Here is a 53843-nt window from a genome sequence, read left to right on the forward strand (position 1 = left end):
CGGGGCGCGGCGTCGCGGTCTATCTGATCGTCGACGGGCTGGGCAGCGAGGCGGCGCAGAGCCATGCCTTCTTCGAGCCGCTGCGCGCCGCCGGCGTCGACGTCTGCCGCTTCGTGCCGCGCTGGGGCCGGCGATACCTGCTGCGCAACCACCAGAAGCTCGCGCTCGCCGACGAGGTCCGCGCGATCATCGGCGGCTTCAACATCCAGGACAGCTATTTCGGCACCGTCAAGGAAGGCGCGTGGCGCGACCTCGGGCTGCTCGTCGAAGGCTCGGCCGCCGAACGGCTGACCGGCTATTTCGACGGGCTCGCGCGCTGGGCGCGGCGGCGCCGCCCGCCGATCCGCGCGCTCACCAAGACGCTGAGGAACTGGAGCGAGCCCGAAGGCGCCACGCGCTGGCTGTTCGGCGGCCCGACGCGGCGGCTCTCGCCCTGGGCACGCACGGTCAAGCACGACATGGAGCGCGCGCGCCGCATCGACATCATCTCCTCCTATTTCGCGCCCAACCCGGCGATGCTCCGCCGGCTCGACAAGGCGGGCAAGCGCGGCGCGGTGAGGATCGTACTGCCGTCGAAGGTGGACCACACCGCCTCGCTCTGGGCGGCGCGCTTCACTTATGCCGGGCTGCTGAGGAAGCGGGTGAAGATCTTCGAGTACCAGCCGACCAAGCTGCACACCAAGCTCTACGTCATCGACGACGTCGTCCACATCGGCTCGGCCAATTTCGACATCCGTTCGATGTTCCTCAACCTCGAGCTGATGCTGCGCGTCGCCGATCCGGGCTTCGCCGCGCATGTCCGCGGCTATGTCGACGGCGAGATTGAAGATTCCGAGCCGGTCACCGCTACGCTATACAAGGCGCGGACCGGACCCTGGACGCGCTTCAAGCAGATGATCGCCTATTTCGTGATGGCCGTGCTCGATTATAACGTCACCCGGCGGCTCAACTTCGGGCCCGAGGGGAAGCGCAAGTGAGCACGCGCCCCCGCCGCAGCTGGAAGTCCCGGCGCGAACGCCTCGCCCAGGTGAGCTGGGGCGAGCGCGCGATGCTCGTCGAGGCGACCGCGGCGCTGCTGGTGGCGCGCGCGCGGCTGGTGTTCCAGCCCTTCCGCGCGATCGCCAGGCGCTTCGGCGAGCTGGTGCCGCCCAGCGATCCGCGCGTCGCGGCGCACCGCGCGCCGGCGGGTCCCGACGCTCAGGCGTATGCCGAGCGGGTGAGCTGGGCGGTCACGCGCGCGGCGCTCCACGTTCCCTTTCGCGCGGTCTGCCTGCCGCAGGCGATCGCCGCGCATGCGATGCTCCGCCGCCGCGGGGTAGCGAGTGCGGTCCACTTCGGCGCGATGAAGGGCGCCTCGAGCGGGATCGACGCGCATGCCTGGCTCGATGCCGCGGGAGTCGAAGTCACCGGCTATCCGGTCAAGGAAGGCATGGCCGAGATCGGCTGCTTCGTCTGAGGCTTACCCGATTGGCGTGACGCAGACCTCCCCCTTCGGGCACGGCGGACCGGCCCGACGGGCGTTGTGATCGCGCGCGTCGCGACCGTAGATTCGTCTCACGTCCCACGACGAGGGCAGAGGCATGCGCGAACACGGCGCCTATGGGAGAAGGCTGGGCTCGAGCTTCCGCATCGACGATGCGCCCGCTATCGTCACGCGCCTGCTGCGCGGCACCGAGATCGCGGTCACCGAGATTCGCTCGGACCATCCCGACCATGGCGTCACCGATCCGCTGCCGGTCGAGGATGCCTATCTCGTCGGCGTCCAGCTCCGCGATTTCGGCGACCAGCATTATTGGGAAAATGGCCGCAAATATGGCGTCCACCACCTCCGCGCGCGCGAGATGCTGCTCTATGACCTCAAGCGCAGCCCTGCGGTGCTGATCGACAAGCCTTTCCATTCGATCCAATTCTACCTCCCCCGTGCCGCGCTCGATGCGATCGCCGACGAAAGCAACGCGCGGCGGATCGGCGAGCTCGCCTATGAACCCGGCAAGGGATGGATCGACGAGACGGTGTTCAACCTCGGCAGCTCGCTCCGTGCCGCGCTCGAGGCGCCCGAACGGGCGAACCGGGTCTTCGTCGACCATGTCACGCTCGCGCTCGCCGCGCATGTCGCCCAGGCCTACGGCGGGCTGTGTCCCGTCGCGCGGCCGCCCAAGGGCGGGCTCGCGCCGTGGCAGGAGCGCCGCGCCAAGGAGCGGATCGACGCCAACCTCGACGGCCAGGTCTCGCTGCGCGAGCTCGCGGCGGACTGCGGCCTGTCGCTCAGCCATTTCTCGCGCGCGTTCCGCGAGACGACCGGGGTCGCGCCGCACAAATGGCTGCTCCGCCGCCGCGTCGACGCCGCCAAGACGATGATGGAGGACCGCCGCCTGTCGCTGGCGGAGATCGCGACGGCCTGCGGCTTCGCCGACCAGAGCCATTTCACGCGCGTCTTCTCGCAGGCGATGGGGGTGAGCCCCGGCATCTGGCGCCGCGACATGGCACCGGGACGGCCGATCGTCGGGATCTGGCAGTGAAGCTCTCGCGGATCCTTTGCGAAACGCGTAGATGATCCGGCGATGAGCAAGGGCACTGCATTGGTCACCGGCGCATCGGCCGGGCTCGGCACCGGCTTTGCGCGCGCGCTCGCGGCAGGGGGCCACGACCTCATCCTCACCGCGCGCCGGCTTGACCGGCTCGACGCGCTTGCGGCCGAGCTGCGCGAGAAGCACGACATCCGGGTCGAGACGATCGCCGGCGACCTCGCCGATCCGGCTGCGCCCGCCGCGCTGGTCGCCGAAGTCGCGACGCGTGGCCTGGCGGTGAACACATTGATCAACAACGCCGGCTTCGGCCTGTCGGGCGCCTTCGCGACGCAGGATCGGGCGCAGCTGCTCGCGATGGTCCAGGTCAATTGCCAGGCGCTGGTCGAATTGAGCCACGCCTTGCTTCCCGGCATGCTCCAGATGCGCTCGGGCTCGATCCTCAACGTCGCGTCGACCGCCGCCTTCCAGGCCGGCCCGGGGATGGCGATCTATTATGCCAGCAAGGCCTTCGTGCTCAGCTTCTCCGAAGCGCTGCACGAGGAAGTGCGCAGCCAGGGCGTGCACGTCACCGCGCTCTGTCCGGGCCCGACCGCGACCGAGTTCTTCGACGCCGCCGGGACCAGCGAGAGCTTCGCGCTCCGCCGGCTTGCGGGCGATGCGGACAAGGTGGTGCAGGCCGGCCTCGCCGCGCTCGCCGCCAATCGCGCGGTGAAGATCCCCGGCGCGGCCAATGCTTTCGGGGCCTTCTCCACCCGGCTCACCCCACGCTGGCTGCTCCGCCGCGTGGTGGCGGGGATCCAGAGCGGGCGCTAGACGCCCAGCGCTTCCTTCACGGCCACTTCGGAGCGCGCATGGAGCGCCCAGAAGTCGCGCACGGGCTCGCCGCCGAACAGCGACTGGAGCACCGCCAGATGCGAATGCCAGCCACCGCCGAAATTGGCGAACATCTCGGGCTTGGCGATGCCGCTGTGCGTGAGCACCAGCCGGGTGCGTTCGCCTTCCGCAGAAAGCTCGAACAGCGCCTCGCCCGAGCCTTCGAAGGTGAAGGCCAGCACGTGCGGCGGCTCCCAGCGCGTGATCGTCTCCCGGCCGGTTGCGCCCTTGTACGGCGCATAGGCCTCGGGATAGGGCACCTCGTCGGTCGAAAGATCGTCATGGTCGAACACCAGCGTGATCGTGCCGCCGACGCGCGGCTCGGCCTCGCCCGCGGCGAACCACTTGCCGCGCAGCTCGGCGTCGGCGAGATAGCGCCACACCGTCTCGACCGGCGCGTCGATCATGCGTTCGAAGCGGATCGCATCCTCGCCTACGCGTTCGATCGCGAGCTTCGTCCTGTCGTCGGTCATGTCACGGCTCCACGGTGCGGGCGAGGTTGCCGAGGATCATCGTCCAGCCATGGCGAGTCTGCTCGGCATAGTCCGCCCATTTGGGGTCCATCTCGTGCGTGAGCGTCAGCGTGCAGCCGCTCGCGCTGGGCACGATCTCGATCGTCACGCGCGTCCATTCGCCTTCGGGCGCGGGATCGGCGGCGAAGAGGAACACCAGCCGGTGCGGCCGCTCGATCGCCTCGAAGCGCAGCCGATGCCGCGCATCGCCGCTCGCGCGCCGCTCGACGATCAGCGCCGATCCGCCGACGCTTGCGTCGATCTCGCAGCTCAGCATCTCGCCACCCGGCGTCGCGAACAGGAAGCGCGAAGCGTCCGCCGGATCGAGCCAGGCGTCGAACACGCGCTCGGGCGGCGCGGCGAGCTCGCGGGTGACGGTCAGGATCACCGGCGCGCTCATGCCAGGTTGATCTGCCACGAGACGCCGAACCGGTCGCTCACCCAACCGAACTTCCTGCTCCAGCCATAATTGTCGAGCGGCATCAGCACCTGGCCTTCGTCGCCAAGCACCGCGAACAGCCGGTCCGCCTCGGCTTCGTCGGCGCAATCGAGGAAGAAGGAGAAGGACGGGGTGAAATCGAAGCCATGGGTGACGAAGCTGTCGTGCACCATCACCTTCTGCCCCGCGATCACCGCATGGCCGCGCAGCACGGTCCCCTCCGGACCCGGCCCCTCGGGGCCAAACTTCTGCAGCGTCTCGATGCGGCTGTTCGGGATGGTCGCGGCGTAGAAGCTCAGCGCTGCCTCCGCCTTGCCGTGCTGGAACATCAGGAAGGGAGTCGCCTCGGTCATGCCTCACCTCGTTTCTCGGCTTCGATCAGCGCCTCGAGCCGATCGAGCCGCACGGTCCAGAACGTCTCCCATTGCCGCAGCCACGCGTCGGCCTCGGCGAGCCGCTGCGGCTTGAGCCGGCAGAGCTGGTTGCGCCCGACCTTGCGCCGCGCGACCAGCCCGGCGCCTTCGAGCACCTTCACATGCTTGGAGGCACCGGCGAAGCTCATCCGATAGGGTTCGGCGAGCTCGCCGATCGACGTCTCGCCGCGGGCGAGACGCGCGAGCATCCCCCGTCGCGTCGGGTCGGCGAGCGCGTGGAAGGTCGCGTCGAGTCTTTCTTCAACCATAGGGTTGAATATGGTGCCCGCCATTCGAATAGTCAACCGATCGGTTTACTGTTTTCGGTCCGCGACGACTTCGGCGACATGGAGCGCACCCGCCCGGGATCGGCGATCCGAAACCGGAACGTCGGTGCGAGATATTGGAGCAACCCGGGCAGCCATGCCGTGCCCATCACGCGCGTGGCGGGCGCGGGCAGGCAAGCTTCGCCGCTGCGGCATGAAGCCGATCCGAAACGGGGTGGACTACACGATCTCGATTGCCTGGACGCCGAGAGCCGCTAGTGGGTTGGGAAGAGGGGGAGAATCACGACATGGCCGATGAAGACGCGTTCGATGGCTTCGACGAAGGCACGCCGCTGGTCGCGACGCTGATCGGCGGCGCGGCGCTGGTGGTGATCGGGCTCGCGACGCCGCACGTCGTCGGCATGCCGGCGCTGCGCACGCTCGTCTTCGCGATGCTGGGGCTTGCGGTGGCGGTTTGGGCCGTCGCCTTCGCGCTCACCATCCGCAAGTCGACGGTGCCATGGAAGGCGGGCAGCCTCGCGCTGCTGCTCGTCATCGCCTTCGCTTCGGCGACCGGCGCCTTCGCGCTCAACCGCGGCAATTTCCGCACCGACGCGAGCACCATCGCCGAGATGGAGCTGATGCCGGCGGGCGCGCTCCAATTCCCCGCCGGCGCGCGCGACCGCGGCCCGATCTCGCGGCTGCTCGTCGAATCGCACCAGGCGACGCAGAACGATCACCGCAAGTTCGCCGAGGACAGCGCCCGGCTGGGCATCGATGCGCTGAAAAGCCCCTATCTGCTCACGCTCCACCCCGAGATCCTGTCGAACTGCCCGGCAATCGGCGCGCTCAAGCCCAAGCTCGCCGAAGTGAAGCGCAAGGAAGGCGAGCGGCTGGCGGCCTATCTCAAGGCCGTCGATGCGCTCGGCGAGCCGGAGGACGTCAAGCACGGCCTGCGCCAGGCGATGGCGCCCGCCGAAACCCCCGAGGCGCTCGCTGCGCTCGCCGCGAAGAGCGCCGAGAATATCGACGCGACCCAGCAGATGTGCGAGCTGCTCGCACGCAAGACCTGGTACAATAATTTCGCCTATTTCGGCTTCCGCAATGCCGCGGACATGGCGGCGTTCAACGCGCTGGTGAAGCGGCTCAACGCGATCGAAGCCGATCTGGCCAAGGCCAACCGCGACGGTCGCGCACGCGTGAGCGAAGGCCAGGAGATCGTCCGCGCCGCGCTGACGCGCACCACCACCGACGAGATCATCGCCGCGCTGACGAAATAGGATGCCAGGCTAGGCCCGTCCCTCGCCCGCGCCGCTGGCAAGGCCGTGGAACTGCATCAGCTGCACCACCAGCTCCGCGCGCTCGGCGAGGTTGGGCGCCTCGATCAGCGCCTGTTTCGACGCGGGGTCGAACGGCGCGATCTGGGCGATGCCGTTCACCAGCGATTCGTCGTCGAGCCGCGTCACCGCTTCCCAATCGACCGCATAGCCCAGCGCATCGGCGAAGCGCCGCGATTCCATCTCTACCGCGGCGCGCTCGGCGAGCGACAGCGTCTCGCTCTCGCCCACGGGTTCCAGTTCAGCCTCGACCTGGCGGAACGGGGTCGTCACGTCGAGCTCGCGCACGACGGTGAAGCGCGCCAGCCCCTCGAGCACGATGTCGAACCGCCCGTCGGGCAGCGCCTCGACTTCGGAGATCCGCCCGACGCATCCCATCTTGAACAGCTCTGGCGGCTCGTCCTGGCTGCGCGGCTGGATCATCGCGATCCGCCGGTCGCGCGCCAGGCTGTCGGTCACCAAGGCGCGGTAGCGCGGCTCGAAGATGTGCAGCGGCAGGTACATCCGCGGAAACAGCAGGGCTCCCGCCAGCGGGAAGATCGAGAGCCGCGTTGCCGTCATCCGAACAGGATCGCCGAAAGCTTGCGCCGCTGCGCCGAGACCCAGGGATCCTCCAGCCCGACCGCTTCGAACAGCTTGAGCAGCCGCTGGCGCGCAGCCGATTCGTTCCACTCGCGGTCGTCGCGGATCATCGCGAGCAGCGTCTCGGCCGCGGCGTCGCGGTCGCCCGCCGCCATCTGCGCGCCGGCGAGCTCGAATCGCGATTCCATGTCCTCGGGATTGGCCGCGGCATGTTCGGCCAGGCCCGTCATGTCCTCGACCGGCACCGCCTCGCGCGCCAGCGCCACCGCGGCGCGCGCGCGCTCGACTTCGGGCGCCTTGGCGGAGTCGTCCTCCAGCCCGGCAAGCGCTTCCTCGGCCTCGTCGGTCCGCCCCAGCGCGAGCAGTGCGCGCGCGCGGCCCGCGGCGATCACCGGATGGCCGGGCGCCATCTCGGCGATCTGGTCGAACACCGAGAGCGCGCGCTCGGCGTCACCTTCTTCGAGGATCTGCTCGCCCATCGCGATCAGCGGCTCGAGTTCGGCCTCGGCCTGGGCTTCCTCGCTCTGCAGCGGCAGCTGGCGCAGGATCTGGTCGAGGATCGTGCGGAGCTGCGATTCGGTCCGCGCGGTCGAGAGGTCGGCGACGAGCTGGCCCTGGAACATCGCATAGACCGTCGGGATCGAGCGGACCTGGAATTGCGAGGCGATGAACTGGTTCTTGTCGACATCGACCTTGGCGAGCACCACGCCCTTGGCCGCATAGTCCTCGGCGACCTTTTCGAGCACGGGCGCGAGCTGCTTGCAGGGGCCGCACCAATCGGCCCAGAAGTCGATGATCACGAGCTTCGTCATCGAAGGCTCGACGATGTCGCGGCGGAACGCTTCGACGGATTCGCGTTCGGCAGTGGTCAGTCCGGCTGTAGCCAAGGCTTGCTCCATCAGGAATCGTGCGGGTTTTGGCGCACTATGTGGGCGTTCGGCGGGCCGAGGCCAAGCCTTTTCCCATGGGCTTGGCACGGCACGTGATTCTGTGCCGCATTGGGGCTTGCGCTGCCCGAAAGCCGCTGCTAGTGGCCGCGCCTCACCCAGCCCGGTGCGCCTTCGAGGCCCGGGCAGACGCCAGAGCGGGCGTAGCTCAGGGGTAGAGCACGACCTTGCCAAGGTCGGGGTCGAGGGTTCGAATCCCTTCGCCCGCTCCAGTCGTCCGGTGGCAGCCGTGCAGCCATCCCAGCCGAATCGCTTGGATCCTCGAATCCCTTGCCGGCGCTCCGCCCTGCCGGCCTAGGTGCGTGGTCGGATTCCTTCGCCCGCAGGGCTCCGCCTCGTTGTCAGGCCCGGCTGGCCGTCGCCTCCAGGATCAGCCCCGCAATCTCGTGCGGGTGCGAGATCAGCGAGACGTGGCTCGACTTGAGCTCGATCGTCTTCGCTCTCATCCGTTTCGCCATGAAGCGCTCGAGGCCGGGATCGATCGTCCGGTCCTCGGTCGAGACGGCGTAGAAGCTCGGCTTGCTCCGCCACGCGGCGACGGTCGTGCGGCCGGCGAGCAGCGTCTTTTGGAACGGCTGCTGCACCGCATAAAGCGCCCGCGCCTTCGCCATCGGCAGATCCCCGGCGAAATCGCGCTGGAACGCCGCTTCGCTCAGCCGGCCCTCGTCGCCATCGTAGACGATCCCCGCGCTCGCCGGCGGCGTCGGGAACTTCGCCGCGAGCGCGGCATAATCCTCGCCGGCGTCGGGCGCCCGCGCCGCGACATAGACCAGGGCCGAGACGTTCGGATGCACGCCTGCTTCGGTGACGATCATGCCCGAGAAACTATGCCCCGCGAGCACCGTCGGCCCGTCCTGCCGGTCGAGCACGCGCACCGCCGCGGCCACCGCTTCGGGGAGCCTGGTGAGCGGGTTCTGCACCGACGTCACGTTCATCCCGCGCGCCTGGAGCAGCGGGATCACTTCGGACCAGGACGAGCCGTCGGCGAAGAGCCCGTGCACCAGCACGACGTTCCGCGCCCGGGTCGCGGCCAGCGTGTCGGCAAGCGCGTGCGGGCTCGCCAGCACGGCGCCGGCGGTGAAAGCGGCCTTGGTGAAATTGCGGCGATCGAGCATCACGGCATCGTCTCCTGGTCGAGGGATGCCACCGGATATGGATCGCCGCGCGCGGTGCCCAAGTCATCCGAAGGTTTTGGGGCATCGGCTTTGCAGCCGCAGAGCTAAGGCCTGTAATCCGCCCACAGCCATTCGATCGCGCCCGGCAATGTCGCGGCGGTCACGCGCGCGTCCGAATGCGTGCCGCCCAGCGCCCAGACGAAGCGATAGGCATAGCCCTTGGACTTGAGCGCGGCCGCCATCCGCTGGTTGGCGAGCGGCCAATTGTGCCAGCTCGCCTCGGGGTCGTCGAAATGCAGATCCTTCTCGCCCACCGCCATCCACAGGCGGATCGGCCGGGGCGGCGCGTTCGGGATCAGCGTCGCGTGGAACTCCCAGGCACCACGCGGCGTCGCCGGGTCGACCGGCGAGGCCTGGTTCACGAAGGTCCCCGAATAGCTGAGCACGCGGCGGTACCATTCGGGATGGTACCAGGCCATCGCCAGCGCCGCCGACGCGCCCGAGCTCGCGCCCATCGTCGCGCGCCCCATCGGGTCGCGGCGCAGCCTGATGCCATAGTAGCGCTCGACCCGCGGCAGCACTTCGGCCTCGACGAACTCGGCATAGCGGCCCGACATCGTGTCGTACTCGAGCCCGCGCTCGGAGCCCTGCGCATCGCCGCCGCCATTGTGGATCAGGATCGCCGCCATCGCGGGCACGCGGTGCGCCGCGATGAGGTTGTCGAGCACCGTGCCGATCCGCGCGGCATACCATTCGCCGTCCTGCACCACCATGAAGGGCAGCGGCACGCCCTTCTTCGCGCCCGCGGGAATGTAGACATAGACGTTGCGGCGATAGGGCGCGGGCTCGGATTGCTGTTCGTCCGGCGCCGCCATCCGGTTGCCCCAGGCGTCGCGCCGGGCGGTCACGTCGTTCTGGAGCTGGCGGATGCCCGGATAGAGCGCGCTCTCCTCCGATCGCATCACGAAGCCGTGGATCGCGCCCTTGGGCACCGCGGGATCGACCGCCATCTCGGGCGCATCGGCATAGTCGGGGCCGATGACCACCTCCGACTGGTCGGGGCCCGCCGCCGCGGCGGCCAGCAGGAGCAGCGGCGCGGCGAGCAGGGCCCTCATCATCCTTCTATCTCCCTCAGATCGCGTATCTGCTGCGCTGCGGCCGGCTGAGCATCGCCGCCGCCTCGGGATCGCCGATGATCGTCTCCGCCACCGGGTCCCATCTGATCCTGCGCCCGGTCTTCATCGCGATCCAGTGGAGCAGGCAGGTCGAGCACGCCCGGTGCCCGATCTCGGCCGGCGCGCTCACCGCCGCGCCGGTCCGGATCGCGTCGAGCCAGTTCCGGTGCTGCTCGGGCGCCTTGTAGAGATGGATTTCGTTGGGCCCGATCACGCTGTCGAGGATCCTGGGATCGCTCGCGCGCAGCGGCACGTCGGCGGGCTTGGAGGGGTCGGAGGCCGAGACCTGGCCGGTGCGCGTCACGAAGATCCAGCCCTTGTCCCCGACGAACTTCACCCCCGTCTCGAACGCGCCCGAGATCGTCATCGTAACGCCATTGGCATAGCGCGCATGGCTCTCGAACGGCCCGTGCACGTCCCAGAGGCCGCTCTGGGGGAACGCCGCGGTGCCCCAGATCTCGACCGGGCCGGAATGCTCCATGTCCATCCCCCAATGCGCGGTGTCGACATGGTGCGCGCCCCAGCCGGTGATCATCCCCGCGCCGAACTGCTCGCAGCGCAGCCACCCCGGCCGGTCCTCGAAGCTGTTCTGCGGATGGACGCGCATCTCGGTGTAATAGACTTCGGGCGTGGTCCCCAGCCAGGCGTCGTAATCGAGGTTGCGCGGGATCGGCATCGCCGGCGCCGCCGGGCCGGAAGGATCGCCGGGGAGCCCGACCTCGACGTGGACGAGCTTGCCGATCCGGCCGTTGCGCACCAGCTCGCAGGCACGGTGGAACTGCGGCCAGGGGTCTTGCCCGCGCTGCTGCGAGCCGATCTGGAGGATCATCCCCGAGGCCTTGACCGCGTCGGCCATGCGGCGCCCTTCGGCGATCGTCAGCGAGGCGGGCTTCTGGCAATAGACGTGCTTGCCCGCCTGCACCGCATGCACCGCCATCGGCGCATGCTGGTGGTCGGGGGTGGAGATCAGCACCGCGTCGATGTCCTTGGCGGCGAGCAGCTCGCGATAGTCGGTATAGCCGCGGGTGCCGGCGTAGGGCTTGTCGCGCCCCTCGCTGTACCGGCTGTCGACCAGCTGCATCCCCGCGCCGAGCCGCACCGTGTCGAGGTCGCACACCGCGACGATCTGCGCATCGGCGTGCTTGTGGATCTCCTTCATGTCGTGGATGCGGCTGATCCGCCCCACCCCGATCGCGCCGATGGTAACGCGGTTCGACGGCGCGGCCTTGCCGAACACGCTCGACGGCACGATCATCGGCGCGGCGAGCGTCGCGGCGGCGCCCCTGAGCGCGGTGCGGCGGGTGATGCTGGTCATTTGTCCCCTCTCTTCAACTCGATGCCTTTTCAACCGTCATCCCGGCGAAAGCCGGGATCCAGAGTCACCGACGACGTCGCTCGCTGCCCTGGGTCCCGGCTTTCGCCGGGATGACCAAGGGAGAATTCACCCCAGCAGCGGCCGGGTGGCGTTCTGCTGCGCGGTCAGCACCAGCTCGGCGGCGAGCAGCGCCTGATCCTGGTCCTGCCCGTTGCTCGTCCGCTCGACGATATCGGCGATGAACTGCGGCCCGAACGGCAGGTGCACCGCCGAGCAATCCAGATAGCGGATGCCCTTCTTGTCGACGATGAACAGATGATTCCCGCCCGGCTTGCCGGTGATGTCGACGTATTTGCGGAGCTCGATGTATCCCTCGGTGCCGAGGATGAAGAGCCGCCCGTCGCCCCAGGTCGGCAGCCCGTCGGGGGTGAACCAGTCGACCCGGATGTAGCCGGTGCCGCCATTGCCGACCGCGGTCATGTCGCCGAAATCCTCGAACCTGGGGTATTTCGCCCAATGGACGTTGCCGGTCTGCGACGCGACGACCTTGGCCTGGGTGGACTTGGTGTAGAACAGGAACTGGTCGGCCTGGTGGCTGCCGATGTCGGTGAGGATGCCGCCGTAGCGGGCCTTGTCCCAGAACCATGCCGGCCGGCTCGGCTCGCCGACGCGGTGGGGGGCGAGGTTCACCGTCTGGACGACCTTGCCGATCTGCCCCTGCTCGACGAGATAGCCGGCCTGCACCGCCGCGCGCACCTCGAGCCGCTCGCTGTACATCACCGCGAACTTGCGCCCGGTCTCCTTGATCGTCCGTCGCACCTCGGCGAGCTGGGCGAGGCTGGTGATCGCCGGCTTGTCGCCCAGGAAGTCCTTCCCCGCCTTCATCGCGCGGATGCCGAGCGGTGCACGAAGGTCGGGGATCGGCGCACCGGCGATCACCTTGATCGCCTTGTCGTCCATGATCTCTGCTTCGCTGCGCGCGAGCTTGACGTCGTTGCCGTAGCGCTGGCGGAAGGTCGCGATCTGCCCGGGATCCTCGGCATGGAAGGCCACCAGCTTGCCGCCGCCGCGGATCATCGCGTCGGTCATGCCGTAGATGTGCGCATGGTCGAGCCCGACCACCGCGAAGGGCACGCTGTATTTCACATCGGGTTCGGGCCCGGCGGGCGCCTTCTCCTCGCTCACGCCATTGCCCGCGCTGGTCGATTGCCCGCGCGCCGGCAGCGTCGCGGCGAGCCCGGCCAGCCCTGCGCCGGCCAGGATGGCGCGGCGGTCGATCTCGGTCATGCTGGTCCCCTCGATGCGTTATTGGGCCGGCGTGTCGCCGCTCTTCCAGTTGATCACGAAATAGGTCGCGGGCGTATCCCCGACATTCTTCAGCGCATGCTCGCTGTTCGAGGCGTTGAAGATGATCGACCCCGGCCCGACGCGCTTCCAGGTGCCGCCCGACAGCGTCTCCACCGTGCCTTCGCGGACGATCACCAGCTCCTCGTTGGGATGACGGTGCGGCGGATGGCTGGCGAGCCCGCGGTTGAGCGTGGTGATGTGCATCTCCAGCTCCTTCAAGGTCGCGGTGGGTGCACGGACGACGTTGCGGATCGCGCCGACGTCGGTCTCCTGCACGGGGAGCGCGTTCCAGTCCCATACCGCGGGGCCGAGCAGCTCGGACGTCCCTTGCGCGAGCGCCGTCGCCCACAGCGTGGCGGCTACGGCGACGGCGGCAACGCCCAGGTCGCGGCGCGTGAATCGCATCATCCTCTCCTTCGTTCGCGGCCCTGGCGAGCGCACTTGTCTGAGTTATTTCAACGGTAGAAGCGCGCCGCGATTCTGTCCAGCGGCTCGGCTTTCCTTGTTGGGAAGTTCTGGTTATGTTCGCTCGTTGCTCTTCGTCCGAATTCGATGGGGAGGAAGATTTTTCGGCATGGAGAGTGTCAACCGTGTCAACCAGCGTGCGCGAAGGGAGCAGCGAATCCATGGGCGGACCCATAAGAGTCGGCATCGGCGGCTGGACCTTCGAACCCTGGCGCGGGACCTTCTATCCGGAGGGGCTCAGCCAGAAGAAGGAGCTCGAATTCGCCAGCCGCGCGCTGACTGCGATCGAAGTCAACGGCACCTATTATTCGACTTTCAAGCCCGAGACCTTCGCCGGCTGGGCCGGGACCGCGCCCGAGGGGTTCGTCTTCACGCTCAAGGGCTCGCGCTTCTGCACCAACCGCAAGGTGCTGGCCGAGGCCGGCGAATCGGTCTCGCGCTATGTGAAGCAGGGCATCGTCGAGCTGGGCGGGAAGCTCGGGCCGATCTTCTGGCAGTTCATGGCGACCAAGAAGTTCGACGCGCAGGACTTCGCCGCCTTCCTCGACCTGCTTCCCCGCGAGGAAGCGGGGGTGAAGCTCCGCCATGCGGTGCAGGCGCGGCACGAGAGCTTCCAGGTGCCCGAGTTCGTCGCGCTCTGCCGGAGCCGGGATGTCGCGATCGTCTTCGCTGATTCGCCCGAATATCCGGGCGTCGCCGACATCACGACGGACTTCGTCTACGCCCGGCTCGAGGCGGGCGCCGACGAGAATCCGCTTTGCTATCCCGACGCCGAGCTGCCGCGGTGGATCGCCGCGGCCAGGACCTGGTCCGAGGGCGGCCAGCCGGAAGGCCTGCCCTATTTCGGCGAGGCCCCCGCGCCGGTCACGCCGCGCGAGACCTTCGTCTTCTTCATCCACGGCGGCAAGGTACGGGCGCCGGCCGCCGCGCAGGCGATGATCGACGCAGTGAGGTGACTGACTCGCCAAATAAGCTCGTTGGTGGGTTCAGCAGTCGTTCGCCGGCCGCCTCGGCGGCGCCCGGTCTGAGACCATCCGCTCGCCGTCGATCACGATCGGCCCGGCCACGCCCGGCAGCCCGTCGCGCTCGATCCGCATGCCCCGAGCGACAACCTGCGGGTCGGCGAACACCTCCGCCACGCTGTTGATCGGCCCCGCCGGCACGCCTTCGCGCTCGAGCGCCTCGGCGAGCTCGGCCTTGCTCCAGCCGGCGATCGCCGCCTCGATCGGCGGGATCAGCTCGGCGCGGTTGGTCACGCGCCCCGGGTTGGTCGCGAAGCGCGGGTCGTCGGCGAGGGCAAGCCCCAGCACGCTGCAGAGCTTGCGGAACTGGCTGTCGTTGCCCACCGCGATGATGAGGTCGCCGTCCTTCGCCGCGAAGGCCTGATAGGGCGCGAGGTTGGCGTGGCCGTTGCCCATCCGGTGCGGCACCTTGCCCGAGGCCATCCAGTTGAGCGCCTGGTTGGCGAGCACCGCCACCTGGGTGTCGAGCAGCGCCATGTCGATGTGCGCGCCTTCGCCGGTCGCTTCGCGCTGTCGCAGCGCCGCGAGGATCGCGACGGCCGAATAGACGCCGGTGAAGATGTCGGCATAGGCGATCCCCGCCTTCTGCGGCGTGCCATCGGGCTCGCCGGTCAGGCTCATGAACCCGCCGATCCCCTGGATGATGAAGTCATAGCCCGCACGGTGCGCATAGGGCCCGGTCTGGCCGAACCCGGTGATCGAGCAGACAATCAGCCGCGGGTCGAGCGCCCTGAGGCTCGCCGGGTCGAGCCCGTATTTCACCAGCCCGCCGACCTTGTAGTTCTCGATCACCACATCGGCCCCCGCGACGAGCTCGCGGATCCGCGCCTGGCCTGCGGGCGAGGCGATGTCGACCGCGATCGCGGTCTTGCCCCGGTTGGTCGAATGGAAATAGGCCGCGTCCAGCGCCTCGCCGTCGGGCGCGTGGAGGAAGGGCGGGCCCCAGTGGCGCGTATCGTCGCCTTCGCCTGGCCGCTCGACCTTCACCACTTCGGCGCCGAGGTCGGCGAGCAGCTGGCCGCACCACGGCCCCGCGAGGATCCGCGCCAGCTCGACGACCTTGATCCCGTCGAGCGGGCGCATCAGAACGCCGCGATGCCCGTGATCGCGCGGCCGAGGATCAGCGCGTGCACGTCGTGCGTGCCCTCATAGGTGTTGACCGTCTCGAGGTTGATCGCGTGGCGCATCACATGGAATTCGGCCGAGATGCCGTTGCCGCCGTGCATGTCGCGCGCGACCCGGGCGATATCGAGCGCCTTGCCGCAATTGTTGCGCTTGATGAGGCTGATCGTCTCCGGCGCGAGCGTGCCGGCGTCGAACATCCGCCCCGCCTGGAGCGCGGCCTGGAGGCCCAGTCCGATCTCGGTCTGCATGTTGGCGAGCTTCAGCTGCACCAGCTGGTTGGCGGCGAGCGGCCGGCCGAACTGCGCACGGTCGAGCGTGTACTGCCGCGCGGCGTGGAAGCACGCCTCGGCCGCGCCCATCGCGCCCCAGGCGATGCCGTAGCGCGCGCGGTTGAGGCAGCCGAACGGGCCCTTCAGGCCCTGCACCTCGGGGAGCAGCGCGTCCTCGGGCACTTCGACGCCGTCCATCACGATCTCGCCGGTGATCGAAGCGCGCAAGCTCAGCTTGCCTTCGATCTTGGGCGTGGTCAGTCCCTTCATGCCGCGTTCGAGCACGAAGCCCTTGATACCGCCGCCATGCGCTTCGCTCTTGGCCCAGACGACCATCACGTCGGCGATCGGCGAATTGGTGATCCACATCTTGGAGCCGGTGAGCCGGTAGCCGCCGTCGATCTTCGCGGCGCGGGTGCGCATGCCGCCGGGGTCCGATCCCGCGTCGGGCTCGGTCAGCCCGAAGCAGCCGACCCATTCGCCGGTCGCAAGCCTAGGGAGATACTTCCGCTTCTGCGCCTCGGTGCCGTAAGCATAGATCGGGTGCATCACGAGGCTCGACTGGACGCTCATCGCCGAGCGATAGCCCGAGTCGACCGCCTCGACTTCGCGCGCGACCAGGCCATAGGCGACATAGCCCAGCCCGGCGCCGCCATAGGTCTCGGGGATCGTCGCCCCGAGCAGGCCGAGCTGGCCCATCTCGGTCATGATCTCGCGGTCGAACCGCTCCTCGAGGAAGGCGCTGGTCACGCGCGGCGCCAGCTCGTTCTGGGCATAGGCACGCGCCGCGTCCCGCACCGCGCGCTCCTCGTCGGTCAGCTGCGCGTCGAGTGCAAAGGGGTCCTGCCAGTCGAACCGGCCCATCTCAGCCATGCTATCGTTCCTTCAGGCGCCGCTGCGCGCCGGTTGCGGCGCCGGTGCGGGCGGCGCGGGGGGTGTCTCCATGGCGGCGGCTTCGATCTCGTTCAAGGCCGCGCGCGCCGCGACATAGCGCTTCGCCGCGGTCACCCAGCTCGCCGCATTGTCGACCCCGGGCATGTGCGAGACTTCGGCGAGCGCCGCCTCGACCTTGCCCGCGTCGAGCTGGCGGCGCGCACGCAACATCCGGTCCGCGGTGCGCGGGCTCGGCGAATCGGCGGGGCGGAGCACGACGAGGTCGCCGACGACACGGCGGAGCATCATCCAGGGCGAATCATCGGGCGCCTGCGCGAGCCTCGGGGCGATGGTGTCCAGCGCGAGGCGGAGGTCCTCGATCGTCACCGGCTCGCGCGCGGCCTGGATGATCGTCGCGACCGCCTCGCCATGGTCCTCGCCGAAGCGGCGGCGGAGCTGGGGCTCGACGGTGCCGAGCGGAATGCCGCGCTCGATCGCGCGCCTTGCCGCCGAGGCGATCAGCAGCCGCTCGGCCTGGCTGGCATAGCCCGAGGCGGTGCGCGCGCCGGAATCGGTGGTGTTGAGCCGCGATTCGAGCTGGTCGAGCCGCGCCGCCAGCGCCTGTTCGCGCGCCGAGAGCGACGCGGCGTCGGTCCCCGGCGGCGATGCGGGCGCAGGCGCCTGCACTACGGGCGGCGGCGGCGGGGCGGGCGCGTGCCACGACCCGCCGCTCCACTGGAGCACCAGCGCCGTCCCGGCGATGCCGCCGACGAAGGCCAGCGCGCCGATCAGCACATGGGATCCCAGGGGAGGCAGGCCGCGGGCCGGCTCCAGCGAAGGCTCGTCGCCGCTCATGGGGTCCTTATCGACCGGGCAAATGTGCCGGTCAATCGGCGAGCGCGATCGCGGCGTCGAGCAGCGAGTCCGGGTCGGGCGAGGGGGCGATGCGGACCGTCTCCCAGCCTTCGCCCGCCGCCTGCGCCGCGCGCTCGCTGACCGCGACCAGCGCGATCCGGCTGCGATCGAGCCCCAGCTCGGCGAGGCGCGCGCCGGCGCGCGCCGACTGGACGAGCGCCACAGAGCCTTCGATCCGCCGGGGCGCGGGCACGTCGATCGGCTCACTCGCGTAGACGGTGACCACGCGTGTGACGATCCCGCCCGGCTCGACCAGCCGCTCGCGTCCGGCGAGGTGGAGCGCTTGCCGCACGCCCACCGCCTCGGCCTGGGCGAGCAAAGCCTCCGAGCCGCGGTCGCCGATCGACGCCACCGCGAACCCCGCGCGCCGGGCCGCGTCGGCAGTCGCTTCGCCGACGGCATGGACCGGCAGCCCGAACAGCTTGGCGAGCTCGACCCCGCCGTGGCGCAAGGCATTGGCGCTCGTGAGGATCAGCGCGTCATGCTCGGTGGGGTCCGGCGCGGTCCAGGCGATCGGCCGCGTCGCGAACAGCGGCATCCGGATCGCGGTGCGCCCCGCCGCCTCGATCGCTGCCGCGGTCACGCGATTGCCCGGCTCGGGACGCAGCACCGCGATCGGCCTGCTCATCCGCCGAACAGCCGCCGGACCTCGGTCGGCGCGCGCTCGAGCAGGTCGCGCGCGACGGCCCCTGGGAGCGCCGGATCGCCCGGCGCGCCGGCCTCCTGGGCATGGACGTGATGTGCGCCGTCCTCGGAGAAGAGCTCGGCCCTGAGCGTCAGGATCGCGCCTTCGATCGTCGCCAGCGCCGCGACCGGCGAGTGGCAATCGGCCTTCAATGCCGCGAGCAGCGCGCGCTCGGCAGCGATGCAGCCGTGCGTCTCGGGGCAGTCGATCGCGCCGATCAGCCGCAGCGCCTCATGGTCGCCTGCGCGCGCCTCGATCCCGACGGCGCCTTGTGCCGGAGCGGGGAGCATCGTCTCGACCGGGATCGCATGACCTTCGCTGCGCCCCAGCCGCTCGAGCCCCGCGGCGGCGAGCAAGGTCGCCTCGGCCTCGTCCGCCGCCAGTTTGGCCAGGCGGGTGTCGACGTTGCCGCGGAACAGCACGATCTCCACGTCCGGTCGCAGCCGCCGGACCTGCGCCGCGCGCCGGGGCGAGCTCGTCCCCACCCGCGCGCGCTCGGGCAGTGCCGCCACCGACTCGGCGCCCACGATCCGGTCGCGCACATCGGCGCGCGGCAGCACCGCGGCGATGGCGATCTCCGCGGGCCGTACGGTCTCGACGTCCTTCATCGAATGGACCGCGCAGTCGATCTCGCCGTCGAGCAAGGCGCGGTCGAGCTCCTTGGTCCACAGCGCCTTGCCGCCGATCTCGGCGAGCGCGCGGTCCTGCACCCGGTCGCCGGTGGTGCGAATCACGACGATCTCGACCGCGTCGGCGCTCCAGCCGTGCGCCGCGAGCAGCGCATCGCGTACCAGATGGGCCTGGACGAGCGCGAGCGGCGAACCGCGGGTACCGAGACGCAAGGAAGGCATGGCGGCTTGTGCTAGCGGCCCGGCGGCCTAGATGGAAGCGGATGACGTTGATCCTCGGCCTGGAATCGAGCTGCGACGAGACCGCGGCGGCGCTGGTGAGCGACGGGCGGGTGATCGCGGCGCACAAGCTCGCGCGCCAGGACGCGGCGCACCGCCCCTATGGCGGGGTGGTGCCCGAGATCGCCGCGCGCGCGCATGTCGAGATGCTCGCGCCGCTGGTCGAGCAGGCGCTGGCCGAAGCGGGCGTCACCCTCGCCGATGTCGACGCGATCGCTGCGACCGCAGGCCCCGGGCTGATCGGCGGCGTGATGGTCGGGCTCGTCACCGGCAAGGCGTTGGCGCTGGCGAGCGGCAAGCCGCTGATCGCGGTCAACCATCTCGAAGGCCATGCGCTGTCGCCGCGCCTCGCCGACGCCGAGCTCGAATTCCCCTATCTGCTGCTGCTCGTCTCGGGGGGGCATTGCCAGCTGCTGCTCGTCGAAGGCGTCGGCGCCTATCGCCGCCTCGCCACCACGATCGACGATGCCGCGGGCGAAGCCTTCGACAAGACCGCCAAGCTGCTCGGCCTCGGCTTTCCCGGCGGCCCCGCAGTCGAGGCGGCGGCGGAGCAGGGCGACGCCAAGGCCGTCCCGCTCCCTCGCCCGCTGCTCGGCTCGCCCGAGCCGCACTTCAGCTTCGCCGGCCTCAAGAGCGCCGTCGCGCGCATCGTCGGCCAGTACCGCGCCGAGGATATCGCCGCTTCCTTCCAGCAGGCCGTGATCGACTGTCTGGTCGATCGCACCCGTCGTGCGCTCGGCCTCGCGGACGGCGCGACGGCGCTGGTCGTCGCCGGCGGCGTCGCGGCGAATCGCAGCGTCCGTGGCGCGCTCGAGCGACTCGCGGCCGAGAACGGCCTGCGCTTCGTCGCGCCGCCGCTGTGGCTCTGCACCGACAATGCGGCGATGATCGCCTGGGCCGGTGCCGAGCGTTTCGCCGCGGGGCTCGAGGATCCGCTCGACACGCCGGCGCGCGCGCGCTGGCCGCTCGATCCGGATGCCGAGAAGGTGCGCGGCGCGGGAGTGAAGGCATGAGCGATGCGATCGGCGTGATCGGCGGCGGCGCCTGGGGCACGGCGCTGGCGCAAGTGATGGCCTCGGGCGGGCGCGACGTCCGCCTCTGGGCGCGCGAGCCCGAAGTGATCGAAGCGATCAACGACACGCACGAGAATCCGATCTTCCTCCCCGGCCGCGCGCTCTCGCCGCGCATCCGCGCCACCGACGACCTGAGCTGGGTCGGCGAGAGCGAAGCGGTCCTCGTCGTCACCCCCGCGCAGCACATGCGCGCCGTGCTCGCCGACATGCCGCGCCACGGCCAGCCGCTGATCCTCTGCTCCAAGGGGATCGAGGCGGGCAGCCTCAAGCTGCTCCACCAGGTCGCGCACGAAGCGGTCGACGGCTCGCCGATCGCGGTGCTCTCGGGTCCGACCTTCGCGCACGAAGTCGCCGGCGGGCTGCCGACCGCCGTCACTTTGGCTGCCGCCGACCTCGCCACCGCCAACGCGCTCGCCGAGCTGATCGCGCGCCCGACCTTCCGGCCCTATGCCTCGACCGACCTTGCCGGCGCCGAGATCGGCGGTGCGGTGAAGAACGTCCTCGCCATCGCCTGCGGCGTGGTCGAGGGCGCCGGGCTCGGGCTCAATGCCCGCGCCGCGCTGATCGCGCGCGGCTTCGCCGAGATGACGCGCTTCGGCGTCGCCTTGGGTGCGCAGCCCGAGACGCTCGCCGGCCTCTCGGGGCTCGGCGACCTGGTGCTGACCTGCTCCTCGACCAATTCGCGCAACTTCTCGCTCGGGCTCGGCATCGGTCAGGGCAAGCCCGCCGCCCAACTGCTCGCCGACCGCAGGACGGTTGCCGAGGGCGCCGCGACGGCGCCGGTGCTGCGCGAGGCGGCGGCCAGGGCGGGCGTCGACATGCCGGTCGCCGAGGCGGTCTGCGCGCTGCTGAGCGGCGCCGAGGTCGTCCGCGTCGTCGAGGCGTTGCTCAGCCGGCCGCTCAGGGAGGAAGCGCGATGACCGCATGGGCGGCGATGCTCAAGGGGATCAACGTCGGCGGCAATTCGAAGCTGCCGATGGCCGAACTGCGCGAGATCTGCGAGGAACTGCGCTATCGCCAGGTGAAGACGCTGCTCGCCTCGGGCAACGTCACCTTCCATACCGACGGCAGCGCCGCCGAGATCGTCGAGGAGCTGGAGGAAGCGCTCGCCGCGCATCGGCTGCGCACCAAGGTGCTGCTCCGCACGCGCGAGGAGCTCGAGGCGGCGGTGAAGGCCAATCCCTTCCCCGACGCGGCCGAGGCGCACCCCAATCACCTGCTGATCCTGTTCCACCGCGAGCCCTTCCCCGAGGCCCTGCTCGACAAGCTCGCCGCCGTCTATGACGGGCCCGAGCGGCTGAAGGCGGTGGGCTGCGACCTCTATATCGACTATCCCGAGGACATCGGCCATTCCAAGCTTCACCAGGCGACGGCGAAGCTCAAGTTCCCGGCGGTCTCCACGGGGCGGAACTGGAACACGATCGCCAAGCTGATCGCCCAGCTCGGCTAAGGAATACGACTAAGGTCGCAGTCGCCATGCCGAGGCAAGTCCGGGATGACGGCTCGAACAAGACGGGAGGGGACCCATGAAAGCCTGGTTCGCGGCGCTGCTGCTCGCATTCGCACCCCAGGCCTCGGCGCCCGAGCGCGTGCCGCTCTGGCCGGGCGGCGCGCCCGGCTCGGAGGCGCATCGCGGCGAGGCCGAAGTCGCGCAGGATTATTGGGTCAACAACATCCACGATCCCTCTGTCACCATCTATCGCCCCGAGCCGGGCAAGGCCAACGGCACCGCGGTGGTGATCGCGCCCGGCGGCGGGCACCGGCTGCTGGTCATCACCGCCGAGGGCGAGGCGCCAGCGAAATACTTCACCAAGCTCGGCGTCACCGCCTTCGTCCTCCGCTACCGCCTCGCGCGGCAGGAAGGCTCGACCTATACGATCGAAGGCACCGCCAGGGGCGATACGCTGCGCGCGATGCGGCTCGTCCGCGCGCGGGCGAAGGACTTCGGGATCGACCCCGACAAACTCGGGCTGATGGGCTTTTCGGCGGGCGGCGAGCTCGTCTCGATGGTCGCCAACGCCGATGCCGCGACGCTCGACGGCAAGCCCGGCGCGGCCGATCCGATCGAGCGGGTGAGTGCGCGGCCCGATTTCCAGATCCTCGTCTACCCGGGCCCGCTCGGCATCCCGCCGGTGATCCCGAAGACTGCGCCCCAGGCCTTCCTGGTGGCGGCGAGCGACGACGAATGCTGCTCGGCGCCCGTGCTCGAGCTGGTCGGCAAACTGCGTGCGGCAGGCGTGCCCAACGAAGTCCACCTCTTCGCGCGCGGCGGCCATGCGTTCAACATGGGCGTGGGCCGCACCGAGCGGCCCGGGCTCAAATACTGGCCCAACCGGCTGACCGACTGGCTGGTCGATTCAGGGCTGGTGCCGCCGCAGCCTTGAGGTTTGACCGAACCAACCGTCATCCCGGCCAAAGCCGGGACCCAGGATCAAAGAAGACATCGCTCGTGGCCCTGGGTCCCGGCTTTCGCCGGGATGACGATTAAGGGAAGGCGGTCATGCTTCAGCGAGCCGCTTGCGTGCTTCGGCCGCGTCGAGGTCCATCTGCGCCTTGAGCGCGTCGAGGCTGTCGAACCTGGCTTCGGCGCGGAGATAGTCGACCAGCGCGACTTCGATCGCCTGGCCGTAGAGATCGCCGTCGAAGTCGAAGAAATAGCTCTCGAGCAGCTCGACCGGCGGATCGAAGCTCGGGCGGATGCCGAGGTTCGCGACCCCGTCGAGCACGCGCCCGTCGGCGAGCCGCCCGCGCACCGCATAGATGCCATAGGCCGGGCGGAGATATTTGCCGATGCTCAGGTTCGCCGTCGGGAAGCCGAGCTCGCGACCCAGCTTGGCGCCGTGCTCGACCACGCCCTCGATCGCGAAGGGCCGAGTGAGCAGCCGCGCCGCTCCGCGCGGATGGCCCTGCTGGAGCAGCGCGCGGATGCGCGTGGAGGACACGGTTTCGCCGTCGAGCGCCACCGGCGGCACCACTTCGGCTTCGAAGCCCAGCGACCGGCCCAGCTCGGCGAGCGTCGCGACGTCGCCGCTACGGCCCCTGCCGAAGGTGAAGTCGCCGCCGGTCACCACCCCCGCGGCGCCGATCGCGCCGGCCAGCCGGTCGCGGGCGAAGGCTTCGGCGCTCAGCGCGGCGAGCTCGGCGTCGAAGTGGAAGACGAGCATCGCATCGGCACCCGCCGTCTCGATCAGCCGCGCGCGCTGCTCCATGGTGGTGAGGCGGAACCAGTCGCTGTCGGGGCGGAAATAGCGTTTGGGGTGCGGGTCGAAGGTCGCGACGATCGCCGGGCGACCGGCGGCGTGCGCCCGCTCGACGGCGCGGCCCACCACGGCCTGATGCCCCAGGTGAAACCCGTCGAAATTGCCCAGCGCGACGATGCCGCCGCGCAGCCCGCTCGGAACCGCCGAGCCGCCGTCCAGCCGCTCCATGGGCTGCGCCTATAGGGGCGGACGACGCGGAAGCAAATCCCGCTCAGGGCCCCGGCACGATGCCCGCGCGGATCACGCGGAGGACGTTGCCACCCATCACCTTGCGGATGTCCTCGGGGGTGAAGCCGCGGTCGACCAGCGCCTGGGTGACTTCGACGAGCATCGACGCGTCGATCCCCGTGGTCACCGCGCCGTCGAAGTCCGAGCCGAGCCCGACATGGTCGATCCCCACCAGGTCGCGGACATAAGCGATCGCCTTTGCCACATCCGCCGGCCTGGTCGAGCAGATCGCGCCGTCCCAATAGCCGATGCCGATCACCCCGCCGGTGCGGGCGATGCCGCGGATCTCGTCGTCGGTGAGGTTGCGGTTGACCTTGCACGTCGCCTGCACCCCGCCATGGCTCGACACCACCGGCCGTCGCGCGCCCTTCAATATCTCGGCGACGGTCTGGTGGCTGTCGTGCGCCACGTCGACGATCATGCCGAGCTTCTCCATCCGCGCGAGCACCTGGCGGCCGAGCGGCGTGAGCCCGCCCTTGTTCACCCCGTGCATCGAGCCGGCGACGTCGTTGTCGAAGAAATGCGCGAAGCCCGCCATGCGGAAGCCCGCGTCGTGGAGCCGGTCGAGGTTGTCGAGCTTGCCCTCGAGGTCCTGCAGCCCTTCGATCGAGAGCATGCCGCCGACCACCTGCTTGCCCGCGGCGCGATCGGCGAGCAGCTTGTCGAGGTCGGCGGCGGTGAGGATCACGCGCAGCTTGCCGTCCGAATTCGCCGCAGCGCGCTTGAGCTTCTCGGCATGCCACAGCGAGCGCTCGAGCAGCGAGGTCCAGGTCCGCGGCGGCTGGAGCTGGGCGAAGGCCAGCAGCGTGATGTTGTCGGTGTCGCCAGTGTTGGCGTCGTAATTCTGGTGCTTGGGCGTCTTGGTGACCGAGGAGAAGACCTGGAGCGCGACGTTGCCCTGGACCAGCCGCGGCAGATCGACCTGGCCCTGGTGCGAGGCGGCGAGCAGGCTGCGAGACCACAGCAGCGTGTCGGCATGCATGTCGGCGATCTCGAGGCTCGCGTGGAGCTTGCGTGTCGCGTCGCTCACCTTGGGGTGCTCGGTCGGCTCGACCTTGTTCATGCCCCGCTCGACGATGCCGGGTGCCAGCCAGAAGAAGCCGACCGCGGCGAGCACCAGCACCGCGCCGAGGCCCGTCAGCAATTTCCTGATCATCGCATCCGCTCCAGCGTGACGAAGCTGTAGGCGGGGCGCCCCGCTTCGCTCTCATGATCCTCGCGCGCCGTCTCGCGCCATTCTGCGGGCACGAACGGCGGCACCACCGCATCGCCCTCGGCCGCGACATGGACTTCGGTGAGCTCGACGCGGTCGACCAGGCCGGCGAACAGCGCGAACACCTCCGCCCCGCCGATCACCGCGACTTGCGGAGCGTCCGCGATCGCCACCGCTTCCTCGGGGCTGTGGGCGACTTCGGCGCCCTCGGCGTGCCAGGCCCGGTCGCGCGTCAGCACGATGTGGCGGCGGCCGGGCAGCGGGCCGGGGAAGCTCTCGAAGGTCTTGCGGCCCATCACCATCGGCTTGCCCATCGTCTGCGCCTTGAAGCGCTTGAGGTCGGCCGGGAGGTGCCAGGGGAGCTTGCCGTCGCTCCCGATCACGCCATTGTCCGCGCGAGCGAGATGGAAGCTGATCACGGACACGCTCAGACCGCCACCGGCGCCTTGATGTGCGGCTGGGCCTCGTAGCCGTGGATCACCAAGTCCTCATAATCGTAGCTGTCGATCGACGCCGCCTTGCGGAGGATCTCGAGCCGGGGGAGCGGGCCCGGCGTGCGGCCCAGCTGCTCGCGCGCCTGGTCGAGGTGGTTCGAATAGAGGTGGCAGTCGCCGCCGGTCCAGATGAACTCGCCGGGCTCGAGTCCCGCCTGCTCGGCGAGCAGGTGCGTGAGCAGCGCATAGCTCGCGATGTTGAACGGCACGCCGAGGAAGATGTCGGCCGAGCGCTGGTAGAGCTGGAGGCTGAGGCGGCCGTCGGCGACATGGCATTGGAACAGGCAGTGGCACGGCGCCAGCGCCATCGCGTGGAGGTCGCCGGGGTTCCAGGCCGAGACGATCATCCGGCGCGAGGCGGGGTTGGTCTTGAGCGTCTCGATCAGCTCGGCGATCTGGTCGATGCGGCGGCCGTCGGCGGCTTCCCAGTCGCGCCACTGCTTGCCGTAGACCGGGCCGAGCTCGCCGTCCTCGGCCGCCCATTCGTCCCAGATGCTCACCTTGCGGTCCTGCAGCCAGCGGACGTTGGTGTCGCCGCGCAGGAACCAGAGCAGTTCGATGATGATCGAGCGCAGATGCAGCTTCTTGGTGGTGAGCAGCGGAAAGCCCTCGGCCAGGTCGAAGCGCATCTGATGGCCGAACACGCTGAGCGTGCCGGTGCCGGTGCGGTCCATCGTCGGGCTGCCCTGGTCGAGCGCGCGGGCCATCAGGTCGAGATACTGGCGCATGCCCTAGCCTAGCGATGCGGCGCGGCGCCGCCAAGCGCATTGCCTCCAAAGCGGACCTCGGTGCCTCCAAAGCGAACGCGGTAGCGCTTCGGCTGCACGGCTGCACCGTGCATGCCCCGGCGATGGGTTGGTCGGCGTTGCTCCAAAGTCTCGATCGTCTCGCCGACAGCGCCGAGGCCAGCGCGCTGTTCGCGCCGCTCGCCGAGGAAGAGGCCGAAGTCGCCGCCTTCGTCTTCCTGGACGCAGAGCATCGCGTGCTCGGCATGCGCGAGGAACGTGCCGGCTATCGCGACCGGTTCGACGTGCCGGTGCGCGACGTGGTGGCGGACGTGCTCCGGCTCGACGCGCGCGGCGTGGTGATGGCGCACAACCATCCGAGCGGCAACGCAACTCCCAGCAACGCCGATCGCGAAGCGACCCGGCTGCTCGCGCGTGCGCTCGATCCGCTGGGGGTGCGGCTGCTCGACCATCTCGTCGTCGCGCGCAGCGGCGTCACCAGCTTCCGCGCGCTGGGGCTGCTGTAGCGACTCGAAAAGTCACAAGAGTCACGACCCGTCGCCGGGATTTTGCGCCTTGCTTCCAGATTTCAAAGAGCGGCCGGAGCGTCCCGGCGCACCCAGCCAAGCAGGCGGAATCCTACATTGCAAGCCGGCCTTCGGGACGAGTCAGTCGACCCGCGTGTAGCGGGTGGTGCGCGCGAAGGCCTGGTTGGCAGAGCTGTCGATCGCGTCATAGGCGTCGCCCCCGACGCGCAGCCAGCGCGTGGCGATCGTCACCTTGTCGGCGCCGTCGCCATAGTCCGAGCTGCCGAAGTCGAGCCCGCCTTCGATCGGGCGGACATGGCCCTGGCCGATCACCTTGCCGACGCTCGAATAAGTGAAGGCGATCGCGCCGGCGGCCGCGTCCCAGCGGTAGAGCGTGTCGCCCGAATAGACGGGCTTGCCGGCCCGCAGCACGTCATGATGGTCGGTGACGCTGTCAGCTCCGGCGCGGAAGCAATGGACGTCGGCCTCGCCGGTGGGCAGCGTGCCGCGCCAGCAATGGCCGACGAGGAAGTCGAGCGGGGCGAGCCTCTCGTCGACATGGCTACGGTCCTGCCGGGCGTCAGGCGCAACGGTGAAGAGCAAGGCAGCGACGGCAAGACGAAGCACGGCAGGTTCCTCCCCGCCCGAGTCGATAAGCTTGGTTGAATGATCAATCAAGTCACTTGCGATAGGTCGGCAGCCCGAGCTTCCAGTGGATCGCCGCGGCGCGGAGCGCGAAGCCGGCGATGGCGGCGACCAGCCCGGCGAGGAACACCGGCAGCCCCGCGAGCGTCAGCCCGACCTGGAGCAGCGAGGCGAGCGCGGCCGCGGTGACGTAGAGCTCGGGGCGCATCAGGATCGAAGGCTCGCCGGCGAGCATGTCGCGGATGATCCCGCCGGCGCAGGCGGTGACGACGCCCATCACCATCGCCGGCACCGGCGGGACGCCATAGCCGAGCGACTTGGCGGCGCCGAACGCGGCATAGGCAGCGAGCCCGGCGGCATCGAGCCAGTCGAAGGCGGGGCCGCGCCACCAGGCGGCGGGCGTCGTCCAGATGATCCCCGCGACCGCGAGGCAGAGCGCCGCGACGGTGGAATTATGCACCCAGAAGACCGGCGCGCCGATCAGCAGGTCGCGAACCGTGCCGCCGCCGACGCCGGTGACGAGCGCGAAGAAGGCCGCAGTGACGAAGGTCTGCTGGTGCCGCGCCGCCGCGAGCGCGCCGGTGGCGGCGAAGACGGCGATCCCGAACAGGTCGAGCCAGGGCAGGATCGGGCCGATGCGGGCAGCGACTTCGGCGGGCATGACGCCCATCTGGGGGCGACGCGGGTTCGCGTCAAACCCGCGCCGCCCGCGCGGCAGCGCCCGCTAGTGCGTCGTCGCCTGCCCGGCCAGCGTCTCGGCGACGGCCATCAGCACGTCCGGATGCATCTGCACCCAGAAGTGGCTCGACTCGATTTCGATGCCGCGCGCATGCTCGTTGCGGCAGATGAGTCCGTTCACCATTCCGTCGCTGCGGCTCCAGATCGCGGTGGCGGGCACCGCAAGCGGCGAGGCGGCTTCCTGCTGGAACGCCGTCACCGACTCATCGGTGATCTTCTCGCCGGTCAGCAGCTCGAACAGCCGCCACACGTTGGTCGAAGTCGGCGGGCCCGCATAGGGCGAGCTGATCGTGATCACTTCGCGGACCAGCTCGGGCCGGCGCCGCGCCATCACCCGGCCCATGATTCCGCCGAGCGAGATGCCGACCAGCGTCACCGGCTCGCCGGCCTCCGCTGCGATCGCTTCGATCCGCGCGACCAGATGCTCTGCGTCGCGGCCGATCGTGCGTACGCCGAGGTTGGCGCCGAGCCCCCAGCCATAGGCGCGATAGCCCCAGCGCCGCAGCAGCCGGTGCATCACGAAATAGGCGCCGTCGGAATCGACGATGCCCGGCAGCACCAGCACCGGCCGCCCGTCGCCGCGCGGCGCCGCCTTGAGCTGCGGCCAGGCGAGCAGCAGCGCGAGCCCGTTGCGCACCGCGCGCGGGCATTCGGCGGCCATCGCGAGCTTGTTGGGCGGCATGTCGGCCGAGCGGGCGGCGAGCAGGTTCATGGGCCTAGGCATCCCTCGAATCGCACCATATGTCCACGTCGTCTCAACGCAGCCGCGCCACGACAGGTCCGCTCCGGTCGTATCATTTGAAACTTTATCATGCTAGGACGCGACCATGGCCGACACGCATGTCCTGAACGCACCGCCCCCCGAAGCTGCGCCCGACTGGACCGTCCCGCAGAATTGGGCGCATTACACGCCCGAGGAGCATGAAACCTGGGACATCCTCGCTGCGCGTCAGGCGAAATTGCTCCCCGGCCGGGCGAGCAAGGCGTGGCTTGCCGGGCTCGACGCGCTCAAGCTTTCCGAGCGCGGCATTCCCAATTTCGAGGAGCTGTCCGAGCGGCTGATGAAGCTCACCGGCTGGCAGGTGGTCGCAGTACCCGGGCTGGTCCCCGACGAGGTGTTCTTCGACCATATGGCCAACCGCCGCTTCGTCGCGGGCAATTTCATCCGCCGGCGCGACCAGCTCGACTATATCCAGGAGCCCGACGTCTTCCACGACGTGTTTGGCCATGTCCCGATGCTCGCCGACCCGGTGTTCGCCGACTATGCCGCCGCCTATGGCCGCGGCGGGATGCGCGCGCTCGAGCTGGGGGCATTGAAGCAACTCTCGCGGCTCTACTGGTACACGGTCGAGTTCGGGCTGATCGAGGAGCCCGAGGGGCTGCGCATCTACGGCTCGGGCATCGTCTCGAGCAAGGCCGAGAGCATCTTCGCGCTCGAGGACCCGAGCCCCAACCGCATCGGCTTCGACCTGAAGCGGGTGATGCGCACCGACTATCGGATCGACGACTTCCAGCAGAACTACTTCGTCATCCCGAGCTTCGACGAGCTGCTCCGCGTCACGCTCGAGACCGACTTCGCGCCGCTCTACGCCGAGATCCTCGCGCAACCCGACATCCCGATCGCCGAGATCCTGCCGACCGACCGCGTGATCACGCGCGGCACGCAGGACTATGCCCGACGTCGCGACGCATGAAGTTCCTCGACAAGCTGTTTGGTGGCAGCAAGCGGGAACCAGCCGTCGACACCCCTGCCTCGGAAGACGCCGACATCGACGCCGTATTCGAACGGGCGGCCGAAGAACTTAGCTTGAAGACCAGTATCGCTGTCGAAACCTGGGGGCTCGGCTCCGGCGGTGACTATTCGGTCGATCTGGAGGCCGGCATTATCCGCTTCAACAACGATCGCGGCTGGCAGATCAGCGCGCCCGTGCAGGTGATCGGCACCTATAACAGCCAGGACGGAAGCTGGCTCTGGGGTTGGGATCATCCCTCGGTGCCTGCCCCCGTTTCCAAACACGCAGCACTGGTCCGCGACTTCGGTGCGAGGCATGGGCTGGAAGTCCTCACGACCCGCAAGGTCGCCGTCGAGGAAGCTGACGCGTGGAACTTTACGGCGTTGGCATGTCATCTTGCTTGCGCTCAAGGCGCCTATCGAGGGCCCACCGGCACCACCCTGGTCTTCATGACCTTCGATGGCGTCACGATCAGCAAGGCCTGAGTCGGCTCACCAGCTCCCGAACCCCGGCCGCTCGCCGAGGCCATGCGGGCCGGGGCGGGTGACGCGGGCGGCGCCGTAGCGCGGGCGCTTGACGAGGCGGAGCGTCGGCCAGTCGCCGCGGCGGGCGTCCGCCACCAGACGCAGGCCCTGGCGGCGATAGGCACGCGCCACTGACTCGGCCTGGTTGCCCAGCAGCCCCGCAAGGATCAGCGTGCCGCCTTCGGCCAGCGCCGCGGCGATGCTCGGGGCGAGTTCGATCAGCGGCCCGGCAAGGATGTTGGCGATGACCAGGTCATAAGGCGCGCGGCGCACGATCAGCGCCGAATCGAGCCCCGCCGCCACCGCCAGCGCAAGATGCCCCGGCGCCTCGCCAAGCGACACACCATTGAAGGCGGCATTCTCCGCCGTCACGTCGATCGAGCGCGGATCGATGTCCGACGCGGTTGCCTGCGCGGTCGGCCAGAGATGCATCGCCGCGAAGGCGAGCAGCCCGGTGCCGGTGCCGACGTCGAGCAGATTGTGGAAGCGCGCGCCGCTCGCCTTGAGCCGGTCGAGCGCGACCAGGCAGCCGGAGGTCGTCTCGTGCGTGCCGGTGCCGAAGGCGAGGCCCGCGTCGATGCGGAACACCGTCGCGCCGGCGGGCGGCGTGCCCTTGTTGGTCGCGGTGTGGACGTAGAAGCGGCCGGCGTGGACGGGCTCGATCCCCGCCTGGCTGAGCGTCACCCAATCGGCGTCGCGGATGCGCTCGGCCGTGAGGCGGCGCCCCTTCGCGCTCGGCACCAGCGACTGGACCGCGGCGATCGCGCCGCTGTTGGGCTTGCTTTCGAAATAGGCCTCGACCTGCCAGCTCGACGGATCATCGGGCACGCGCTCGCTGGTCATCAGCACGGGCAGCGGATCGATCGCGAGAAGCGCCACATCCTCGACGTCGAGCGACTCGGCCTCGGCGCGAGTGCAGGGGAGCGTGACTTTCCAGCTTGCCATCCGCGCCCGATAGCGCGGTCGACGACGGTCCGCCAGAAGCTCGATATCGGCGCGGATTTCGGATTTACTTGCGCTTGCATTTCGACGCTATTCTTCGGCGAGGAACCGAACGGGGGACTATAGGATGAAGACGGTGCCGACATCGGGCATGCTGATCGTCGTCCTCGCATCGTTGCTGGCGCTGCTTGCCTCGCCGGCGATCGCCCAAGGGAACGATGATTTCGGATTCGGCGCCGCCACCGAACCCTCCGAATATGAAGCCGCGATCAAGCGCGTCGAAGAAGTCGCCGACATCAACAGCGAAAAGGAAACGGCGAAAATATCGGATGTGAAGGACCTGTTCCAGCGACTTCAGCGCGTGAACCAGGCACTTGGCGAGCTCAACAGCAATTCGGAGAGCATCTCCAGCGGCGCCGCCGACGACGAGAACGCATTGCAGCTCGACGCCCGGATCGACGAGGTGCGCAATTCGGTGGCGACGATCGACTGCGGCAATCTCTCCACGACGGCCACGCGGTTTCGGTTGCTGGACTTGCCGCCCGCCATCCGGAGCAGAGCCGCCAACCCGCAGACCTGCGCCGCGCTGAAGCTCGAAATCGCGAGGATGCGCACGGGCGACGCCAATTATGTCGAGATCAAGCGCCATGCCGATCGCGAAATCAAGGCCGCCAGCGACAAGTTGAAGCAGTTCGCCGCGCTCAAGGATCGCGTGGTCAAGGTCGCCGAGAAGCTCAAGCAGAGCCGGGCCGCGCTCAACAGCCAGATCGACAGCCGCCTCCGCAACATCAATTCGGTGAGTTCGCTGCCTTGGGTGGTCGCGGCGATCTGCCTATTCTGCCTCGCGATCATGTATGTCGTGAAGCAGTTCGAGACCGAGATCCAGATCGAATGGGTGTCCACGGGACAAGCGACCCAGTTCGTGACCATCATCCTCCTGCTCAGCGTGATCACGATGCTCGCCGTGAACGACCGCATCGGCGAGAATACGCTCGGCACGCTGCTGGGCGGCGTCGCGGGCTATGTCCTCGCGCAGGGCGTCGGCCGATCGACCGCGCGACAGGCGGAGCGGCAGTTGATCGCGGCGAGCCAATCGTCCGGGACCGGCTGATTCGCCGCCCGGCGGGGCGGAGACCTCAACGGACGTAGCTGGCGCCGTTCACGTCCAGCACCGCGCCGGTCATCGAAGGGGGTGCCTCGAGTGCGCAGAAGCGCGCGATGGCGGCGACTTCCTCGGGATCGGCGACGCGCCCGAGCGGGATATCGGCGAGCAGCTTCTCGCCGCCTCGGCTGGCGAGATAATCCTCGGCCATGCCGGTCATGGTGAAGCCGGGGCAGATCGCGAAGGCGAGGATGCCTTGCGCGGCATAGCCCCGCGCGATCGTCTTGGTCATCGCGACCATGCCGGCCTTGGACGCGGCATAATGCCAATGCGCCGGGCTGTCGCCGCGATAGGCGGCGCGGCTGGCGACGTTGACGAGGCGGCCGGGGCGCCCTTCGGCCTGCCAGTGGTGGACGGCCAGGCGGCTCAGCTCGGCGGCGGCAGTGAGGTTGATCCGCATCGTGCGCTCCCAGGCCGCGAGCCAGTCGGCATCGTCGAGGTCGAGCGGGGCGGCCTCGAACACGCCGGCGTTGTTGACGAGCACGTCGATCCGGCCGTCGAGCGCGGCGAGTGCGCGCGCCCACAGGTCCTTCGCGGCGCCGGGTTGCGAGAGATCGGCGGCGAGGCCGCTCGCTGTGCCATGGCCGGCGACGCGTGCGCCGGCGGCGTCGAGCGTCGCGGCGATCGCGGCGCCGATGCCGCGGCTGCTGCCGGTGACGAGGATATGGGCGGGGGTCATCCGCCGCGCCCTAGCGAACTCCTCCCGCGGGCGAAAGCAGCCCGATCAGGCCGCGACGCTGCTCGACAGATTCTCGGTCGCTTCGCGCAGGCGGTGGAGCCGGTCGTCGACTTCGGCGACGTCGCGCTGGAGCGTGTCGATCTCGCTGGTCACCGACTTGGTGTCCTCGCGGATCGCGCCGATCGTCGCCGACATCGAATCCGCCGCGAGCGCGGTCTCGTCGACCGCCGCGGTGATCGCGGTCACCGTCTGCGCCTGGACTTCCATCGCCGTGCGGATGCGGTTGGCGCTTTCCTGGACTTCCGAGACGGTGGTGCGGATCGAGGCATTGGTCTCGACCGTGGTCTTGGTCGCCGACTGGATCGAGGCGATCTTCGACGCAATGTCGTCGGTCGCGCGCGCGGTCTGGTTGGCGAGGCTCTTCACTTCCTGCGCCACGACTGCGAAGCCGCGGCCGGCGTCGCCGGCGCGCGCCGCCTCGATCGTCGCATTGAGCGCGAGGAGGTTGGTCTGGCCGGCGATGTCGCGGATCAGCCCGAGGATCGATTCGATCGACTTGGCATGGTCCGACAGCGCCTCGGACATCGTCACCGCGGCACCCGCCTGGCTGGCGGCGCGCGTCGCGATGTCGGCCGAAGCCTCGACTTCCAGCCGCGCATCCTCGATCGCGCGGATCAGTCCCGCCGCGGTCGACGCCGCTTCGCGCATCGCCACCGCCGACTGCTCCGCCGCCGCGGCGACTTCGCTCGCCTTGCCCAGCATCCCGCGCGCCGAGCTCGACGCGCCCTGCGCCTGGACGCGGATGCGGTTGCCGAGCGCAGTGGCGATCTCGATCGATTCGGCGATCGCGCCGCGATAATGCTCGGACCGCTCGCTGCGTTCGCTGCGCTCGTCGCGCGACTCGGGCGCGATGTACCAGGCCATCAGGTCGGCCTCGAGCAGCGCGAGCCGCTGGACCACGTCGCACAGCCGCGCGAGCTTCTCGGGATCGTGGCCGACGCGTTCCTGGAGGATGCGCATCTCGACGCTATGGGCATAGGAGAAGGAGACGAGCATCGCCGGCAGCGGCACATGTGCGTTATGCCCCCCCTCGGCCTGGCGGAAGCTCCAGTCCATCCAGGCGTCGTCGAACGGCGCTTCGTACTTGGTGCGCGTATAGGCCATGCTGCGCTCGATCTGCTCCTCGAGGCGCGGGCCTTCGAGATAGGCGGCGAGGCGCTGCGCGGCGGGCAGCGACAGGAAATGGCGCCAGAAGGCCTCGGCGATCTCGCGATAATGGTCGCGGAAGACCTCGGCGATCTCGGCGCACGACGCGGCGATCTGGCCGTCCCAGTCGAATTCCTTGAGCTGCTCGGCGATGGGCTTCGAACGTTCCGCCCCTCCCGCCTTCCCCTGACGTGCCATCCAATTCTCTCCTATGCCGCGACCTTCGCGATGAAGTCGCTTGCACTACCCTTAAGACTGCCGAGCTCGGCATCGAGCGCGGTGAATCCCTGGCCGACGCGGTCGATCTCGCTGGCGACGGCTTCGGTGTCCTCGCGGATCGCGCCGATCGTCGCCGACATCGAATCCGCCGCGAGCGCCGTCTCGTCGACCGCCGCAGTGATCGCGGTCACCGTCTGCGCCTGGACTTCCATCGCGGCGCGGATGCGGTTGGCGCTCTCCTGCACTTCCGAGACGGTGGTGCGGATCGACGCGTTGGTCTCGACCGTGGTCTTGGTCGCCGACTGGATCGAGGCGATCTTGGCGGCGATATCGTCGGTCGCGCGCGCGGTCTGGTTGGCGAGGGACTTCACTTCCTGCGCGACCACCGCGAAGCCGCGGCCCGCGTCGCCAGCGCGCGCCGCCTCGATCGTGGCGTTGAGCGCGAGGAGGTTGGTCTGGCCGGCAATGTCGCGGATCAGGCCGAGGATCGATTCGATCGACTTGGCATGGTCCGACAGCGCCTCGGACATCGTCACCGCCGCGCCCGCCTGGCCGGCGGCGCGCGTCGCGATGTCGGCCGAGGCCTCGACTTCCATCCGGGCGTCCTCGATCGCGCGGATGAGGCCCGCCGCGGTCGACGCGGCCTCGCGCATCGCCACCGCCGACTGTTCGGCGGCCGCAGCGACTTCCGAGGCCTTGCCGAGCATGCCGCGCGCCGCCGCCGAGGTGTGGATCGCCTGGACGCGCAGCTGCTCGCCTTCGCGCGAGGCGCGCTGGACGGTGCTGCCGATCGAGTCGCGGAACTGCGTCGCGAGCCGGTCGCGGTCGGCCTGGGCGTTGTATTCGCGATAGAGGTTGTAGAGCTCGACGGTGATGTCGCCCTCGAGCGCCGAGAGCCGCATCAGCGTGTCGATCAGCGTCGCGAGCTTGGGGCTGTCCGAGCCCAGCCGGCGCATCAGCACTTCGAGCGCGGCGCGGTCGCTCGCGCTGATCATCGAGAGCAGCGCCATCGGCGGCACGTTCTCGGAGTAAGCGGCAGCGACCGAGCGCTCGATCGACTCGACCCAGGCGGTGCCCGAGGTGTCGAGGAAGCGGTTGCGCAGGAACACCACGCCGACGTCGACCATCTTCTCGGTCTCGGCCGGAGCCCAGTTGCGCTGATCGGCGAAGCAGCGGAGCCACTGCTGCCAGTAAGCGTCCGCGATCGCGCGGATCTCGGGCTCGAGCACGTCCCACGCCTCGCGGCTCGAATGCATCAGCGAGCCGTCGAAATCGAAGATCCGCAGGCGTGAGCGGATGTCGATCTCGGCCGCCATGGCGCCGGGGGCGGGAAGATGCTTGGTCAAGGTCGCGCTCATCGATGTTCGAGTCCCCCACCGGGCAGGCGAGCCCAACCCGATTTGCGACGACGCTAGTCCGCAACTGGTTAAGGGCGAGTTAGGGGGCGGCAACCGGACGGCACGGGATCAGGCGTGTTGTTCGCGCAATACAGTTTACACGATTGACACCAACCATGCGAAAAAATCCCGTTCGGGATGCGCGAACGCGCGCGGCCCTCGATGGGCGCTGTGGCGGCTCGACGATGCGAAAGAGCGGCAGCCACGCTCGCGCCCCAACTCCTATTTTGCAACCCGCGGACCGGCACGCCCCGCAAGCCGCCCCGGGACCCGCACGCGCTGCGCTGCACTTGCATCCCGTGCGCTGGGCTCTAATGAAGCCCGCGACGACCCGAAAGGAACGCCCTTGGCCAGCCCCGACAAACCCGATCGCCCGATTTCGCCGCACCTGACGGCGTATAAATGGGGCCCGCACATGGCAGTCTCGATCATCCACCGCGCCACCGGCACGGTGATGGGCACGATCGGCGCGCTGGTCTTCACCTGGTGGCTGGTCTCGCTCGCCGCCGGCCCGGCGATGTACGGCGAGTTCCTCGACGTGTTTACCTACCAGTCGGGCAAGCTCAACGTCGTCGGCTGGGTGTTCGGCATCGGCTTCAGCTGGACGCTGTTCCAGCACATGGGCTCGGGCGTGCGCCACTTCTTCCTCGACGAGGGCGCGAACTTCGAGCTGAAGGGCAACAAGGCCAGCTCGATCGCCGCCTTCGTCTTCGGCATCGTCGCCACGCTGGCGTTCTGGATCCTGCTCTGGGAGAAGCTCAATGGGTAACGGCACCCCGATCGGCCAGGTCCGCGGGCTCGGTTCCGCCAAGGAAGGCGCGCACCATTGGTGGCAGCAGCGGCTGACCGCCGGCGCCAACCTCGTCCTCATGCTGTGGTTCGTGATCAGCGTCGCGCTGCTCCCGGCCTATGACTATGCCACGATCGCCGCCTGGCTCTCGTCGCCGCTCGCCGCGGTGCCGCTGATCCTGCTGGTCGGCACCGTCTGCTACCATATCCGCCTGGGCCTCCAGGTCGTGATCGAGGATTACCAGCACGACGAGACGCGCATCGTGATGATCGTGCTGCTCAACTTCTTCACGATCGCGATCGCGGTCACCGCGCTCTTCTCGATCCTCAAGATCGCCCTCACCTCGACTCCTGCCTGAGGCCCAGCCCATGCCCGCTGCGTACAAGATCATCGACCACAGCTACGACGCCGTCGTCGTGGGTGCCGGCGGCTCGGGGCTGCGCGCCACGATGGGGATCGCCGAAGCGGGGCTGAAGACCGCGTGCATCACCAAGGTGTTCCCCACCCGCAGCCACACCGTGGCGGCGCAGGGGGGCATCGCCGCGAGCCTGGGCAACAATTCGCCCGATCATTGGTCGTGGCACATGTTCGACACGGTCAAGGGCTCGGACTGGCTCGGCGACCAGGACGCGATCGAGTACATGGTCCGCGAGGCGCCCGCGGCGGTCTATGAGCTCGAGCACGCCGGCGTGCCGTTCAGCCGCAACGACAACGGCACCATCTACCAGCGCCCGTTCGGCGGGCACATGCAGAACATGGGCGAGGGCCCGCCGGTGCAGCGCACCTGCGCCGCGGCCGACCGCACCGGCCATGCGATGCTCCACGCGCTCTACCAGCAGAGCCTGCGCTATTCGGCCGATTTCTTCGTCGAATATTTCGCGCTCGACCTGATCATGGAGAACGGAGCCTGCCGGGGCGTGATCGCGCTGTGCATGGAGGACGGCTCGATCCACCGCTTCCGCAGCCATGCGGTGGTGCTGGCGACCGGCGGCGGCGGGCGCGTCTACCAGTCGGCGACCTCGGCGCACACCTGCACCGGCGACGGCAACGGCATGGCGCTGCGCGCCGGCCTGGCGCTGCAGGACATGGAGTTCGTCCAGTTCCACCCGACCGGCATCTACGGCGCGGGCGTGCTGATCACCGAAGGCGCGCGCGGCGAGGGCGGCTATCTCACCAACTCCGAGGGCGAGCGCTTCATGGAGCGCTATGCCCCCTCCGCCAAGGACCTCGCCAGCCGTGACGTCGTCGCGCGCTCGATGGCGATGGAGATCCGCGAGGGCCGCGGCGTGGGCAAGGAGAAGGACCATATCTTCCTTCACTTGAACCACATCGACCCGAAGATCCTGCACGAGCGCCTGCCCGGCATCACCGAGACCGGCAAGATCTTCGCCGGCGTCGACCTGACCCGCCAGCCGCTGCCGGTGGTGCCGACGGTGCACTACAACATGGGCGGCATCCCGACCAACTACCACGGCGAAGTCGTCCAGCTGAAGGACGGCAATCCGGACGCGGTCGTCCCCGGGCTGTTTGCGGTGGGCGAGGCGGCCTGCGTCTCGGTCCACGGCGCCAACCGCCTGGGCTCCAACTCGCTGATCGACCTGGTGGTGTTCGGCCGCGCGACCGGCCTGCGGCTCAAGGAGACGCTCAAGCCCAGCACGCCGCACGCGCCGCTGCCCGCGGGCTCGGAGGAGATGGCGCTGACCCGGCTCGACTTCTTCCGCAACGCCAACAAGACCGAGCCGACCGCCGAGATCCGCAAGGACATGCAGAAGACGATGCAGAAGCACTGCGCCGTCTTCCGCGACAGCGCGCTGCTCACCGAGGGCTATCAGCACATGAAGTCGGTCTACGCCGCGATGCGCGACGTGAAGGTGACCGACCGCTCGCTGATCTGGAACACCGACCTCGTCGAGACGCTCGAGCTCGACAACCTGCTCGGCCAGGCGATGGTGACGATCGCGAGCGCCGAGAACCGCAAGGAAAGCCGCGGCGCACACATGCACGAGGACTTCCCCGAGCGCGACGACAAGACCTGGATGAAGCACACCATCGCGACCTGCGAGGGCTGGGGCGGCAAGGGCGGCGAGGTCAGGATCGACTACCGCCCGGTCCACGACTACACGCTCACCGACGAGATCGAGTACATCAAGCCGAAGAAGCGGGTGTATTGAACGTCGGGATCGAGACCTTTTCGCCATAGATACTTGAGCCCACAGCATCTGCTTTCTACGAGCAATTGCGTTTGGGGATTGCATTGCTATGCTCCGGCCCAAGAGGGGGAGGCCGGGGGATGAGCCTAGCAAGTTGGCTTCATAAGTCGCCATATTGGCTTCGTTTTTTGCTGCTTGCATGTGCCGCGACCGGCATCAACATGCTTGGCTTGGCTTTGACCCAATGGTTGAGCTGGTCTCTTCTATTCTTCGACATGATCGGAACGGCTGTCGCCAGCCTGCTGGGTGGCGCCGTCGCCGGTATGCTCGTGGCTCTTGCAAGCGGAGCTTTGGGCAGCCTCCTGGCCCACGACCCCACCTACCTTGTGTATGGATATGTCAACATCATCGGGGCGCTCGTGTGGGCGGTCCTGCCGAGAACCGGGCGGCCGATATTTGGCTGCTACGTCTTCAATCTGGGAGACGGAGCGACTTATCGCAGGGCATTCTTCAATATCATGGTTCTCGGTATAGTCGCCGGACTCGCGACATCCTTGGCGGCGTGGACGATAACCGTATTCGTTCTACCGGCGTCAGGGGACAACCTATCCTTCGGAGCCAATACCGCGGCGGGAACGAACAATAGGGTGCTTACGGCGGCCCTGATCGGGATCACTCATGCCGATACGGGTATAGTCCAGAAGATGGTTATCCTGTTATCTTCTTCTATAACGAATATCCCAGATAAAATTATTGCTACCGCGAGCGCCGTATTGATCATAATATCCTATAAAACACTCCCTAACTACAAAAGACAAAAAATCACGATCAGGTCAAATTCGACTCCTATTGGAGCAACAATTGTCTCGAATAGATTTTTGTTTTTGGCCATTTGCGCCGGCCAGGCGGTTTTATTTGTTTATGTTATACGCAGACTCACCGGATGGGATCATCATACCGGAGTGATGGCACTACTTAGCGCCATCGTCGCCATACTGATTCTCGCTGACCCCGTATATTTCAGATCGGTTGACAGAGATCTTTCGGTATCTCCCGAAATATGCGAATTATTCTATGAAATCCCTCAATCATTTCATATGGGTCACCACAAAGCGGTATTTGAGGATATTCTCAAGCTCATGGCCGTTTCGGTGTCGGGCGCGAGTTTCATCATCGCCATCAGTAGCGGATCCGCCTGCGTGCCCGAGACAATGGAGAGCTTCGTGCGCTGCGGACCGTTGTACGAACTTGCCGCGGTAAACGCTCTGATTGTGACTGGATTCCGATATATGTGCGTGGTGTTCATGCGCGTGAGCAACAGGAATTAAGAAATCCTGTTCAAGATGCTCCTATCCGCGACAATCTCGGACATGATGATACGATATCTCTTTGCAATTCTGTTCGTCCTTGGTCCGGTGAGGGTTGATGAAGCGATCACGCCGCCGCCCCCGGCGCTCGGCCTCGATCCCTTCTACGCCAAATATCTCTCCGCCGGGGGCATCCCCGTGGTCGCCTCGGCGAAGGTGCCCGACAGGGCGTTGCGCATCACCGGCGAGATCATCGACGCGATGCTCGAGCACCGGCCCGACCTGCGCGCGGCGCTGGTGGCGATGCACCTGCGCGTCGGCGTGATGGCGCCCGACGAGACCACCACCGACCTGCCCGAACAGCGCGACTGGAAGAAGCCGCCGCGCGACGCGCCGCAGCTCACCTTCTGCGAGCGGAAGCATTACGACGAGCGGATCGGCCGCCTCACCGACCGGCAATATTGGGATGCCCGCGCCCGCGGCATGGCCGGGCTCTACACCACCGCCGCGACCGAGAACCTGCTCGGCGACCGCTCCTCGCGCTATTATGGCGAGAACATCTTCGTCCACGAGTTCGCGCACGACGTGCTGATGGCGATCCGCCAGGCCGACCCCGCGCTCTCGGCCGATGTCGACCGCGCCTATGCCGAAGCCGTGCGCGCGGGGCGCTGGAAGGGCGAATATGCCGGCCTCAACGTCGACGAATATTGGGCCGAAGGCTCGCAGACCTGGTTCAACTCCAACTATCTCGCGGTGATGGACGGCGTGGAAGTGCTCTCCGACGACGATCTGCGGCGCTACGATGCCGGGCTCTACGCGGCGCTCGCCCGCGCTTACGGCACGAACCATCACATTGCGGCGGACGCCTTCTACCAGCACCCCGCGCGCGTGCCGCCCGGGCCGATCCCCAAGAACACCGCTGAGGTCTGCTAGCCTGACTCCCCTCCCTGGAAGCGAGGGGAACAAGGGTCCCGCAATCGGACCGCGAGCGTTCCATCCGGGTTGACTCCGACCCCCACCGCGCGGAGGGATGTGGTTAACATCTGTCCCGGGGGTTGGTGCGAATGCGTGTCCGCTTTGCCGTTGCGTCGCTTGGTCTCGTCCTCTCGCTCGCGGCGCCCGCCGTCGCGCAGGCGCAGGACGTGCCCAGGCACAGCAGCGGCTGGCCGGGCCTCGTCAACGGCGACAACCAGACCGAAGTCGCCAAGGGCTTCGCCGCCGGCCCCGAGCTCCAGCGCGGGCGCGCCGCCAAGACGATGCTCGCCGAGCACCGCAGGCTCGACCGCGCGCTCGCCACGCTCCAGCCGCAGCGCAAGGGCGTGGTCGACGCCTATGTCGTGTCGGTCGCGCTCGACAGCGATCCGGTCTTCGCCCGCGAGGCGCGCGAGGCGGGCAAGGTGCTCACCCGCCGCTACGCCGCCGAGGGGCGCAGCATCACGCTCTCGGGCCCCGACGGGCGCGGACCCAACGAGCTCGCGGTCGGCAGCCTCACGTCGCTCACCCTCGTGCTCGCGCGGATCGCCGAGCTGATGGACCCCAAGGAGGATGTCCTCGTCCTCTACACCACCAGCCATGGCGCGCCGGTGGGGATCGCCTATCACGACGGCGACGAGGGCTTCGGGCTGCTTTCGCCCGACCGACTCGAGGCGCTGCTCGACGAGCTCGGCATCCAGCGCCGCGTGCTGCTGCTCAGCGCCTGTTTCTCGGGCGTGTTCATCCCGAGCCTGGCGAGCGCCGACACCGCGCTGCTCACCGCCGCCTCGTCGGACCGCACGTCGTTCGGCTGCCGCGCCGAGAACGACTGGACCTTCTTCGGCGACGCGCTGGTCAACCATGCGCTGCGCAAGCCCCAGCCGCTCGCCGCTGCCGGCGACGAGGCCGACACGATGATCGGCGGCTGGGAGACCGCGGCCAAGCTCAAGCCGTCGAACCCCCAGGTGAGCATCGGCGACAATGTGAAGAGCTGGCTCGGCCCCCTTGAGGCGCATCTGCCGCCCGCGACCGCGCCGGTGGGCGCGCCGGCGACCGACGCGCTCAAGGGCGATTAGGCCGGGCCGATGGCCGACCAGGAGACCCTGATCGAGCGGCTGATCCCGGGGGACCTGGAGCACCAGATCCCGCAGGCCGTGAGCAAGGTGCTTCCCGGCGGCCTGCGCAACCGGCTGATCCAGGCGGCGCTGGGCGTGCTGCTCGCCTTCGGGCTCAAGACGCTGGTCCACCGTTTCGTCCAGATGCGCGAGGACCGCAGCCGCGTCGCCGCGCTCGACCGGGCGAAGTCGGCCGCGGCGCTGCCCCCACCCGTCCCGGCCCCGGCGCTGCCTGTGGAGGAACCTCCCGCGCCCGCGCCGGTTCAGACGGCCATGGCTACCTTGCTTTCCCCCTTCGCCGGCTCCGCCGAGAACGACACTGCGCCCGAAGCCGCGGATGCGGTCAAATATCCGCTGCTCGGCAGCCCGCACGTCAACCTGTCGGGCACCGTCGACCAGATGATGTACGCGAGCTTCCGCGACCAGCTCGCCGCGGCGCCCCGACAGGGCACGCTGGTGGTGTCGATCTCGACGCTGGGCGGCGACCCCGAGGTTGCGCGGCTGATGGGCGACGAGATCCGCCTGCTGCGCGACTATCAGAAGCGCGAGATCCTCTTCCTCGGCAAGGTCGCGGTCTATTCGGCGGGGGCGACCTTCATGTCGGCCTTCCCGGTCGACAAGCGCTTCCTCACCAAGGGCACGCGGATCATGGTGCACGAGCGGATCATGACGAGCACGCTCCAGCTCTCGGGGCCGCTCAAGTCGCTGGTCGGCACGATCAAGGCCAAGCTCCACGAGATCGAGCATTCGGTGAAGATCGAGGAGGAAGGGTTCCGCGACCTGGTCGCGGGGTCGAAGATCGACTTCGACGAAGTCCGCGAGCGCGCGCCCTCGAACTGGTACATCGACGCCGAGGAAGCGCGCGACCTGGGGCTGGTGCTGGATGTGATCTGAGGGGCCTGCCCCTCTCCCCACATAAACCGTCATCCGGGCTTTCGCCGGGATGACGGTTTTGGGGGCAATCGGAAACAAGGCCGCCCTCCCCTGGGGATGGAGGGAGGGCGGCCCGGACGCCTCAGATCGAGGCGCCGCCGGAAACGTCGATCGCCGCACCGGTGATGTACGAAGCGTCGTCGCTCGCGAGGAAGGCGGCGAGCGCGGCGACTTCCTCGGGCTTGCCGAAGCGGTTGAGCACGGTGATGCTCTCCAGCAGCTCGTGCAGCTCGCCTTCGCTCGGCGCCATGTCCGTCGCGATCGGGCCCGGCTGGATCACGTTGACCAGGATGCCGCGCGGGCCGAGATCGCGCGCCCAGGAGCGCCCGAACGAGGCCAGCGCCGCCTTGGTCGCGGCATAGCTGCCGAGCCCGCCGAACGGCGAGACGTCGCCGACCACGCTGCCGACCAGCACGATGCGCCCGCCGTCGGGGATGTGCGGCAGCGCCGCAAGCGTGCCCGCGACCACGCCATCGACATTGACGCCGAAGATGCGGCGATATTCGGCGAAATTCTCCTGGTCGACGGGCGCGAAGCCCGCGACGCCGGCATTGTGGACGAGGATGTCGATCGCGCCGAGCGTCTCGGCCGCCTTGGCCACCGCCGCCTCGACCGCCGCGGGATCGGCGGCGTCGGCCTGGATCGCCAGGCCCTTCACGCCCTCGGACTCGATCGCGGCGAGCGTCGCCTTGGCCGCCTCATGATTGCCGGCATAGGTGAAGACGACGTCGGCGCCTTCGGCGGCATAGCGCTTGACGATCGCGGCGCCGATTCCGCGCGATCCGCCGGTCACGAACGCGCGCTTGCCTGCAAGTTTCTTGCTCATCTTTTTGCTCCTGTCCCCCGCGTCGGCAATCGCGTCGGCGCCCTTGGGTCGGAGCGGCAGATGGGGCGCCGGTTTTGATAGTTCAATATTCCGGAACTATGAAAATGACGAAGCTTTCCTATATCGGGTGCATGCAACCCTTGCTTCACCCCGATCTCAAGGACGTGAGCCTCGCCGCGGCGCTGCATGCGCTGTCGGATCCTGTGCGGCTGCAGATGGTCGCGCGGCTCGCCGAGGACGAGGCGCTCAACTGCACTGCCGCCTGCCCGTGCGACACCATCCCCAAGAGCACGCTCTCGAACCATTTCAAGGTGCTGCGCTCGGCCGGGCTGATCGAGACGCGGCCCGAGGGGCGCGAGATGGTCAACAGCCTGCGCCGCGACGCCTTCGAGGCGCGCTTCCCCGGGCTGCTCGCCGCGGTGCTGGCCAATCGGGCCTAGGCTTCAGGGCTGGGCGGATCGACGGTTGGGATGACGGGCTTTTCCAGTCCGGCGAGCCGTCGCCCCGAACTTGGGCGTGTGATCGATCATCGGGCGGCCCTCGTCCCTTCAACCGTCATCCCGGCGAAGGCCGGGACCCAGGGCGGCGAGCGATGACCTTTGTGGCCCTGGGTCCCGGCTTTCGCCGGGATGACGGCTAAGAGCCTGTTTGGAAATGCGCTTCCCGGCGCGTGGCGGTGCCGCCCGAGGCGCTCGCTGCACGGCTTCTGCACGCGATTCGTACCGGAAACGCGCTTCGCCGCGGCGCACCTGCTCCCTAAGCTCGCGCCCGTCCATCCCCGACGAGGTGACCCATGAACGCCATCACGCGCAGCCCCGGCTTCCGGCTGATCCTCGCGGGCATTCCCGCGATGATGCTCGCGGTGCCGCTCTTCATGCTCTACCTCCTCGTCTACGATCGCGAGAACCAGGCCGAGACCGCGCGCGCGTCGATCGCGCAAGGCTGGGGCGGGCCGCAGCGGCTCGCCGGGCCGGTGCTCGTGCTCCCCTACAAGGTGCAGACCAGCGAGACCGTCCAGGTCAACGGCAAGGCCGAGACGCGCACCAAGGAGGAATGGGACGAGCTCTACCTCGCCCCCGAGGCGCTGTCGCTCGACACGCGCGTCGCGCCCGAGCGCCGGCGCCGGTCGATCCACGAGACCGTGGTCTATTCGGCCGAGGTCCGCGGCGCGGCGCGCTACCGCCTTCCCGCCGATCTCGCACGGCTCAACCTCAAGCCCGAGCAGATCGCCTTCGACCGCGCCGAGCTGCGCTTCGGCGTCTCCGATCCGCGCGGGCTGCGCGCCGGGAGCAGCGTGACGGTCGGCGGCACGACGCTCGCGCCGCAGCCCGGGAACGGCCTCGCCGCGACCGGCGGTGCGGGCTTCTTCGTGCCGGTCGACGCGACGTCGCTCCAGGCCGCGCCGCTCGCCGCAAGCTTCGCCTTCGGGGTGCGCGGCCATGCCCAGCTCAGCCTGATGCCGCGCGCCGGCCAGACCGAGTGGAAGCTGACCTCGCCCTGGCCGCACCCGAGCTTCGTCGGCGCCTTCCTGCCCGATGCGCGCCAGGTCTCGGCGCAGGGCTTCACCGCGACCTACCGGATCAGCAACCTCGCGCTAGGGGCCACCTTGCTCGCGCGCACCGACCTCGAGGCGCCGGCCGCGGCAGTGATCGCGACCAACCCCTATGCGCTCGTCCGCGGCCCTGACGCCCGTGAGAGCACGACGCCCGAGGCTGCCGTTCAGCTCGTCCAGCCGGTCGACGTCTATGCGCAGATCAACCGCTCGGTGAAATACGGCTTCCTGTTCATCGCCTTCACCTTCCTCGCCTTCCTGATGTTCGACGTGATCGGCGGGCGGCGCGTCTCGCCGGTCGAGTATCTGCTCGTCGGCGCGGGGCTGGTGCTGTTCTTCGTGATGCTGCTCGCCTTCGCCGAAGTGATGGGGTTCCTCGTCGCCTATCTCGCCGCCTCGGGCGCGATCGTCGGGCTGCTGACCGCCTATTCGGCGGCGGTGCTCGGCAGTTGGGCGCGCGCGCTGCTGATCGCGGCGCTGCTCGTCGCGCTCTATGCGACGATGTACGTGCTGCTCAGCCTCGAGGATTATGCGCTGCTCGTGGGCTCGCTGCTGCTCTTCGCGGCGCTGGCCGCGGTGATGTTCCTCACCCGCAACCTCGAATGGGGCCGCGGCGGGGAAACGGTGGCCGAGGCCTGAGGTTCGGGCCGCGCGCGGGGCGGGACGAGCCGGTGCCGCGCGCGTTGGCGGCCCCGGCGGCCCGGCCTAGGATCGCGCGATGCCGAAGCGCCCGCTCCTCGCGCTCGCCCTGCTCCCGCTGCTCGCCGCGGCGGGGCCCGATCGCGCGCCGAAGCTGATCCCAGGCGGGATCGACCAGGCCGAGCCCGACGGCAACACGATCGTGCTCGAGGATGCCGGCGGGCTGGTCGTCGTCGACACCGGCCGGCACAAGGAACACCGGGCCAGGATCCTCGCCTATGCCCGCGAGCGCGGGCTGCCGATCCGCTATATCGTCAATACCCACTGGCACCTCGACCACAGCGGCGGCAACCAGGAGCTGCGCGAGGCCTATCCCGCCGCGAAGATCGTCACCGGCAGGGCGGTGTACGGCGCGATCGACGGCTTCCTCGCGCGCAACCTCGAGCGCGCCAAGGCCCGCTACGCCGATCCCGCCACGCCCGCCGACCAGAAGGCCTCCATCGCGCTGTTCCTCGAAGCGATGGACCATCGGAAGGACCTGCTCCCCGACGTGCCCGTCACCGGCACGATGAAGCTCGGCCGGCTCGAGCTCCACCTCGCCGACCACGCCGCGACCGCAGGCGACACCTGGCTCTACGACTCGGCGTCGGACACGCTGGTGAGCGGCGACCTGGTCGTGCTCCCCGTCCCCTATTTCGACACCGCCTGCGCCGAGGGCTGGCGCCGCTCGCTCGACACGATCGCCGGGCACCGTTTCACGGCCTTGATCCCGGGCCACGGCCCCGCGCTCAGCCGCGCGCAGTTCGAGACGTACCGGATCGCCTTCGGCCGCCTCGTCGACTGCGCGGAGAGCAGCGCGCCCGCGCGGGCCTGCATCGAAGGTTGGCAGAAGGACGCCGCGCCGTTCCTCACCGACCCGAAGGACCGCGACTATGCGGCGCAGGCGATCGCCTATTACCTCGACAACAGCCTGCGCGCGCCCGGCAGGCAGGCGGCGCTTTGCGGCACTGCGGGATAGGAGGTTGAGCCGAAGGGCCGGATTGGCTATCGCGCGCCAGAACAAAGGATCGCACGATGGCAGAATTCCTCCTTCCCAAGAACAGCCGCGTCACCAAGGGAAAGGAGCACAAGGCGCCCGGCGCGACGCGCATCCGCAAGTTCAAGATCTACCGCTACGACCCCGACAGCGGCGCCAACCCGCGCTACGACAGCTATGAGGTCGACCTCGACCATTGCGGCCCGATGGTCCTCGACGCGCTGATCAAGATCAAGTCCGAGATCGATCCCACGCTCACCTTCCGCCGCTCGTGCCGCGAAGGGATCTGCGGGTCCTGCTCGATGAACATCGACGGCAAGAACGGCCTCGCCTGCACCACCGCGATCGAGGATGTGAAGGGCGAGATCCGCATCACGCCGCTGCCGCACATGGAAGTGATCAAGGACCTCGTCCCCGATTTCACGCACTTCTATGCGCAATATGCTTCGATCAAGCCCTGGCTCCAGACCGTGTCGACCACGCCGGCGGGCAAGGAGCGGCTGCAGAGCCCGAAGGAGCGCGAGAAGCTCGACGGGCTCTACGAGTGCATCCTCTGCGCCTGCTGCTCGACCTCGTGCCCGAGCTATTGGTGGAATTCGGACCGCTTCCTGGGACCCGCGATCCTGCTCCAGGCCTATCGCTGGCTTGCCGACAGCCGCGACGAGATGACCGGCGAGCGGCTCGACAATCTCGAGGATCCGTTCCGCCTCTATCGCTGCCACACGATCATGAACTGCGCGAACGCCTGCCCCAAGGGCCTGAACCCCGCCAAGGCGATCGCCGAGATCAAGAAGATGGAAGCCGAGCGCACCGTCTGACCCCGGCGTGAGCGACTCGCTGCCCTTCATCTTCGAGGACGATCCCGCCTTCCCCGGCTGGAAACGCTGGGAGCTGCCGGACCCCGCGAAGTTCAATGCCTTCCTCGGCGCGATGCATGTGCGCGTCGAGGGCGGCGTCGCGCGCGTGCGGATGGTGCCCGAGGAGCGCCACACCAATTTGCGCAACCACGTCCATGGCGGCGCGCTGCTCGGCTTCATGGACTGCGCGCTGTTCGGCGCGGCGCGCGGGTTCGACGTGCTGACCGCGGGCGGTGCCTCGACGCTCGACCTTTCCGCGCAGTTCATCACCGGCGCCGAGCCCGGCACGCCGCTCGAGGCCAGGGTCGAGCTGCTGCGCGAGACCGGCCGGCTGCTGTTCATGCGCGGGCTGGTGACTCAGGATGAGACCATAATAGCGAGCTTCACCGGGACCGTGCGAAAGGCTTCGGCATGACCCGGGTCCTCGAACGCTACCAGCAACTCGTCGCCGCCGGCGAGCTCCGTCCCGACGGCGCGCAGGCCGATGTCGCGCGCCGGCTCGAGCGGCTCTCGCACGATCTCGAGGCGGGCCCGCGCGTCGGCAGCGTGCTGTGGCGGCTCTCCGGCAAGAAGCCACAGGCGCCGCGCGGCATCTACATGTGGGGCGGCGTCGGCCGCGGCAAGTCGATGCTGATGGACCTGTTCTTCGAGACGCTGAAGATCAAGCGCAAGCGCCGCGTCCATTTCCACGAGTTCATGCTCGAGGTGCACGACCGGCTCGAGGCGCTGCGCAAGCGCGACATCGCCGATCCGGTCATCGTCGTGGCGCGCGAGATGGCCGGCGACCTGCGCCTGCTCGCCTTCGACGAGCTGGTGGTCAACAACCCCGCCGACGCGATGATCCTCTCGCGGCTGTTCACCGAGATGATGAGCCAGGGCGTGGCGATGGTCGCCACCTCCAACCGCCCGCCGCGCGACCTCTACAAGGACGGGATCAACCGCTCGCTGTTCCTGCCCTTCATCTTCCTGATCGAGGAGCGGATGGAAATCCATGCGCTCAACGGCCCGACCGACTATCGGCTCGATCGCCTGGGCAGCATGGACACCTGGCTCGTTCCCAACGGCGCCGAGGCGACCGCGGAATTGTCGAAGGCCTTCTTCCGCCTGACCGACTATCCGGTCGAGGATCGCGCCAAGGTTCCGGCCTGCGACATCCCCGTCCATGGCGGGCGCGAGATGCACGTGCCCAAATGCCTGAAGGGCGTGGCGGTCTTCTCGTTCAAGCGGCTGTGCGGCGAGGCGCGCGGCGCCGCCGATTATCTCGCGATCGCGCGGCGCTTCCACACCGTGATCATCGTCGGCATCCCCCGCCTCGGCCCCGAGAACCGCAACGAAGCGGCGCGCTTCGTCACGCTGATCGACGCGCTCTACGAGAACAAGGTCAAGCTGCTCGCCTCGGCCGATGCGCTGCCCGACGACCTCTACCTTTCCGGCGACGGCGCCTTCGAGTTCGAGCGCACCGCGTCGCGATTGCACGAGATGCAGTCGAAGGATTATCTCGCGCAGGGGCATGGCGGCACCGCCGATTGACGGTCTATAGACTCTCCCGACAGCGGTGTCCGAACACCGCGCGAGGCAGGGAGAGCGCGATGCGGCGGCTGATTTCGAGGATTGGACTGATGCTGGCCGCGCTCCTCGCCCAGCCGGCGGCGGCGCAAGTGCTTGCCGCGGCGGACATGCGGCCCTCGCTCAGCCTCGACGGCGCCTGGCACTGGTCGGTCGACCCCTTCCGCGACGGCATGGCCGGCTTCCATGGCGGCCCGCCGGGGCCGAGCACGCGGCGCTATGCCGACATCGACGTCGCCGACACCGAGGCCAAGGACCCGACCGCGCTGTTCGAGTTCGACCTCCAGCGCTCGCCCGTCGCGCACCTGCCGGGCAGCTGGATCGGCCATGCGCCGGAGATGCGCTATTACAACGGCCTCGTCTGGTACCAGCGCAGCATCACCCTGCCCGCGCGCTGGCGCTCGACCGCCAAGCGCTTCTTCCTGCGCTTCGGTGCGGCGGACTATGCCGCGAGCGTGTGGATGAACGGCAAGAAGCTCGGCGAGCATCGCGGCGGCTTCACGCCCTTCGCCTTCGAAGTCACCGACGTGCTGCGCGGCGGCGACAACCAGATCACCGTCGGCGTCGATTCGACGCGCACCCCCGACGACGTGCCGCCGCCGGTGACCGACTGGGAGAATTACGGCGGCATCACGCGATCGGTGACGCTGATCGGCGTGCCCGAGACCTATGTCGACGACGCCTGGGTACGCCTCACCCGCGACGGCCGGATCGCCGCGACCGTCCACCTCGACGGACCGGCGCGCGAACAGCCGGTGACGGTGCGCATCCCCGCGCTGGGTTTCGCGCTGACGGGCAAGGCCGATGCCGATGGCAATTGGACGGGCACCGTCGCGGCGCCCAAGGGGCTGCAACGCTGGTCGCCCGAGACGCCGAAGCTCTACGACGTCGAGATCGCCGCCGGCGAGGATTTGCTGCGCGACCGCATCGGCTTCCGCACGGTCGAAGTGCGCGGCGCCGACATCCTCCTGAACGGCAAGCCGATCTTCCTGCGCGGCATTTCGGTGCACGGCGAGGAGCTCGGCGCGAACCCGGTGCGCGACATCAGCCCCGCCGCGGCGCGCGCGCTGCTGAGCGAAGTGAAGGTCGGGCTCCACGGCAATTTCGTGCGCCTCGCGCATTATCCGCATCCCGAGACGATGACGCGGATGGCCGACGAGCTCGGGCTGCTCGTGTGGAGCGAGGTGCCGGTCTATTGGCTGGTCAACTGGGAGAATCCCAGGACGCTCGCCGACGCGCGCAACATGGTGCGCGAGGAGATCCAGCGCGACCGCAACCGCGCCTCGATCATCCTGTGGAGCGTCGCCAACGAGACGCCGGTGAGCGATGCCCGCAACGCCTTCCTGCGCACGCTGATCGGCGACGTCCGCCGCCTCGACGACAGCCGGCTGGTGACCGCAGCGCTGCTCGCGGACCGCAAGGGGATGGTCCAGACGATCGCCGATCCGCTCGCCGCCGACCTCGATGTGATGGCGGTCAACAGCTACAACGGCTGGTACACGCCCGATGCGCTCGCCGACGTGCCCAATATCGAATGGCGGTCGCCGCCGGGGGTGACCAAGCCGCTGGTCTTCTCCGAGTTCGGCGCCGAGGCGCTGGCGGGGAACCACGACCTGGGCGCCACGCCGCACAAGTTCAGCGAGGAATATCAGGCGGCCTATTATCGCGCGACGCTGGCGATGGCGGCGAAGGTACCGAACCTGCGCGGCATGAGCCCCTGGCTGCTCAAGGACTTCCGCTCGCCGCGCCGCCAGCATCCGGTGTGGCAGCAGGGCTGGAACCGCAAGGGGCTGATCTCCGAGACGGGCCAGCGCAAGGCGGCGTTCTTCGTGCTGGCGGAGGCGTATCAGGCGCGGGAGGGGGCGAAGTAGGCCGGTCGCCCTCCACTACACCGTCATCCCGGCGAAAGCCGGGACCCAGGGTCACGGGCGATACGGCTTGCTGCCCTGGGTCCCGGCTTTCGCCGGGATGACGATTGTTGGAGAGCGGCAGCCCTTCTGTTTCGGCCTCGGCCAACCCTGTGCTATCCCCCACCCGACGCCGCGCAAGGGGTGTGCGGCGCGAGGGAGGGAAGCCGCGATGATCGTCACCACCACCGAGAACGTCCCCGGCCACAGCGTCGTCCGCACGCTCGGCCAGGTGTTCGGCGTCGTCGTCCGCAGCCGCGGGATCGGCGGCAACATCACCGCCTCGCTGCGCTCGATCGTCGGCGGCGAGATCCCCGAATATACCCGCCTCGTCGAGGACGCGCGCCGCCACGCGATCGACCGGATGATCGAGAACGCGCATGCGATGGGCGCCAATGCGATCGTGATGATGCGCTTCGATTCGGGCGAGATCGCCCAGGCGATGAACGAAGTCGTCGCCTATGGCACCGCCGTGGTGCTCGACCCCGAGCCGCGCTGATGCTCCGCAACGTCGTCGCGGCGCTCTCGATCCTCTGGCTCGCGGGCACGGTGGTCTGGGCGGCGGAGGATCCCGCCGCCTGGCCGATGGTCTGCATGGCCGCGCTGTTCACGGCGGGGATCTGGCTCGAGCGCTTCTACTATCGCGGCAGCGCGTCGGGCCGCGGCGGCGGCGCCTGGAGCGAGACCGGCGAGCGCTTCGTCGACACCGAGAGCGGTCGGATGGTCACCGTATGGTATAATGGCGCGACCGGCGAACGGCGCTATGTCGAGGCGGGCGAAACCCCGCCGGCGAAGACTTAATGCAATTGCGAATTACTCGCAAAGATAATCCCTTACGCTGCGTTTTCCCGGTTGCCCCTCGCCTATAATGGGCCTAAGCCGCGCACGCTTTTCCGGGCGCGGATCATAGCGCCCCAGCCTCAGACGAACCGAGGAGTATCCATGGCCCGCAAGAAGATCGCGCTGATCGGCTCCGGCATGATCGGCGGCACGCTCGCGCACCTCGCCGCGATGAAGGAACTGGGCGACATCGTCCTGTTCGACATTGCCGAGGGCATCCCGCAGGGCAAGGCGCTCGACCTCGCGCAGTCCGGCCCGGTCGAAGGCTTCGACGCCAGCCTCAAGGGCGCGACCGACTATGCCGACATCGCTGGCGCCGACGTGGTGATCGTCACCGCGGGCGTGCCGCGCAAGCCGGGCATGAGCCGCGACGACCTGCTGGGCATCAACCTGAAGGTGATGAAGTCGGTCGGCGAAGGCATCGCCGCGCACGCGCCCGACGCCTTCGTGATCTGCATCACCAACCCGCTGGACGCGATGGTCTGGGCGCTGCGCGAATTCTCGGGCCTTCCGCACCAGAAGGTCGTCGGCATGGCCGGCGTGCTGGACTCGGCGCGCTTCCGCCACTTCCTCGCCGAGGAGTTCAACGTCTCGGTCGAGGACGTCACGGCCTTCGTGCTCGGCGGCCACGGCGACACGATGGTTCCGGTGATCGAATATTCGACCGTCGCGGGCATCCCGGTGCCCGACCTGATCAAGATGGGCTGGTCGACCCAGGAGCGCATCGACGCGATCGTCGCGCGCACCCGCTCGGGCGGCGGCGAGATCGTCGGCCTGCTCAAGACCGGCTCGGCCTATTACGCCCCGGCGACGTCGGCGATCGCGATGGCCGAGAGCTACCTCAAGGACAAGAAGCGCCTGCTTCCCTGCGCCGCGCACCTGACCGGCCAGTACGGCGTCGACGACCTCTACGTCGGCGTGCCGATCGTCATCGGCAAGGACGGCGTCGAGCGGATCGTCGAGATCGAGCTCAACGACACCGCCAAGGCGAACTTCCAGACCTCGGTCGACGCGGTCAAGGAACTGCTCGTCGCGTGCAAGGGCATCGACGAGAGCCTGAAGTAAGGCGAGACGGCGCCGGAGGACGGCATGGCTTGGGCGATGGCACGGCAGTTGGGACGGTTGGGCGACGGACTCGCGCGATTCCGGGATGAGTCGTCGCTCGGCCCCGACTCTCGGAGCGTCGCATGCTGATCGTGTCGCTCGCGCTGCTGCTCGCTGCTCCGCAGGATGCGATCGGCGTCCCGGACACGGCGACGGCGCTCGGCTATGTCGGCGATTGCCTGACCGCGCTCCGCGCCGACGGCGTCGACCTTGCGAAGATCGAGGCACAGGGCTGGAAGTCGCTCAACGCACGCGACGGCAGCGGCAAGCCGCTGTCCACCGCGATGTACGGCCGCCAGGGCGACATGAGCTTCCTCGCGGCGACGAAGGACCCCAAGATCAGCTGCGTGGTGCTCACGCCGACCAACGGCAT

Annotated in this window: 60 protein-coding genes and 1 tRNA gene (2 of these 61 only partly in view); 33 read left to right on the forward strand and 28 right to left on the reverse strand. The window is 68.8% G+C overall.

The annotated features are described in order from the left end of the window. From J7495_RS13755 to J7495_RS13770, 4 genes are all read left to right on the forward strand, one after another. Positions 1–977, forward strand: partial view of a phosphatidylserine/phosphatidylglycerophosphate/cardiolipin synthase family protein gene (locus J7495_RS13755; RefSeq protein WP_294057178.1) — the 3' portion only. 190 nt of this gene lie to the left of the window's left edge; only the last 977 of its 1167 coding nucleotides appear in the window; its start codon lies off the left edge, out of view; the stop codon is at positions 975–977. Further along, on the forward strand, positions 974–1456 hold the full coding sequence (locus J7495_RS13760) for a lasso peptide biosynthesis B2 protein (protein WP_294057179.1): 483 nt from the start codon (positions 974–976) through the stop codon (positions 1454–1456). Before J7495_RS13755 ends, J7495_RS13760 begins: the two co-directional genes overlap by 4 nt. Positions 1457–1580: 124 nt before the next feature. Next, positions 1581–2519, forward strand: coding sequence for an AraC family transcriptional regulator (locus J7495_RS13765; RefSeq protein ID WP_294057180.1), 939 nt, complete (start codon positions 1581–1583; stop codon positions 2517–2519). A 42-nt stretch (positions 2520–2561) separates the two neighbouring features. After that, complete coding sequence (locus tag J7495_RS13770; RefSeq protein WP_294057181.1) at positions 2562–3341, forward strand: SDR family oxidoreductase; 780 nt, start codon at positions 2562–2564, stop codon at positions 3339–3341. Here J7495_RS13770 and J7495_RS13775 read toward each other — a convergent pair. The 4 genes from J7495_RS13775 to J7495_RS13790 are packed head-to-tail and all read right to left on the reverse strand — an operon-like array spanning position 3338 to position 5034. Continuing rightward, positions 3338–3874 (reverse strand): SRPBCC family protein, encoded by a 537-nt coding sequence (locus tag J7495_RS13775; protein WP_294057182.1) that lies wholly within the window; start codon positions 3872–3874, stop codon positions 3338–3340. The genes J7495_RS13770 and J7495_RS13775 overlap by 4 nt on opposite strands. A gap of 1 nt (position 3875) precedes the next feature. After that, on the reverse strand, positions 3876–4331 hold the full coding sequence (locus tag J7495_RS13780) for an SRPBCC domain-containing protein (RefSeq protein WP_294057183.1): 456 nt from the start codon (positions 4329–4331) through the stop codon (positions 3876–3878). After that, on the reverse strand, positions 4310–4705 hold the full coding sequence (locus tag J7495_RS13785; RefSeq protein WP_294057184.1) for a VOC family protein: 396 nt from the start codon (positions 4703–4705) through the stop codon (positions 4310–4312). The genes J7495_RS13780 and J7495_RS13785 overlap by 22 nt, the downstream gene beginning before the upstream one ends. Continuing rightward, on the reverse strand, positions 4702–5034 hold the full coding sequence (locus J7495_RS13790) for a metalloregulator ArsR/SmtB family transcription factor (RefSeq protein ID WP_294057185.1): 333 nt from the start codon (positions 5032–5034) through the stop codon (positions 4702–4704). Before J7495_RS13790 ends, J7495_RS13785 begins: the two co-directional genes overlap by 4 nt. 305 nt (positions 5035–5339) lie before the next feature. Between J7495_RS13790 and J7495_RS13795 the strand changes: the two genes are divergently transcribed. Next, positions 5340–6311, forward strand: a complete 972-nt coding sequence (locus J7495_RS13795) for a hypothetical protein (protein ID WP_294057186.1) — start codon at positions 5340–5342, stop codon at positions 6309–6311. Between the two features lie 9 nt (positions 6312–6320). Here J7495_RS13795 and J7495_RS13800 read toward each other — a convergent pair whose 3' ends face one another. Together J7495_RS13800 and J7495_RS13805 are read right to left on the reverse strand one after the other, a co-directional pair. Beyond that, on the reverse strand, positions 6321–6929 hold the full coding sequence (locus J7495_RS13800; RefSeq protein ID WP_294057187.1) for an LON peptidase substrate-binding domain-containing protein: 609 nt from the start codon (positions 6927–6929) through the stop codon (positions 6321–6323). After that, positions 6926–7822: a tetratricopeptide repeat protein gene (locus J7495_RS13805; RefSeq protein WP_294057304.1), complete on the reverse strand. Its 897-nt coding sequence runs from the start codon at positions 7820–7822 to the stop codon at positions 6926–6928. Before J7495_RS13805 ends, J7495_RS13800 begins: the two co-directional genes overlap by 4 nt. A 212-nt stretch (positions 7823–8034) precedes the next feature. Here J7495_RS13805 and J7495_RS13810 point away from each other — a divergent pair. Next, positions 8035–8109 (forward strand) — tRNA-Gly (locus tag J7495_RS13810). 129 nt (positions 8110–8238) lie between these two features. Here the strand turns inward: J7495_RS13810 and J7495_RS13815 are convergent. From J7495_RS13815 to J7495_RS13835, 5 genes are all read right to left on the reverse strand, one after another. Then, on the reverse strand, positions 8239–9012 hold the full coding sequence (locus J7495_RS13815; protein ID WP_294057305.1) for an alpha/beta hydrolase: 774 nt from the start codon (positions 9010–9012) through the stop codon (positions 8239–8241). Between the two features lie 104 nt (positions 9013–9116). After that, the gene (locus tag J7495_RS13820) at positions 9117–10130 is read right to left on the reverse strand and encodes an alpha/beta hydrolase-fold protein (protein WP_294057188.1); all 1014 of its coding nucleotides are present in this window, start codon (positions 10128–10130) and stop codon (positions 9117–9119) included. A 13-nt stretch (positions 10131–10143) separates the two neighbouring features. Continuing rightward, on the reverse strand, positions 10144–11502 hold the full coding sequence (locus J7495_RS13825; protein ID WP_294057189.1) for a Gfo/Idh/MocA family oxidoreductase: 1359 nt from the start codon (positions 11500–11502) through the stop codon (positions 10144–10146). 126 nt (positions 11503–11628) lie between these two features. Next, complete coding sequence (locus J7495_RS13830; RefSeq protein ID WP_294057190.1) at positions 11629–12789, reverse strand: Gfo/Idh/MocA family oxidoreductase; 1161 nt, start codon at positions 12787–12789, stop codon at positions 11629–11631. An 18-nt stretch (positions 12790–12807) separates the two neighbouring features. Next, positions 12808–13257, reverse strand: a complete 450-nt coding sequence (locus tag J7495_RS13835) for a cupin domain-containing protein (RefSeq protein ID WP_294057192.1) — start codon at positions 13255–13257, stop codon at positions 12808–12810. Positions 13258–13475: 218 nt separating this feature from the next. On the opposite strand from J7495_RS13835, the gene J7495_RS13840 reads away from it, so the two are divergent. Then, positions 13476–14270 carry a DUF72 domain-containing protein gene (locus J7495_RS13840; RefSeq protein WP_294057193.1) on the forward strand — a complete coding sequence of 265 codons (795 nt, stop codon included), beginning with the start codon at positions 13476–13478 and terminating at the stop codon, positions 14268–14270. Positions 14271–14300: 30 nt separating this feature from the next. Here the strand turns inward: J7495_RS13840 and J7495_RS13845 are convergent, their stop codons facing one another. The 5 genes from J7495_RS13845 to hemC are packed head-to-tail and all read right to left on the reverse strand — an operon-like array spanning position 14301 to position 19054. Beyond that, entirely contained in the window at positions 14301–15419 is a 1119-nt protein-coding gene (locus J7495_RS13845) for a CaiB/BaiF CoA-transferase family protein (RefSeq protein WP_294057194.1), read from the reverse strand. Beyond that, complete coding sequence (locus J7495_RS13850) at positions 15419–16603, reverse strand: acyl-CoA dehydrogenase (RefSeq protein ID WP_294057195.1); 1185 nt, start codon at positions 16601–16603, stop codon at positions 15419–15421. The genes J7495_RS13845 and J7495_RS13850 overlap by 1 nt, the downstream gene beginning before the upstream one ends. 12 nt (positions 16604–16615) lie before the next feature. Next, a complete protein-coding gene (locus J7495_RS13855) occupies positions 16616–17458 on the reverse strand; it encodes a hypothetical protein (protein ID WP_294057196.1) in 843 nt (280 codons plus the stop codon). A gap of 31 nt (positions 17459–17489) precedes the next feature. Further along, positions 17490–18146, reverse strand: a complete 657-nt coding sequence (locus tag J7495_RS13860; RefSeq protein ID WP_294057197.1) for a uroporphyrinogen-III synthase — start codon at positions 18144–18146, stop codon at positions 17490–17492. Next, positions 18143–19054: a hydroxymethylbilane synthase gene (gene hemC / locus J7495_RS13865; protein ID WP_294057199.1), complete on the reverse strand. Its 912-nt coding sequence runs from the start codon at positions 19052–19054 to the stop codon at positions 18143–18145. Before hemC ends, J7495_RS13860 begins: the two co-directional genes overlap by 4 nt. 41 nt (positions 19055–19095) lie before the next feature. Between hemC and tsaD the strand changes: the two genes are divergently transcribed. From tsaD to J7495_RS13885, 4 genes are all read left to right on the forward strand, one after another. After that, positions 19096–20124: a tRNA (adenosine(37)-N6)-threonylcarbamoyltransferase complex transferase subunit TsaD gene (tsaD, locus tag J7495_RS13870; RefSeq protein WP_294057200.1), complete on the forward strand. Its 1029-nt coding sequence runs from the start codon at positions 19096–19098 to the stop codon at positions 20122–20124. Next, a complete protein-coding gene (locus J7495_RS13875; protein ID WP_294057202.1) occupies positions 20121–21104 on the forward strand; it encodes an NAD(P)H-dependent glycerol-3-phosphate dehydrogenase in 984 nt (327 codons plus the stop codon). The genes tsaD and J7495_RS13875 overlap by 4 nt, the downstream gene beginning before the upstream one ends. Beyond that, positions 21101–21634 carry a DUF1697 domain-containing protein gene (locus J7495_RS13880; RefSeq protein WP_294057203.1) on the forward strand — a complete coding sequence of 178 codons (534 nt, stop codon included), beginning with the start codon at positions 21101–21103 and terminating at the stop codon, positions 21632–21634. The genes J7495_RS13875 and J7495_RS13880 overlap by 4 nt, the downstream gene beginning before the upstream one ends. Before the next feature lie 76 nt (positions 21635–21710). Continuing rightward, positions 21711–22568, forward strand: a complete 858-nt coding sequence (locus tag J7495_RS13885; RefSeq protein ID WP_294057205.1) for an alpha/beta hydrolase — start codon at positions 21711–21713, stop codon at positions 22566–22568. Between the two features lie 114 nt (positions 22569–22682). Here the strand turns inward: J7495_RS13885 and J7495_RS13890 are convergent, their stop codons facing one another. The 4 genes from J7495_RS13890 to J7495_RS13905 are packed head-to-tail and all read right to left on the reverse strand — an operon-like array spanning position 22683 to position 26107. Further along, positions 22683–23612: a bifunctional riboflavin kinase/FAD synthetase gene (locus J7495_RS13890; RefSeq protein WP_294057207.1), complete on the reverse strand. Its 930-nt coding sequence runs from the start codon at positions 23610–23612 to the stop codon at positions 22683–22685. A 43-nt stretch (positions 23613–23655) separates the two neighbouring features. Continuing rightward, positions 23656–24828: a dipeptidase gene (locus J7495_RS13895; RefSeq protein ID WP_294057208.1), complete on the reverse strand. Its 1173-nt coding sequence runs from the start codon at positions 24826–24828 to the stop codon at positions 23656–23658. After that, on the reverse strand, positions 24825–25304 hold the full coding sequence (locus J7495_RS13900; RefSeq protein ID WP_294057306.1) for a dihydrofolate reductase: 480 nt from the start codon (positions 25302–25304) through the stop codon (positions 24825–24827). The genes J7495_RS13895 and J7495_RS13900 overlap by 4 nt, the downstream gene beginning before the upstream one ends. A gap of 8 nt (positions 25305–25312) precedes the next feature. After that, a complete protein-coding gene (locus tag J7495_RS13905) occupies positions 25313–26107 on the reverse strand; it encodes a thymidylate synthase (RefSeq protein ID WP_294057210.1) in 795 nt (264 codons plus the stop codon). Between the two features lie 122 nt (positions 26108–26229). Here J7495_RS13905 and J7495_RS13910 point away from each other — a divergent pair, with 122 nt between their 5' ends. Continuing rightward, positions 26230–26631, forward strand: a complete 402-nt coding sequence (locus tag J7495_RS13910; RefSeq protein ID WP_294057211.1) for a JAB domain-containing protein — start codon at positions 26230–26232, stop codon at positions 26629–26631. Positions 26632–26772: 141 nt separating this feature from the next. Here the strand turns inward: J7495_RS13910 and J7495_RS13915 are convergent, their stop codons facing one another. The 3 genes from J7495_RS13915 to J7495_RS13925 all read right to left on the reverse strand — a co-directional run bounded on the left by J7495_RS13915 (position 26773) and on the right by J7495_RS13925 (position 28738). Then, a complete protein-coding gene (locus tag J7495_RS13915) occupies positions 26773–27258 on the reverse strand; it encodes a hypothetical protein (RefSeq protein WP_294057212.1) in 486 nt (161 codons plus the stop codon). A gap of 52 nt (positions 27259–27310) precedes the next feature. After that, positions 27311–27937, reverse strand: a complete 627-nt coding sequence (locus tag J7495_RS13920) for a TRIC cation channel family protein (protein WP_294057215.1) — start codon at positions 27935–27937, stop codon at positions 27311–27313. A 63-nt stretch (positions 27938–28000) separates the two neighbouring features. Further along, on the reverse strand, positions 28001–28738 hold the full coding sequence (locus J7495_RS13925) for an alpha/beta hydrolase (RefSeq protein ID WP_294057217.1): 738 nt from the start codon (positions 28736–28738) through the stop codon (positions 28001–28003). A gap of 103 nt (positions 28739–28841) precedes the next feature. On the opposite strand from J7495_RS13925, the gene phhA reads away from it, so the two are divergent. Further along, positions 28842–29708 carry a phenylalanine 4-monooxygenase gene (gene phhA / locus J7495_RS13930; protein WP_294057219.1) on the forward strand — a complete coding sequence of 289 codons (867 nt, stop codon included), beginning with the start codon at positions 28842–28844 and terminating at the stop codon, positions 29706–29708. Further along, positions 29705–30232 carry a DUF6882 domain-containing protein gene (locus tag J7495_RS13935; protein ID WP_294057220.1) on the forward strand — a complete coding sequence of 176 codons (528 nt, stop codon included), beginning with the start codon at positions 29705–29707 and terminating at the stop codon, positions 30230–30232. Before phhA ends, J7495_RS13935 begins: the two co-directional genes overlap by 4 nt. A 6-nt stretch (positions 30233–30238) precedes the next feature. Here J7495_RS13935 and J7495_RS13940 read toward each other — a convergent pair whose 3' ends face one another. Further along, a complete protein-coding gene (locus J7495_RS13940) occupies positions 30239–31216 on the reverse strand; it encodes a 50S ribosomal protein L11 methyltransferase (RefSeq protein WP_294057222.1) in 978 nt (325 codons plus the stop codon). Positions 31217–31340: 124 nt separating this feature from the next. Here J7495_RS13940 and J7495_RS13945 point away from each other — a divergent pair, with 124 nt between their 5' ends. Next, entirely contained in the window at positions 31341–32324 is a 984-nt protein-coding gene (locus J7495_RS13945) for a hypothetical protein (RefSeq protein ID WP_294057224.1), read from the forward strand. Positions 32325–32349: 25 nt separating this feature from the next. On the opposite strand, the gene J7495_RS13950 is transcribed toward J7495_RS13945, so the two are convergent. The 3 genes from J7495_RS13950 to J7495_RS13960 are packed head-to-tail and all read right to left on the reverse strand — an operon-like array spanning position 32350 to position 35837. Further along, positions 32350–33054 (reverse strand): SDR family oxidoreductase, encoded by a 705-nt coding sequence (locus tag J7495_RS13950; RefSeq protein ID WP_294057225.1) that lies wholly within the window; start codon positions 33052–33054, stop codon positions 32350–32352. 45 nt (positions 33055–33099) lie between these two features. Further along, a complete protein-coding gene (locus J7495_RS13955; protein WP_294057226.1) occupies positions 33100–34458 on the reverse strand; it encodes a methyl-accepting chemotaxis protein in 1359 nt (452 codons plus the stop codon). An 11-nt stretch (positions 34459–34469) separates the two neighbouring features. After that, positions 34470–35837 (reverse strand): methyl-accepting chemotaxis protein, encoded by a 1368-nt coding sequence (locus J7495_RS13960; protein ID WP_294057228.1) that lies wholly within the window; start codon positions 35835–35837, stop codon positions 34470–34472. A gap of 385 nt (positions 35838–36222) precedes the next feature. Here J7495_RS13960 and sdhC point away from each other — a divergent pair, with 385 nt between their 5' ends. The 7 genes from sdhC (at position 36223) to J7495_RS13995 (ending at position 43104) form a co-directional block, all read left to right on the forward strand. Next, on the forward strand, positions 36223–36645 hold the full coding sequence (gene sdhC, locus J7495_RS13965; RefSeq protein ID WP_294057229.1) for a succinate dehydrogenase, cytochrome b556 subunit: 423 nt from the start codon (positions 36223–36225) through the stop codon (positions 36643–36645). Further along, positions 36638–37024 carry a succinate dehydrogenase, hydrophobic membrane anchor protein gene (gene sdhD / locus J7495_RS13970; RefSeq protein ID WP_294057230.1) on the forward strand — a complete coding sequence of 129 codons (387 nt, stop codon included), beginning with the start codon at positions 36638–36640 and terminating at the stop codon, positions 37022–37024. Before sdhC ends, sdhD begins: the two co-directional genes overlap by 8 nt. 10 nt (positions 37025–37034) lie before the next feature. Then, on the forward strand, positions 37035–38837 hold the full coding sequence (gene sdhA, locus J7495_RS13975) for a succinate dehydrogenase flavoprotein subunit (protein ID WP_294057232.1): 1803 nt from the start codon (positions 37035–37037) through the stop codon (positions 38835–38837). 119 nt (positions 38838–38956) lie between these two features. Then, positions 38957–40144, forward strand: a complete 1188-nt coding sequence (locus J7495_RS13980; RefSeq protein WP_294057233.1) for a hypothetical protein — start codon at positions 38957–38959, stop codon at positions 40142–40144. An 87-nt stretch (positions 40145–40231) separates the two neighbouring features. Continuing rightward, positions 40232–41056: a glycoside hydrolase gene (locus J7495_RS13985; RefSeq protein WP_294057234.1), complete on the forward strand. Its 825-nt coding sequence runs from the start codon at positions 40232–40234 to the stop codon at positions 41054–41056. A gap of 131 nt (positions 41057–41187) precedes the next feature. After that, positions 41188–42171 carry a C13 family peptidase gene (locus tag J7495_RS13990; RefSeq protein ID WP_294057236.1) on the forward strand — a complete coding sequence of 328 codons (984 nt, stop codon included), beginning with the start codon at positions 41188–41190 and terminating at the stop codon, positions 42169–42171. 312 nt (positions 42172–42483) lie between these two features. Next, positions 42484–43104, forward strand: a complete 621-nt coding sequence (locus J7495_RS13995; RefSeq protein ID WP_294057307.1) for an ATP-dependent Clp protease proteolytic subunit — start codon at positions 42484–42486, stop codon at positions 43102–43104. 121 nt (positions 43105–43225) lie between these two features. Here the strand turns inward: J7495_RS13995 and J7495_RS14000 are convergent, their stop codons facing one another. Further along, positions 43226–43969 carry an SDR family oxidoreductase gene (locus J7495_RS14000; RefSeq protein ID WP_294057238.1) on the reverse strand — a complete coding sequence of 248 codons (744 nt, stop codon included), beginning with the start codon at positions 43967–43969 and terminating at the stop codon, positions 43226–43228. Between the two features lie 131 nt (positions 43970–44100). Here J7495_RS14000 and J7495_RS14005 point away from each other — a divergent pair, with 131 nt between their 5' ends. From J7495_RS14005 to J7495_RS14055, 11 genes are all read left to right on the forward strand, one after another. After that, the gene (locus tag J7495_RS14005) at positions 44101–44409 is read left to right on the forward strand and encodes a metalloregulator ArsR/SmtB family transcription factor (RefSeq protein ID WP_294057240.1); all 309 of its coding nucleotides are present in this window, start codon (positions 44101–44103) and stop codon (positions 44407–44409) included. A 353-nt stretch (positions 44410–44762) separates the two neighbouring features. Continuing rightward, on the forward strand, positions 44763–46160 hold the full coding sequence (creD, locus tag J7495_RS14010; protein WP_294057241.1) for a cell envelope integrity protein CreD: 1398 nt from the start codon (positions 44763–44765) through the stop codon (positions 46158–46160). A gap of 79 nt (positions 46161–46239) precedes the next feature. Then, positions 46240–47178: an MBL fold metallo-hydrolase gene (locus J7495_RS14015; RefSeq protein ID WP_294057242.1), complete on the forward strand. Its 939-nt coding sequence runs from the start codon at positions 46240–46242 to the stop codon at positions 47176–47178. A 56-nt stretch (positions 47179–47234) separates the two neighbouring features. Beyond that, entirely contained in the window at positions 47235–48014 is a 780-nt protein-coding gene (locus tag J7495_RS14020; protein ID WP_294057243.1) for a succinate dehydrogenase iron-sulfur subunit, read from the forward strand. A gap of 7 nt (positions 48015–48021) precedes the next feature. Further along, the gene (locus J7495_RS14025; protein ID WP_294057245.1) at positions 48022–48468 is read left to right on the forward strand and encodes a PaaI family thioesterase; all 447 of its coding nucleotides are present in this window, start codon (positions 48022–48024) and stop codon (positions 48466–48468) included. Then, positions 48465–49583 (forward strand): cell division protein ZapE, encoded by a 1119-nt coding sequence (gene zapE, locus J7495_RS14030; RefSeq protein WP_294057246.1) that lies wholly within the window; start codon positions 48465–48467, stop codon positions 49581–49583. The genes J7495_RS14025 and zapE overlap by 4 nt, the downstream gene beginning before the upstream one ends. Positions 49584–49672: 89 nt before the next feature. Next, positions 49673–51490 (forward strand): glycoside hydrolase family 2 TIM barrel-domain containing protein, encoded by a 1818-nt coding sequence (locus J7495_RS14035; RefSeq protein ID WP_294057247.1) that lies wholly within the window; start codon positions 49673–49675, stop codon positions 51488–51490. 208 nt (positions 51491–51698) lie between these two features. Beyond that, a complete protein-coding gene (locus J7495_RS14040; RefSeq protein WP_294057248.1) occupies positions 51699–52025 on the forward strand; it encodes a YbjQ family protein in 327 nt (108 codons plus the stop codon). Next, positions 52025–52327, forward strand: a complete 303-nt coding sequence (locus J7495_RS14045) for a hypothetical protein (protein ID WP_294057249.1) — start codon at positions 52025–52027, stop codon at positions 52325–52327. The genes J7495_RS14040 and J7495_RS14045 overlap by 1 nt, the downstream gene beginning before the upstream one ends. A 141-nt stretch (positions 52328–52468) precedes the next feature. Continuing rightward, positions 52469–53431, forward strand: a complete 963-nt coding sequence (gene mdh, locus J7495_RS14050; RefSeq protein ID WP_294057250.1) for a malate dehydrogenase — start codon at positions 52469–52471, stop codon at positions 53429–53431. Between the two features lie 122 nt (positions 53432–53553). Then, positions 53554–53843, forward strand: the 5' portion of a protein-coding gene (locus J7495_RS14055; RefSeq protein WP_294057251.1) for a hypothetical protein. Its footprint extends 178 nt past the window's final position; the window shows 290 of its 468 coding nt (coding positions 1–290); its start codon is at positions 53554–53556; its stop codon lies beyond the right edge, outside the window.

The sequence above is a fragment of the Sphingomonas sp. genome, assembly GCF_017745215.1.
In the GTDB taxonomy this organism is placed as follows: domain Bacteria; phylum Pseudomonadota; class Alphaproteobacteria; order Sphingomonadales; family Sphingomonadaceae; genus Sphingomonas.

Coding starts and splice junctions, on each gene's coding strand:
- J7495_RS13765 (WP_294057180.1), top strand. CDS start 1,581: ATGCGCGAACACGGCGCCTATGGGAGAAGGCTGGGCTCGAGCTTCCGC.
- J7495_RS13770 (WP_294057181.1), top strand. CDS start 2,562: ATGAGCAAGGGCACTGCATTGGTCACCGGCGCATCGGCCGGGCTCGGC.
- J7495_RS13775 (WP_294057182.1), bottom strand. CDS start 3,874: ATGACCGACGACAGGACGAAGCTCGCGATCGAACGCGTAGGCGAGGAT.
- J7495_RS13785 (WP_294057184.1), bottom strand. CDS start 4,705: ATGACCGAGGCGACTCCCTTCCTGATGTTCCAGCACGGCAAGGCGGAG.
- J7495_RS13790 (WP_294057185.1), bottom strand. CDS start 5,034: ATGGTTGAAGAAAGACTCGACGCGACCTTCCACGCGCTCGCCGACCCG.
- J7495_RS13795 (WP_294057186.1), top strand. CDS start 5,340: ATGGCCGATGAAGACGCGTTCGATGGCTTCGACGAAGGCACGCCGCTG.
- J7495_RS13800 (WP_294057187.1), bottom strand. CDS start 6,929: ATGACGGCAACGCGGCTCTCGATCTTCCCGCTGGCGGGAGCCCTGCTG.
- J7495_RS13815 (WP_294057305.1), bottom strand. CDS start 9,012: ATGCTCGATCGCCGCAATTTCACCAAGGCCGCTTTCACCGCCGGCGCC.
- J7495_RS13820 (WP_294057188.1), bottom strand. CDS start 10,130: ATGATGAGGGCCCTGCTCGCCGCGCCGCTGCTCCTGCTGGCCGCCGCG.
- J7495_RS13825 (WP_294057189.1), bottom strand. CDS start 11,502: ATGACCAGCATCACCCGCCGCACCGCGCTCAGGGGCGCCGCCGCGACG.
- J7495_RS13830 (WP_294057190.1), bottom strand. CDS start 12,789: ATGACCGAGATCGACCGCCGCGCCATCCTGGCCGGCGCAGGGCTGGCC.
- J7495_RS13835 (WP_294057192.1), bottom strand. CDS start 13,257: ATGATGCGATTCACGCGCCGCGACCTGGGCGTTGCCGCCGTCGCCGTA.
- J7495_RS13840 (WP_294057193.1), top strand. CDS start 13,476: ATGGGCGGACCCATAAGAGTCGGCATCGGCGGCTGGACCTTCGAACCC.
- J7495_RS13845 (WP_294057194.1), bottom strand. CDS start 15,419: ATGCGCCCGCTCGACGGGATCAAGGTCGTCGAGCTGGCGCGGATCCTC.
- J7495_RS13850 (WP_294057195.1), bottom strand. CDS start 16,603: ATGGCTGAGATGGGCCGGTTCGACTGGCAGGACCCCTTTGCACTCGAC.
- J7495_RS13855 (WP_294057196.1), bottom strand. CDS start 17,458: ATGAGCGGCGACGAGCCTTCGCTGGAGCCGGCCCGCGGCCTGCCTCCC.
- J7495_RS13860 (WP_294057197.1), bottom strand. CDS start 18,146: ATGAGCAGGCCGATCGCGGTGCTGCGTCCCGAGCCGGGCAATCGCGTG.
- hemC (WP_294057199.1), bottom strand. CDS start 19,054: ATGCCTTCCTTGCGTCTCGGTACCCGCGGTTCGCCGCTCGCGCTCGTC.
- tsaD (WP_294057200.1), top strand. CDS start 19,096: ATGACGTTGATCCTCGGCCTGGAATCGAGCTGCGACGAGACCGCGGCG.
- J7495_RS13875 (WP_294057202.1), top strand. CDS start 20,121: ATGAGCGATGCGATCGGCGTGATCGGCGGCGGCGCCTGGGGCACGGCG.
- J7495_RS13880 (WP_294057203.1), top strand. CDS start 21,101: ATGACCGCATGGGCGGCGATGCTCAAGGGGATCAACGTCGGCGGCAAT.
- J7495_RS13885 (WP_294057205.1), top strand. CDS start 21,711: ATGAAAGCCTGGTTCGCGGCGCTGCTGCTCGCATTCGCACCCCAGGCC.
- J7495_RS13890 (WP_294057207.1), bottom strand. CDS start 23,612: ATGGAGCGGCTGGACGGCGGCTCGGCGGTTCCGAGCGGGCTGCGCGGC.
- J7495_RS13895 (WP_294057208.1), bottom strand. CDS start 24,828: ATGATCAGGAAATTGCTGACGGGCCTCGGCGCGGTGCTGGTGCTCGCC.
- J7495_RS13905 (WP_294057210.1), bottom strand. CDS start 26,107: ATGCGCCAGTATCTCGACCTGATGGCCCGCGCGCTCGACCAGGGCAGC.
- J7495_RS13910 (WP_294057211.1), top strand. CDS start 26,230: ATGGGTTGGTCGGCGTTGCTCCAAAGTCTCGATCGTCTCGCCGACAGC.
- J7495_RS13920 (WP_294057215.1), bottom strand. CDS start 27,937: ATGCCCGCCGAAGTCGCTGCCCGCATCGGCCCGATCCTGCCCTGGCTC.
- J7495_RS13925 (WP_294057217.1), bottom strand. CDS start 28,738: ATGCCTAGGCCCATGAACCTGCTCGCCGCCCGCTCGGCCGACATGCCG.
- phhA (WP_294057219.1), top strand. CDS start 28,842: ATGGCCGACACGCATGTCCTGAACGCACCGCCCCCCGAAGCTGCGCCC.
- J7495_RS13935 (WP_294057220.1), top strand. CDS start 29,705: ATGAAGTTCCTCGACAAGCTGTTTGGTGGCAGCAAGCGGGAACCAGCC.
- J7495_RS13940 (WP_294057222.1), bottom strand. CDS start 31,216: ATGGCAAGCTGGAAAGTCACGCTCCCCTGCACTCGCGCCGAGGCCGAG.
- J7495_RS13945 (WP_294057224.1), top strand. CDS start 31,341: ATGAAGACGGTGCCGACATCGGGCATGCTGATCGTCGTCCTCGCATCG.
- J7495_RS13950 (WP_294057225.1), bottom strand. CDS start 33,054: ATGACCCCCGCCCATATCCTCGTCACCGGCAGCAGCCGCGGCATCGGC.
- J7495_RS13955 (WP_294057226.1), bottom strand. CDS start 34,458: ATGGCACGTCAGGGGAAGGCGGGAGGGGCGGAACGTTCGAAGCCCATC.
- J7495_RS13960 (WP_294057228.1), bottom strand. CDS start 35,837: ATGAGCGCGACCTTGACCAAGCATCTTCCCGCCCCCGGCGCCATGGCG.
- sdhD (WP_294057230.1), top strand. CDS start 36,638: ATGGGTAACGGCACCCCGATCGGCCAGGTCCGCGGGCTCGGTTCCGCC.
- sdhA (WP_294057232.1), top strand. CDS start 37,035: ATGCCCGCTGCGTACAAGATCATCGACCACAGCTACGACGCCGTCGTC.
- J7495_RS13980 (WP_294057233.1), top strand. CDS start 38,957: ATGAGCCTAGCAAGTTGGCTTCATAAGTCGCCATATTGGCTTCGTTTT.
- J7495_RS13990 (WP_294057236.1), top strand. CDS start 41,188: ATGCGTGTCCGCTTTGCCGTTGCGTCGCTTGGTCTCGTCCTCTCGCTC.
- J7495_RS13995 (WP_294057307.1), top strand. CDS start 42,484: ATGGCTACCTTGCTTTCCCCCTTCGCCGGCTCCGCCGAGAACGACACT.
- J7495_RS14000 (WP_294057238.1), bottom strand. CDS start 43,969: ATGAGCAAGAAACTTGCAGGCAAGCGCGCGTTCGTGACCGGCGGATCG.
- J7495_RS14005 (WP_294057240.1), top strand. CDS start 44,101: ATGCAACCCTTGCTTCACCCCGATCTCAAGGACGTGAGCCTCGCCGCG.
- creD (WP_294057241.1), top strand. CDS start 44,763: ATGAACGCCATCACGCGCAGCCCCGGCTTCCGGCTGATCCTCGCGGGC.
- J7495_RS14015 (WP_294057242.1), top strand. CDS start 46,240: ATGCCGAAGCGCCCGCTCCTCGCGCTCGCCCTGCTCCCGCTGCTCGCC.
- J7495_RS14020 (WP_294057243.1), top strand. CDS start 47,235: ATGGCAGAATTCCTCCTTCCCAAGAACAGCCGCGTCACCAAGGGAAAG.
- zapE (WP_294057246.1), top strand. CDS start 48,465: ATGACCCGGGTCCTCGAACGCTACCAGCAACTCGTCGCCGCCGGCGAG.
- J7495_RS14035 (WP_294057247.1), top strand. CDS start 49,673: ATGCTGGCCGCGCTCCTCGCCCAGCCGGCGGCGGCGCAAGTGCTTGCC.
- J7495_RS14040 (WP_294057248.1), top strand. CDS start 51,699: ATGATCGTCACCACCACCGAGAACGTCCCCGGCCACAGCGTCGTCCGC.
- J7495_RS14045 (WP_294057249.1), top strand. CDS start 52,025: ATGCTCCGCAACGTCGTCGCGGCGCTCTCGATCCTCTGGCTCGCGGGC.
- mdh (WP_294057250.1), top strand. CDS start 52,469: ATGGCCCGCAAGAAGATCGCGCTGATCGGCTCCGGCATGATCGGCGGC.